General features: G+C 62.2%; 38 protein-coding genes and 1 tRNA gene (1 of these 39 cut by a window edge). 15 read left to right on the top strand and 24 right to left on the bottom strand.

Annotation, left to right across the window (positions count from 1 at the left end):
• Positions 1–417 precede the first annotated feature (417 nt).
• Positions 418–1,917 carry a nucleobase:cation symporter-2 family protein gene (locus tag BM193_RS21680; protein ID WP_217638501.1) on the top strand — a complete coding sequence of 500 codons (1,500 nt, stop codon included), beginning with the start codon at positions 418–420 and terminating at the stop codon, positions 1,915–1,917.
• Between the two features lie 52 nt (positions 1,918–1,969).
• Here BM193_RS21680 and BM193_RS21675 read toward each other — a convergent pair whose 3' ends face one another.
• From BM193_RS21675 to BM193_RS21610, 15 genes are all read right to left on the bottom strand, one after another.
• Positions 1,970–7,012 carry a diguanylate cyclase domain-containing protein gene (locus BM193_RS21675; RefSeq protein ID WP_092799921.1) on the bottom strand — a complete coding sequence of 1,681 codons (5,043 nt, stop codon included), beginning with the start codon at positions 7,010–7,012 and terminating at the stop codon, positions 1,970–1,972.
• A 657-nt stretch (positions 7,013–7,669) separates the two neighbouring features.
• On the bottom strand, positions 7,670–7,873 hold the full coding sequence (locus tag BM193_RS29175) for a hypothetical protein (RefSeq protein ID WP_254786360.1): 204 nt from the start codon (positions 7,871–7,873) through the stop codon (positions 7,670–7,672).
• Positions 7,874–8,214: 341 nt separating this feature from the next.
• Positions 8,215–9,516, bottom strand: a complete 1,302-nt coding sequence (locus tag BM193_RS28535; RefSeq protein ID WP_139176240.1) for a hypothetical protein — start codon at positions 9,514–9,516, stop codon at positions 8,215–8,217.
• Between the two features lie 100 nt (positions 9,517–9,616).
• Positions 9,617–10,084, bottom strand: a complete 468-nt coding sequence (locus tag BM193_RS21665; protein ID WP_092799923.1) for a phage virion morphogenesis protein — start codon at positions 10,082–10,084, stop codon at positions 9,617–9,619.
• The gene (locus tag BM193_RS21660) at positions 10,081–10,332 is read right to left on the bottom strand and encodes a phage tail protein (RefSeq protein WP_254786359.1); all 252 of its coding nucleotides are present in this window, start codon (positions 10,330–10,332) and stop codon (positions 10,081–10,083) included. Before BM193_RS21660 ends, BM193_RS21665 begins: the two co-directional genes overlap by 4 nt.
• A 510-nt stretch (positions 10,333–10,842) precedes the next feature.
• On the bottom strand, positions 10,843–11,265 hold the full coding sequence (locus tag BM193_RS21655; RefSeq protein WP_092799927.1) for a type II toxin-antitoxin system HicB family antitoxin: 423 nt from the start codon (positions 11,263–11,265) through the stop codon (positions 10,843–10,845).
• 136 nt (positions 11,266–11,401) lie between these two features.
• Positions 11,402–11,584: a type II toxin-antitoxin system HicA family toxin gene (locus tag BM193_RS21650; RefSeq protein WP_092800469.1), complete on the bottom strand. Its 183-nt coding sequence runs from the start codon at positions 11,582–11,584 to the stop codon at positions 11,402–11,404.
• A 320-nt stretch (positions 11,585–11,904) separates the two neighbouring features.
• Positions 11,905–12,576 carry a site-specific integrase gene (locus BM193_RS21645; protein WP_092799929.1) on the bottom strand — a complete coding sequence of 224 codons (672 nt, stop codon included), beginning with the start codon at positions 12,574–12,576 and terminating at the stop codon, positions 11,905–11,907.
• A 168-nt stretch (positions 12,577–12,744) separates the two neighbouring features.
• Positions 12,745–12,831 (bottom strand) — tRNA-Leu (locus BM193_RS21640).
• A gap of 178 nt (positions 12,832–13,009) precedes the next feature.
• On the bottom strand, positions 13,010–15,301 hold the full coding sequence (locus BM193_RS21635) for a TonB-dependent receptor (RefSeq protein WP_092800472.1): 2,292 nt from the start codon (positions 15,299–15,301) through the stop codon (positions 13,010–13,012).
• 442 nt (positions 15,302–15,743) lie between these two features.
• Positions 15,744–17,462 carry a methyl-accepting chemotaxis protein gene (locus BM193_RS21630; RefSeq protein WP_092799931.1) on the bottom strand — a complete coding sequence of 573 codons (1,719 nt, stop codon included), beginning with the start codon at positions 17,460–17,462 and terminating at the stop codon, positions 15,744–15,746.
• Positions 17,463–17,792: 330 nt separating this feature from the next.
• Entirely contained in the window at positions 17,793–18,182 is a 390-nt protein-coding gene (locus BM193_RS21625) for a nuclear transport factor 2 family protein (protein WP_092799933.1), read from the bottom strand.
• Positions 18,182–18,394, bottom strand: coding sequence for a hypothetical protein (locus tag BM193_RS21620; protein WP_092709745.1), 213 nt, complete (start codon positions 18,392–18,394; stop codon positions 18,182–18,184). Before BM193_RS21620 ends, BM193_RS21625 begins: the two co-directional genes overlap by 1 nt.
• A gap of 51 nt (positions 18,395–18,445) precedes the next feature.
• Complete coding sequence (locus BM193_RS21615) at positions 18,446–18,949, bottom strand: DUF2939 domain-containing protein (protein ID WP_175533380.1); 504 nt, start codon at positions 18,947–18,949, stop codon at positions 18,446–18,448.
• Positions 18,950–19,074: 125 nt separating this feature from the next.
• Positions 19,075–19,527 (bottom strand): DUF2939 domain-containing protein, encoded by a 453-nt coding sequence (locus BM193_RS21610; protein WP_092799937.1) that lies wholly within the window; start codon positions 19,525–19,527, stop codon positions 19,075–19,077.
• A gap of 112 nt (positions 19,528–19,639) precedes the next feature.
• Between BM193_RS21610 and BM193_RS21605 the strand changes: the two genes are divergently transcribed.
• A complete protein-coding gene (locus BM193_RS21605) occupies positions 19,640–20,476 on the top strand; it encodes a hypothetical protein (RefSeq protein ID WP_092799939.1) in 837 nt (278 codons plus the stop codon).
• Positions 20,477–20,491: 15 nt separating this feature from the next.
• Complete coding sequence (locus BM193_RS21600; protein ID WP_092799941.1) at positions 20,492–22,711, top strand: acylase; 2,220 nt, start codon at positions 20,492–20,494, stop codon at positions 22,709–22,711.
• A 78-nt stretch (positions 22,712–22,789) separates the two neighbouring features.
• Here BM193_RS21600 and BM193_RS21595 read toward each other — a convergent pair whose 3' ends face one another.
• Both BM193_RS21595 and BM193_RS21590 read right to left on the bottom strand, forming a co-directional pair.
• Positions 22,790–23,971 carry a trans-sulfuration enzyme family protein gene (locus tag BM193_RS21595; protein ID WP_092799943.1) on the bottom strand — a complete coding sequence of 394 codons (1,182 nt, stop codon included), beginning with the start codon at positions 23,969–23,971 and terminating at the stop codon, positions 22,790–22,792.
• On the bottom strand, positions 23,968–25,347 hold the full coding sequence (locus tag BM193_RS21590) for a pyridoxal-phosphate dependent enzyme (RefSeq protein ID WP_092800475.1): 1,380 nt from the start codon (positions 25,345–25,347) through the stop codon (positions 23,968–23,970). The genes BM193_RS21595 and BM193_RS21590 overlap by 4 nt, the downstream gene beginning before the upstream one ends.
• A 307-nt stretch (positions 25,348–25,654) precedes the next feature.
• Here BM193_RS21590 and BM193_RS21585 point away from each other — a divergent pair, with 307 nt between their 5' ends.
• Positions 25,655–26,203: a thymidine kinase gene (locus tag BM193_RS21585; RefSeq protein ID WP_092799945.1), complete on the top strand. Its 549-nt coding sequence runs from the start codon at positions 25,655–25,657 to the stop codon at positions 26,201–26,203.
• A gap of 1 nt (position 26,204) precedes the next feature.
• On the opposite strand, the gene BM193_RS21580 is transcribed toward BM193_RS21585, so the two are convergent.
• Both BM193_RS21580 and BM193_RS21575 read right to left on the bottom strand, forming a co-directional pair.
• Positions 26,205–26,477 (bottom strand): putative signal transducing protein, encoded by a 273-nt coding sequence (locus tag BM193_RS21580; RefSeq protein ID WP_070256715.1) that lies wholly within the window; start codon positions 26,475–26,477, stop codon positions 26,205–26,207.
• 49 nt (positions 26,478–26,526) lie between these two features.
• The gene (locus BM193_RS21575; protein WP_254786357.1) at positions 26,527–28,497 is read right to left on the bottom strand and encodes a methyl-accepting chemotaxis protein; all 1,971 of its coding nucleotides are present in this window, start codon (positions 28,495–28,497) and stop codon (positions 26,527–26,529) included.
• Between the two features lie 526 nt (positions 28,498–29,023).
• Between BM193_RS21575 and BM193_RS21570 the strand changes: the two genes are divergently transcribed.
• A complete protein-coding gene (locus BM193_RS21570) occupies positions 29,024–31,291 on the top strand; it encodes a carboxy terminal-processing peptidase (RefSeq protein ID WP_092799947.1) in 2,268 nt (755 codons plus the stop codon).
• A 198-nt stretch (positions 31,292–31,489) separates the two neighbouring features.
• Here the strand turns inward: BM193_RS21570 and BM193_RS21565 are convergent, their stop codons facing one another.
• Positions 31,490–32,416, bottom strand: a complete 927-nt coding sequence (locus tag BM193_RS21565) for a LysR family transcriptional regulator (RefSeq protein ID WP_092799949.1) — start codon at positions 32,414–32,416, stop codon at positions 31,490–31,492.
• A gap of 119 nt (positions 32,417–32,535) precedes the next feature.
• On the opposite strand from BM193_RS21565, the gene BM193_RS21560 reads away from it, so the two are divergent.
• Positions 32,536–33,762 carry an MFS transporter gene (locus BM193_RS21560; protein WP_092799951.1) on the top strand — a complete coding sequence of 409 codons (1,227 nt, stop codon included), beginning with the start codon at positions 32,536–32,538 and terminating at the stop codon, positions 33,760–33,762.
• Positions 33,763–33,940: 178 nt separating this feature from the next.
• Here the strand turns inward: BM193_RS21560 and BM193_RS21555 are convergent, their stop codons facing one another.
• On the bottom strand, positions 33,941–34,594 hold the full coding sequence (locus BM193_RS21555; RefSeq protein WP_092799953.1) for a pentapeptide repeat-containing protein: 654 nt from the start codon (positions 34,592–34,594) through the stop codon (positions 33,941–33,943).
• 338 nt (positions 34,595–34,932) lie between these two features.
• On the opposite strand from BM193_RS21555, the gene alaC reads away from it, so the two are divergent.
• The 4 genes from alaC to BM193_RS21535 all read left to right on the top strand — a co-directional run bounded on the left by alaC (position 34,933) and on the right by BM193_RS21535 (position 41,422).
• Positions 34,933–36,150, top strand: a complete 1,218-nt coding sequence (gene alaC / locus BM193_RS21550) for an alanine transaminase (RefSeq protein ID WP_092799955.1) — start codon at positions 34,933–34,935, stop codon at positions 36,148–36,150.
• Positions 36,151–36,542: 392 nt separating this feature from the next.
• Positions 36,543–38,831, top strand: coding sequence for a 5-methyltetrahydropteroyltriglutamate--homocysteine S-methyltransferase (gene metE, locus BM193_RS21545; protein WP_092799957.1), 2,289 nt, complete (start codon positions 36,543–36,545; stop codon positions 38,829–38,831).
• A gap of 255 nt (positions 38,832–39,086) precedes the next feature.
• The gene (locus BM193_RS21540) at positions 39,087–39,593 is read left to right on the top strand and encodes a hypothetical protein (RefSeq protein WP_092799959.1); all 507 of its coding nucleotides are present in this window, start codon (positions 39,087–39,089) and stop codon (positions 39,591–39,593) included.
• 239 nt (positions 39,594–39,832) lie between these two features.
• Positions 39,833–41,422 carry an aspartate:alanine exchanger family transporter gene (locus BM193_RS21535; RefSeq protein WP_092799961.1) on the top strand — a complete coding sequence of 530 codons (1,590 nt, stop codon included), beginning with the start codon at positions 39,833–39,835 and terminating at the stop codon, positions 41,420–41,422.
• 195 nt (positions 41,423–41,617) lie between these two features.
• Here the strand turns inward: BM193_RS21535 and BM193_RS28530 are convergent, their stop codons facing one another.
• Entirely contained in the window at positions 41,618–41,974 is a 357-nt protein-coding gene (locus BM193_RS28530) for a hypothetical protein (protein WP_139176242.1), read from the bottom strand.
• Between BM193_RS28530 and BM193_RS21530 the strand changes: the two genes are divergently transcribed.
• The 5 genes from BM193_RS21530 to BM193_RS21510 all read left to right on the top strand — a co-directional run bounded on the left by BM193_RS21530 (position 41,955) and on the right by BM193_RS21510 (position 45,859).
• Positions 41,955–42,335, top strand: a complete 381-nt coding sequence (locus tag BM193_RS21530; RefSeq protein ID WP_092799963.1) for a hypothetical protein — start codon at positions 41,955–41,957, stop codon at positions 42,333–42,335. The two genes, BM193_RS28530 and BM193_RS21530, sit on opposite strands and share 20 nt — an antisense overlap.
• 237 nt (positions 42,336–42,572) lie before the next feature.
• On the top strand, positions 42,573–43,763 hold the full coding sequence (locus tag BM193_RS21525) for an acyl-CoA dehydrogenase family protein (RefSeq protein WP_092799965.1): 1,191 nt from the start codon (positions 42,573–42,575) through the stop codon (positions 43,761–43,763).
• Between the two features lie 17 nt (positions 43,764–43,780).
• Positions 43,781–44,926: an acyl-CoA dehydrogenase family protein gene (locus BM193_RS21520; RefSeq protein ID WP_092799967.1), complete on the top strand. Its 1,146-nt coding sequence runs from the start codon at positions 43,781–43,783 to the stop codon at positions 44,924–44,926.
• Positions 44,923–45,411, top strand: coding sequence for a MaoC family dehydratase (locus BM193_RS21515; RefSeq protein ID WP_092799969.1), 489 nt, complete (start codon positions 44,923–44,925; stop codon positions 45,409–45,411). The genes BM193_RS21520 and BM193_RS21515 overlap by 4 nt, the downstream gene beginning before the upstream one ends.
• Complete coding sequence (locus tag BM193_RS21510; RefSeq protein ID WP_092799971.1) at positions 45,404–45,859, top strand: MaoC family dehydratase; 456 nt, start codon at positions 45,404–45,406, stop codon at positions 45,857–45,859. The genes BM193_RS21515 and BM193_RS21510 overlap by 8 nt, the downstream gene beginning before the upstream one ends.
• A 25-nt stretch (positions 45,860–45,884) precedes the next feature.
• Here the strand turns inward: BM193_RS21510 and BM193_RS21505 are convergent, their stop codons facing one another.
• Both BM193_RS21505 and BM193_RS21500 read right to left on the bottom strand, forming a co-directional pair.
• The gene (locus tag BM193_RS21505) at positions 45,885–46,808 is read right to left on the bottom strand and encodes a diguanylate cyclase domain-containing protein (RefSeq protein ID WP_092799973.1); all 924 of its coding nucleotides are present in this window, start codon (positions 46,806–46,808) and stop codon (positions 45,885–45,887) included.
• Positions 46,805–47,255: the final stretch of a PAS domain-containing protein gene (locus BM193_RS21500; protein ID WP_254786356.1), read on the bottom strand. It continues 4,046 nt past the right edge of the window; the window shows 451 of its 4,497 coding nt (coding positions 4,047–4,497); its start codon lies beyond the right edge, outside the window — the gene reads right to left on this strand; the stop codon is at positions 46,805–46,807. Before BM193_RS21500 ends, BM193_RS21505 begins: the two co-directional genes overlap by 4 nt.

Raw genomic sequence — 47,255 nt, 5'->3', positions numbered from 1 at the left:
CAACCCTCAACCCTCAACCCTCAACCCTCAACCACCCCCAATCTTCCAATCCCCAATCTTCCAACCTCCAACCTCCAACCTCTAACCTCCAACCTCCATTCTTCCATCTTCGATCCTCCATCCCCAGCCATCCACACCGCGCCCTGCCGCCTTCTGGTGCATGCGCGCGGCGGCATGCGAGAAAACAGTGCATGCATGGCCCTGTTGTCAGCTTGAAAGCGGCTTTCGGCACAATTTATGTATACAATCTAGCTGGCACGATGCGTGCATGGCTAGTCTTGGGCATTTCCCCATTCCAAGGAGCTTCGCATGCATCCGTCGTCGCCGTCGTTGTGTTCCTGTCGTCCCGTTTCTGTCTTGCTTTTCCCATGCCACCGTCCCCATCCGGGGTGCGGAAACCCTGGAAATGGAGCGTAAATGGCCTCTCCCCGTCTGAAATCCATCCACCGCGGCACAGCCGACGACTCGGCTTCAACGCCATCGCCTGTCGATGAAATGCTGCCCGCCGGAAAACTGTTCACCTTGGGCTTGCAGCACGTACTCGTGATGTATGCGGGTGCCATCGCCGTGCCGCTGATCGTGGGCCGCGCCCTCAAGCTGCCGCCCGAGCAGGTGGCGGCGCTGATCAGCGCCGACCTGTTCTGCTGCGGGCTGGTGACACTGATCCAGTCCCTGGGACTAGGCAAGTATTTCGGCATCCGCCTGCCCGTGATGATGGGCGTGACGTTTGCCGCCGTCAGTCCCATGCTGGCCATGGCCAACAATCCTGCCCTGGGCATCACGGGCATCTTTGGTGCCGTGATCGGCGCCGGTGTCGTCTCCATGCTGATCGCGCCCTTCATCAGCCGGCTGCTGGCGCTGTTTCCACCCGTGGTCACGGGCAGCATCATCGCCGTCATCGGCGTGTCGCTGATGCGCGTCGGCGTGAACTGGGCCATGGGCGGGCCGCCGGCCATGGCCCGGATCGCCGACCCGGCGTTCATCAAGATGGCCGCGGCTGCCACGGCGGCCGGCTTGCCCGCGCCGGTCGGGCCCGTGCCGATGATCGCCAACCCCGGCTATGGCGCGCTGGACAACATGGGCATCGCCTTCTTCGTGCTGGCCGTGATCTTGCTGGTGGCGAAATATGGCCGGGGATTCCTGTCGAATATCGCCGTGCTGATCGGCATCATCGCCGGCACGTCCCTGGCGTTTGCGCTGGGCAAGGCCGATTTCGCCAAGGTGGCCAGCGCCAAGATGTTTGCTGTCGTCACGCCATTCCAGTTCGGCATGCCGACCTTCGACCTGGTCGCCATTGTGACCATGAGCCTGGTGATGATCGTCGTCATGATCGAGTCGCTGGGCATGTTCCTGGCGCTGGGCGAGATGACGGACAAGCGCATCACCCAGGCCGACATCAGCCGCGGCCTGCGCGTCGATGGCCTGGGCACCTTGATCGGCGGCATCTTCAACACCTTTCCCTACACCTCATTCTCGCAAAACGTGGGCCTGGTGGGCGTGACGGGCGTGCGCAGCCGCTGGGTCTGCGTCGCGGCCGGCATCATCCTGCTGGTCATGGGCGTGATCCCGAAGATTGCGCAGACGGCCGAGGCCGTGCCGGCCTTCGTGCTGGGTGGGGCAGGGCTGGTCATGTTCGGCATGGTGGCCGCCACCGGCATCCGCATCCTGGCCAGCGTCGACTACAAGAGCAATCGCAATAACCTGTTTATCGTGGCGCTGTCGATCGGCTTTGGCATGTTGCCGCTGGTGGCGGAACAGTACGCGCAGCACATGCCGAAGGAGCTGTCGCCGCTGCTGCACAGCGGCATCCTGCTGGCCGCCATCGTTGCCGTGCTGCTCAATTTGTTTTTCAATGGGCTGGCATCGAACGGCGAGGCGCGGCAGCAGGCGCGCGAGAATAGCCACGGCAGCGATTAGTCGCTGGAAATCGTGCGCAGGCGCCGTGATCACTGGGGCCTGCCACTGCCAGTCAGGCGCGCCCCAGCTCTTTGAGCACCACGCCATTGCGCCCCGCATCCTTGGCCAGATACAGCGCCGCATCGGCCACGCGCAACAGGGCGTCCGGATCGGCGGCGCCCGGTGCCTGCTGGACCGCGATGCCAACGCTGATCGTCACTTGCTGCGCGTGCGCACTCGCGTGGGCGATGTGCAGCTCTTCGATGGCGCGCCGCAGCGCTTCGCCGATCTGCCGTGCCTCGTCTGCGCCGGTGTTCGGCAGCACGATGGAAAACTCTTCGCCGCCATAACGTGCCGTCAGGTCGCCGGCGCGCCGCATGCCAGACGCCAGCGCATGGGCGACACGGATCAGGCATGCGTCGCCGGCCTGGTGGCCATAGCGGTCGTTGAACAGCTTGAAGTAGTCGACATCGAGCATGATGACGGCAAGCGGCTGGCCGACGCGCGTGGCGCGCGCACATTCGGTGCGCAGCACGTCGTCGAAATGGCGCCGGTTCGCCAGGCCGGTCAGGCTGTCGGTGATGGACAGGGTGGCCAGCTTGCGGTTGGCGTCTTCCAGCTGTTCCGTGCGCTCGGCAACGCGCCGTTCGAGGCTGTCATGCAGCCTGGCGCTGGAAATTGAAATCATCGCCTGCGCGCCGAGCATGCGCAGGAAGGCCACGCGCTCCTGCGTGAACGAGGCTTCGGCCAGCCGATTCTCGAAGTACAGGATGCCGTCGATCCGGCCGCCGTGGCGGATCGGCAGGCACATGACGGCACGCGGCCGCTGCAACTGCACGTACGGGTCGTCGGCAAAGCGCGAGAGGTCCGTGATGCTGTCTTCGATCACTTCGGTGCCGGTGCGGATGGCATAACGCAGTAGCGACAGCGGGAACTGCGGGTCGCTGGCAGCATGCAGGTCGAGCGGGCGCGATTGCAGCACGGTGACGGCATCGCCGTCGGTGCTGGCCTCCAGCTGGTAGGCGCCATCGGACAGCAGCAGCAGGTGTGCGATCTGCGCGCCAGCGTTTTCGCACACGATGGCAATCAATCGTGTCAGCACCTTGCGCAGGCCGACTTCGTTCGACAGGATCTGCGCCGCCTTCAGCAGCGACACCAGGTCGAGCGCAGCGCTGCCGTGCGCCTGGGAGCCGGCGTGCGGCTGGGTGGCGCGCCCTTCGACCCTGGCCAGCAGCGCGGCGTGGCGCGCCCGCAGTTGCGCCACCTTGCCTTCGGCGCCCCACTGGCCGTAATGCGCGATGGCGTCCTGGAGGAAGACGCTGGCCACGCGCGGCTGTCCCTGGTCGTGCCAGCATTCGCCGCACAGCTCATTGCCCAGCGCTTGCATGTTGACATAGCCTGCCAGGCCGGCGGCATCGTTGGCCTGCTGGTAGCAGCGCATGGCCAGCTGCAGATTTTCCCGGTAACGTGCCATCTCGGCCTGCACCAGCAGATGTTTGGCGCCGCTGTTGTCCGATCCCTGCCTGGCCCATACGGCAAGACTCGCCTGCAGCGTGTCGATCACCTCCAGCACATCGTCGGCATCAGGGCGCGCTGGCACGCGCCGCAGCGCGCGCAGCCAAATCAGCGCGGCATAGAAGCTGGACTCGACGACCTTGGCCTGGCCGCGCATGATGGCGGTGACGGTGCCCAGCTGGCTGGCCAGCGTTTCGGCGTCGGCGGTGTCGAACAGGTAGGCATTGCGGATCTTGCCTTGCAAGAAGTAGGCGCGATACAGCTGCGAATCGCCATATTGGTCGAGGAAGCGCGCCTCGCTGAATACCGCATCATCGTAGCTGTCGTGGTGGGGGACTTGGCCCATCAGACATTTGATCGGCTGGATTGCGGCCGCGACACAACAATCGGCCATCGCCTGCTGGCCATTGGCGCGCATCAGCGTCAGGTCGTGCCCGATGTCGTGCAGCAGGCGTGGCAGGTAGTCGCCGAGGATGATCCGCTCGGTGGCGCGCACGGCGGCCACCACGCCGACCTGCACGAAGTCGGCGATCTCCAGCGCCCAGCCAAATGCCTCTTCGTACAGGGCATCGGAGCTGCGCAGCGGGCGTGTCCAGTGGTTGCTCAGCGCGCCGAACATCAGGGCGGTGAGGGTACGCGTCTGCAGATTGGCGCGGCGCCTGGCCAGCGCCATCGCCATCGCGCCAAATTCGTAGCCGCGCGCGACCTCGTCGTGGTACAGCGCAAGCATCATGGCGTAGCCGATGTACGCGACTGCGCTGAAATCGCTGGTCCCCCGCTGCATGGACAGGCGCGTCATCGACACCACCATCAGCGCGCTCAAATCCTGCTGGCCGGCGTAGTAGCTGGCCATCCACAGTCCCTGCATCATCTGCATCGCGGCCACCGCGCCCGGATCGCGCATGTCCTCGGCCGCCAGCAAGGAATCGGGCGCACGTGCGATGTCGTGCCGCGCGATGTCCGCCAAAATCTCTTCGAAGCGCGCCTTCATGTGCGGCACATCGTGCGGAATGTCGATGCCCAGCTGCGCCAGGCCGTCGCGCTGCACGGCGATGGCGTCGAGCAGGCGGCCCTGTAACTGGTACTGGTGCGCCTGGATGGCGATGCAGCGGACCTGCAGCAACGGACTCAGGGCGCGTGCGCGCACCAAGGGATAGACCGCTTCGGCGGCATCGAACTGGCCGCACAGGTAGGCCGCTTCGGCGGCGCCCAGCTGCAGGTCGAGCCACAGGTCGGCGTGCAACCGCCAGGCTTCAGCAGGCAGCAGATCGAGGCCCGTTCGCATGTGCTCCAGGGTGGCCTGGAACGCGGCGCAGCGCCGTGCCTTTTCGCCGGCGCGCAAATTCAGCGCCGCCAGCTGCACCCGCTCGGCCGCATCGTCGATCAGCGCGCGGCCGGCATTGAGCTGTTCCACGAGTTCAAACAGCTTTTCATCCTGCCGCTCCTGTGGCGTACGGCGCAGCAGCAAGCGGCCGATGCACAGGTGGTTGGTCGCGCGCACGCCCGCATCGGCGACGCCATAGGCTGCCTGTTGCACCCGGTCGTGCAGGAAGCGGTAACTGATGCCACTATCGCCGGCATGCGTATCGCCATCGATGTATTTATAGCGCGTGTCGAGCGGCTGGATCAGGCCCGCAGTGAGTGCCGGCCACAGGTCTTGCTGCGTGTGCCAGGGCGTGCGCGCCACGGCCAGCGCCAGCGTATCGAGCGTGAAGCGGTTGCCGCATGAGGCGGCCAGTTGCAGCAGATGCCGCGTCGCCGCCGGCAGGTGCCCGATTTTCTCCAGCAGTACGTCGATCACGTTGTCCGTATACGTCGCTTGCTCTATCGCTGGCAGATCCCATTCCCAGCTATCGTCGGCAGCCCGGTAGCGCAGATGGCCGTGATCATTGAGCGAATCGAGGAACTGGTGGAGGAAAAATGGATTGCCGGCCGTTTTGCGGTAGCACGCGCGCGTCAGCGTCGCGCAGTCCGGAACGGCCACGCGCACGGTGGCCGACACCATCTGCGCCACCTGCGGCTCGCTCAATGCACCCAGTGTGAGCGTCGACAGTCGCACGCCGCGCGCCAGTAGCTTGTCGCGCAGCGCGCTGAGTGGATGCGCGGCGCCGACTTCGTTGTCGCGGTACGCGCCGATGAACAGCATGTGGCAATGGTCGCAGGAGACCATCAGCAGCTCGATCATGCGCAGCGTGGCCACATCGGCCCATTGCAGGTCGTCGAGGAACAGGACCAGCGGATGCCCGTCAGCGGCGAATACTTCGACGAAGCGCGAGAACACCCGGTCCAGGCGTAACTGGGCCTGTTCCGGCGCCGAGGCGGGAATCGCTTCGGTGGGGCCGACGATCAGTGACAACTGGGGTATCAGTTCGACAATCACGCCCAGGCCGCTGCCCAGGGCCGCATGCAGTTTGCCGGCCCACTGCCGCAGCGTTTTCTCGGGTTGGCCGAGCAGTTGGCGCACCAGTTCCTGGAAGGCCTGGATCAGCGGCGCATACGGGACGTCGCGCTGGAGCTGGTCAAATTTGCCCGCCAAGAAACAGCCGCGCCGGGCGATGATCGGTTTTTGCACTTCGTTGACGACCGCCGACTTGCCGATGCCGGAATGGCCGGCCACCAGCAGCATCTCGCACCTGCCTGCCGCGCTGCGTTCAAACGCCGCCAGCAGCGCGGCGATGGCGTCCTCGCGTCCGTGCAGCGTTTGTGGCAAAAGGAAGCGGCCATTGTGCCCGGACAGTTTGCGCGCCGGCGCCGGCTTCGCCATGCGGCATGCGGCGAGGTCGCCGTGCAGCCCCGGCAAGCTCTGATAGCGTTGATCGGCATTTTTCTCCAGCAGCCGCTGGATGATCGCCAGCAGCTGGCCAGGCAGCGCCGCCAGCGCCGGGTGCGACCAGTCCGGACTGCGGGCGATGTGGCAATGCACGAGTTCCATCTCGTCGTTCGTCTCGAATGGCGCCTGGCCAGTCAGCAATTCGTAAAAGGTGGCGCCGAGCGCATACAAATCGGCGCGGTAATCGATGCGCCGGTTCATGCGTCCCGTCTGCTCCGGCGCCATGTAGCGCAGCGTGCCTTCCAGTTGGCGCGGATTGGCGATGCCATGGCTTTCGGCGGGCAGTTCGCTGGCGATGCCGAAATCGATCAGCTGCAGCAGGCGCCGCTCGCCGTTCCACACCAGATTCGATGGATTGATATCCTTGTGGATCACGCCTTGCCGATGGACTTCCTCCAGCGCCGCGCACAGTTGCAGCGCGATGTCGAAAAAATCCTCCAGCGCCATGGCGGGCTCGGACGGCGACCGGCGCGCCGCCAGCCGCGTGCGCAGCACCTGGTCCAGCGCAAGACAGCCCGTATCTTCGAGGATCATCGTCCAGCACCCGGCATGCAGCTGCAGCGCCAGCGGATGCGCCACGCCAGGATGGCGGCAGCGGCGCGCGATCGCATATTCGCGCTTGAACTGCGCCAGTTGCTGGAACGAGGGGAACTGCTGGTTGGGTATCTTGACGACCAGCGCGGCGCCATCGGCAGCCGTGGCGCGGTAAACCCGTGAGCGGGTACCGCTGTGCAGCTGTTTGATGATCTGGTGGTCGAAAAGGGCGCTCATGGGCTGGGCGTGCGATACACAGACGGTTGCGGGAGCCTTGAGGCGCAGAGGTCATGATAGTACTTGATTGCAAGTATTATATCAGTAGGGAGTGGTGGCGAAGCAAGCGATGCGATGTGCTTGCGGGCGGCGGGCGGGCAAGTTTGTTCATTGCGGTGGTCCAGGATGGTGCCAACGTTCAGCGCCTCCGCCCGTCGCTGAGGCGGCTGTGCGGACGTGATCGCGGAGCCACGAGCGATGCGCCGCATGCGCCTGGCATCGGGGAGGTTAGCTGCGGCCGATCGCCGCAGGTGAGCCAGACCCCTTCCGCTGTTGATGCTTTGACGCGGGTGATTCCGTGGATATGTGGACGCCATCAAAGCGGCACCGGCAACCGCTGGGCCGCGGCTTTCCTGCTCCTGGCACTCTACAGGCGCTGTTCGCCGCAGCGTGCCCGCACCCTATTGCCTTCTTGTCTGTCTCCCTTGCCGGAACTGGCGCGCACGATCGCGCCGCTGGCTCACTTCCGAATGGAATAGCCACATGCTGAATTTTACGCGCCGCCTCGTGGCGCTTCATCGCCCTTGCTGGCGCCGGGTTCAAGCACGCTGAAGCGACTATCTGATTGATCGATGGCCAGGCGCTGTCAACGCTGAAACCCGCTTTCCTTGTCTGTCGTCACCTTGAGTTCACCATGCGCCAACACTTCACTCCCGCCTTGTTGATGGGCACGGCGTTGGCGCGCGCGGCGGCCAGCAGAATTGGCACCTCCGGCCCGACGCAGATAAACACGATCGCCTCGATCTGGTAATCGATGACTTCGGCGACTTGGACCACCAGGTGCGGGTGCTGCCGGCGCGTAGCGTGGCCCAGTTCAGCCATTCCGTGGTGAGTGTTGGCTCGAGCCGCACGCGCGCCTTGGCACCTTTGACCTCGGCAATGGTACCCAGACGGATCAGGTTTTGCAGCAAGCGGAGGAGGTCGGAGAGGTCGGCGTTCATGCAATGCATGTTGCCGAAGTCCGCGTGCGGATGCACGCGGGGGCGGGTTGATAAGACGGTTAGTGACTATTTTGCACCTCGGTGCGCAGGGTTAAAACATTTTAATTTATGAATGTATTTTTCGTTAATTCAATATAATTACTTCGCTCTATAATTTTTTGAAGTGGGAATATTTTATAGGATTGGATTGCGGCGTATGGTGGAATAATAAAGCATCTGGAATTACTGCCTAATTATCCATGTTGAATTATTTTCTTCCAATAAAATATTAAACTCTTCTGTATCAAATAGAGATGTCTGCTGTATACGTTTAAGTACCACCGTATAGGCATTGGCTCCGATTAAGTCTGCGCCGTGGGTCGTTGGTAATCGTATTAGTCGTATAAAATCATTCTTTGTGAACTCATTGAAAATCGGAAGTAATAAACGATTTAACGCATCATTCGCTGAATCATAGCTGCGAACTTTTGATATTAATTGCAATGTTCTTTCTTTTGCCGTACCTTTTAAGCCAAAAGAATTAATTGCGGCGGATAGATCGTCTATATTGAATGTTTCGACTTTTTCAACTACTAATGGAGCTAGTTCGGGTGTCATCAATAATGTTGGTAGACCCGGGAGAACGACCGCATTAGGAGAGTTTTGAATGAATTGCTTAAGCTTGTCGCGACCTGGTTGAAGGAGCATCCCCCAATACGAATGAATTCCGGTAACAAGAGCTGCCGCACTAGCCAGTTCCGAATCGGTAGCGTCTTTGAGGACTCGATTTAGTTGTTTCCCCACTCTTGCCTCGGCTTGAGGACGATGGATCTCGATAACGGCGTTTAGGGCATAACGGGCTTGAGGCTTCCAATATAAAGGGCTTTTATCGTCAAAATATTGAAATATTGCCATATCTACGAACCCAGTAACTAGAGCATCACTCGCCCGTTCCAGGGCAGATGCTCGCAATTGTGTTACCGCTTGAGCATGATCCTGAGGGAAATAATTAGAACTAATTAAAGCTAATAATCGCGCTAGCTGGGCTTTTCCTTGTACAGGAGGTTGTGCTAAAACATGAGAAACGGCATTTGTTAGGTGTAGGCGCGCTTGTTCTGCGGATGGTCGGTAGGGCTCCCCAATTTGCTGGAATGATGGATGTGCACAACGATGACGGTCTTCTCGAAGTCGCTGAAGATCAACCATTTGTTGTTGGTCAAAAAATTGAAGATCATTCTTGCAAATATGGATTAGTTCACGCTCAAATTCTAGAGCTGCCTGTATTCCTTGTGTATTCCCATCATTGATCTGCTGGATGTATTTTTCATATCGAGTCCATATCGGAATGGCCTTTGCTTCTCCAGCAAGCGAAAGCTCGCGAATTTTATCTACCAAGTCAAAAATTACTGCAATCCATACACTTACTATGGTCGCTCTGTATGCTCCTGCTCGGTAACACAAAATAGCTTCGGAAATATAAGTTCTGGACTGTTCCGATCTACAACGTAATGCCAGAACTTCAATGTCAAGAAGAGATTCGTTCATAGTAGTTATTTTCATATGTGCGTTGATTAAGTGAGCGTGATGCAGAGACACTCTAACCTATTTGATAACTAATGTCAGTCTTTAGTCGGTATTATGTATTTTAACTATTGGCTAGATGTTGCAGTAATGACTGTCGGATAAGCTCATGGTTAGCGGTGCTGATGCCCAAAAGTGGGCGCTCCGGGTATTTATATGTTTGTCCACCTTTAGGCAAGTGTTCCTCTTCACCAAAGTGATGAACTCGGGCCATACGAGCCACACGACCAAAAAAACCGACCTCGATCTGGGTTCCTGTTGCCATCAACTTTAAAAACCTTGCGGTGCGAATCTTGGCGAACATCGCCGCCTTTTGCCGCTTGATGCGTCCATTCTTGCCCTTGAGTTCCTTGCGCCGCTTGCGCGCCGGGTAGGCCGCGCCATCCGGCCCCTGCTGCGCCTTGATGCGCTGCGCCTGGCTGCGGCGAAGGTCGATGGCCACCTTGTGATTGATGGCGCGGCGCTGGGCCGGCTGCAGCTTGGCCAGCAGCGCGCCGGCCCAGGCTTCCAGCGCGCGCAGGTCGTCGCTCATGCCTTGGCCTCGGGCGTGCGCCGTTCGGCCAGCAGCGTCTCGCCGTCGTACAGCTTCCAGAAATCGTCAGTGTAGGCCGGCGTGTGCTGTATCTCGGCTAGGTGCCTGATATCGAGCCGACCCGCCTCGCCGGTCTTGACGGCCACTCGCTCGGTCAGGTCCAGCTTGATGGAAATGTCCACCGTTTCATGGTTATTAAAATCCGCCTCGAAGGCGATGCCGTGCTTGCGGGTTTTCTCGTTGGCCATCAGTCGAGCTGATGCACTTTCAGCCATCGGCCCCGTGTAGCCGGCAGGGCAGGGCCGCGACAGCCCAGCCGCGCCGGATCGCCCTAGCCACCGCACAAGCCGCCCATGAGGCGGCTTTTTCACGTCCCGACGAATGATATTGTATAGAAGGCAAGAAAAAGGCCCGTTTCGGCCCGGCGCGCGCAGTTGTGCCCCCTCCACATCTGCCCGCTATATAGAGGTCTTTTGACTCAAATTTGCGCCATGGCCGAAGGCGCATGAGGACTGGCGCGGCGGGGCAAAAAGGGGGCATGCGATTTGACGCATTTTGACGCACTTTGAGCGGTTTTTGATGCGGGCGGCAGGTTCTGCTTCCTCGGCTGCACGTAAATATATTCGAAGTTTCGCTATGGACAGTTCTCGGCTGGCCTGACTTTCGCCGATTGGAGCGTGCCTAGACTCCCCCAAGTCTTTGCTGGGCACACAAAAAAAATAGGCCCGCTATAGCGGGCCTTGAAGTGCGTCCTGGAATCAAGCAGCCTCAAGAGACTTTGACTCTGCATCGATAAGCTGCAGCGCAGCGCGTGACAGCAGGCCACTACGGGTCTCATGGCGGGAGGCTGCGTATCGATCAATTTTGCTAAGAACAAAGCGTGGCAGGCTGATGTTGATACGTTCGGGCTTGCTATCAAGCTTTTCAAGGTCGAGTTCGACCAATGCCCAAATTCCGCCAGAATACTCAGGATTCTCCTGCAAGGCTTCGATCTTGCTTTTAGTGATCTCAACTGGCTCACCCAACTCTAGAAGAGTCTCGATGTGGCTGGTGATTGCCTCCCTTACGTTTCTAAGCGCTTCCTCTACCGTATCGCCCCATGAGTGGACGCCTTTAATGTCCGGTACATTCACCCCGTACACGCTACCTTCATCTTTAAAAATTACAACTGGGATATCCATTCTCTCCTCCCTATTTGTTGACCGGCTCCGCGCTTCCCATCCGGTCAAAACGAGTGACTACCAACAATTTATGAGTGCACATTCGGAGTGCTTTAGTTGAGAGTCCCCTGCATCTTGCCGGATGCTGGGGGCTTACTTACTTCAATCCTGCGTCCTTCAATATGCTGTTCCACGTTCCGATTGGCAGGTCTTTTTTCGGGTGAGGTACCGTTACCAGACCTGGCTTTTCAGGGTGTTTGAAGTGATGGTGGCTCCCTTTGACTCGTACTTCTTTCCATCCATCCTCTTCCAGCATTCGGATCAATTTACTTGAGTTCATCTGCAACCCCGAATGTTGATGTGTGTAATTATACACAAAAAATAAAAATGTGTAGAAGTGTGTAGTATTCTGATGGGGCATGCTAATAGTGCGACCTACGTACTGATCGAAGTCACGCAGCATGATGATTTCCCCAACTTTCTGTATGTATAACTCACGTAGGTACTTTTGTAGGTACAGTGATTTGATTTGTCTCGTAAGGCCTTACTGGCAATGGTTATTCGTATTGCACCGCTTTCGCCAAGCAAAAAAAACCGCCGTCGGGAGGTTTTTTGTTGCTTGATCACTGCAGTGCCTATCCGAGCTTGGCCGCCAAATCCTCAGCGCTCTTGTTGTAGTACACCTGTAGCATACGCAAATCCCTGTGCCCGCATCGCCGTCTCGATGGCGAAGAGGTAGGCGACCGCCACGGCCTGGCTCTTGGTCGTCACCGGCTCGTCGGCAAAGCCAAGTGCGTTGCACAGGTGCTCGACTTCATCATCGGTTGGAATGCGTTCGCGTGCGGCGGCAGGCTTGGGGCGGCGCACGTCGCTGGTCGGACTGTCCGCAAGCCACTTCCATTCCTTGCGCGCGGTCGTTAAGACGTGGGAAAGCAAGTTCAGCTCGCGATTCACGGTGGCGCCACTGACCTTGCTTTCCCCGGTCATGCGCTGATCGCGCCAGGCGCCGAGCAGTTCAGGCGTCACGCGGGCCAGTTTGCTATCTTTAATTGCCTGGCCTCCAATGAGCACTTCGCCGATGGCATTGAGGCGCAGCCGCTCCCATCGCTCGCCACGTTTGTGGATCGAGACTTCTTCCAGATACCTGTCGAATGCATCGCCGCAGCTTTTCCCGATGACGATGCCGCTGTCGGCGCCGCGCCGGATTTCGGTTTCTCGTGCCGACGCCCAGGCCGCAGCCTCGGCCTTGGTGCTGAATGTTTTAGATTCCCGTGTGCCGTGGATGGCGATCTCTGCCCGCCAACCGCCAACCCGTTTCCTGAATGAAGCCATGCATCCCTCTCGTTGAGGCGTAATCATGGCGTAAATTTGGCGTAATCGCTACTGGTTTTTGTCGGGTTTAATATGGATTAATAGAAATCTCGGGACGTAAAAAAAGCCACTAACCCGTTGATTATATTGGGTTTAATGGCTTTTTTGATGTTTCTGAATTCTGCGCGCTGGTGCCCGGAGCCGGAATCGAACCGGCACGCCCTTACAGGCGGGAGATTTTAAGTCTCCAGTGTCTACCAGTTTCACCATCCGGGCAGCGCGGCGAGATTCTAGCACAGGTGATGCTCATTACGCCATCTTGTGCCTGCTTTGGCCATGGCGATGCTGGCTTGATCCCTGTGGCGTGGACGCTTGCCCGGCTTGCAACAAAGCTGCCCGCTTGATGCCGGATCGCTCTGGCATGTGCAGCCAGGTGCGTTACGAGCGAAAGCCATCAGAACGTCGCCTTGAACTGCACCCCGTATGTGCGCGGTTCGTTGACGATGCCTGTCAGGTTGTTGAACTCGATCGCGCCCAGGGACTGGATCTGGTTGGTGATGTTGCGGCCGTAGGCGGCGATTTCGTAGCGGTCCCATTTGTAGCCGGCGCGCAGGCCGCCTTCCAGCAATTCCTTGGCCTTGTATTCCTTCGCTTCGTAGAGGAAGAAGTTGTAGCTGGTGCGGTAGGCCCAGTCGGTGTAGGCGAAGAATTCGCCGTTGGCGACGGGGATGCTGTATTTCAGGGTGACGTTGGCTTGCCATTGTGGCGCGCGCGGCAGCGGGTTGCCGTTGATGTAGGCCGTGCCGGCGAACGGGCCCACGGGGTCGGTGACGGTGCAGCCGCTGGAGGGCGTGTTCTGCGCATTGCCGCACGTCTGCACGAACAGGCTTTTGTCCTGGATTTCCGTGTGGTTGTAACTGCCGCCCAGGGTCATGCTGAGCGAGTCGCTGAGGTTGGCCTGGAAATCGAGCTCCACGCCCTGGCCCGTGGCCTTGTCGGCGTTGAGCAGCTGGTTCATGTTGATGACGCCGCTGCCGGCCGTCAGTTGCTTGTCTTTCACGCGGTACTGGAACACGGCCAGGCTGAGGCGGGCGCGCTTGTCGAACAGGTCCTGCTTGATGCCCGCTTCGATGGACAGCACTTTTTCGGCGCCGGCAAACGAAGGACGGTCGGCCAGGCCGTTCAGGCGGCCCTGCATCGACGGCGCGCGGTAGCCGGTGGCGATGCGCGCATAGGCGTTGGTGTGCGGCGTCAGCACGTAAGTGCCGCTCAAGTCCCAGCTGACGTTGTGCGAGGTGTCGTTCAGATTGAACGGGCCGGCCGTGGTCGCTTCCACGCGCCTGGCCGAGAAATCCTTCTTGTCCGTCGTGTAGCGCAGGCCGGCGCGCAGCTTCAGGGCGTCCGATACGGTGTAGTTCAGCGAGCCGAAGGCCGCGTACGACTTCGCGCTCTGATTTTGCGTGGCGTAGGACGGATTTTGCGGATTGCCCGGCGCCAGGCTGTCAAAGCTGATGCTGTCGATGCGGATGTCTTCCTTGAAGTAGAACAGGCCGGCGATCCATTGCAGCGGGCCCCTGGCGCTGGACTCGGCGCGGAATTCCTGCGAAATCTGCTTGTGCTCGGGAATGACGTCGGCCGTTTCCACCACGAACGGAATATAGCCGGGACCCATCGGCGGCGCGTACACGGCGCCATACCCGCCGTCGACATCGGCGCGGCTGTAGAAATCGAGTTTTTCATAACCGGTGATCGCGTGCAGGGTCACGCCATCGAGGTCCCACTTCAGGCGCATGCTGCCGCCCTTGGTCTTCAGGTGCTGGCGGTTGACGCCGTCCGTGGGGTAGGAGCCATAGTCGAAATTGTCGACCAGGTCATTCGTGCCCTGTTTCAGGATGTTGGCGCGAAAGAGGGTGGCTGTGCCGTCGAGGTTGCGCGCGTGCATGTTGAACAGGGCCGTGAAGTCGCGCGTGGGCTTGACCAGCACCTGCAGGCGCGCGGCGCTGTCTTCATAGCCTTCGAAGTCGCGCGTGCCGGTGGGACGCGGATTGTGCACGCGGTCGTCGCGGCGCTGCGTCTGGCCCGAGAAGCGCAGGGCCACGGTGTCGCTGACGGGCACGTTGAAGGCGCCCTCCAGATTCTTCACGCCATCCTTGCCGAAGCCGCCGCTCAGGTAGCCTTCCGTCCTGAAGACGGGCTTGGCCGAATCGAACTTGATCACGCCAGCCGGCGAGTTGCGGCCGAACAGGGTGCCCTGCGGGCCGCGCAGCACTTCCACCTGGTCCACGTCGAAGACAGGAAAGCCCTTGAGCATGGGGTTTTCCTGCACCACGTCATCCATCACCAGGCCGACGGGCTGCGAGGCGTTCAAGTCGAAGTCGGTATTGCCCAGGCCGCGAATGTAAAAGCGTGGAAAGGTGCGGCCATAGTCCGATTCGACGGAGACGCTGGGCGAGCGGCTGTTGAGGAAGCGGATGTCGGCGCCGCCGGCCGTCAGGGTGTCGAGCTTGTCGCCCTTCAGGGTGGCGATCGACATGGGCACGTCCTTGATGTTTTCCGCGCGCCGCTGCGCCGTGACGATCACCGTTTCCAGCTGGCCAGGCCCGGCTTGCGGGACGGGGGCGGCAGGCGCATCGGCGGCCGCCGCGGGGGCGCCCTCCTGTGCCTGCGCCATGGCCTGCAAGGGAAAGGCGGCGGTGATGGCCAGGGCGATCAGGGTATGGCGTACGGTGCTGGCATGCGGTGTCATCATGAAACGGCTCCCATCGGTCAGGTTGTTCGAAAGGTCCAGGCAGGGGCTAATCCGCTAGACGAAAAATCATGCTAGCACGGAAATTTTTAGTATTCTTGCCATTTCCCGGGCCTGGCGATTCATATCCGTTTCGACTCAATACACGACGAAAATCGTATTTGTCGTCAATATCGGGCGGGCGCATAGTGGGGTGCCGGCGGGCTTGCGCGGGCGCAAAAGTGGCGGGGCAGGACGGTGGGTTTTCCTGGGGCGGCGCAAAAAAGCGTGCGCCATTTTGGTGTAGTCCCGGCATCCGGGTGCCAGCGCTGCGGCAGTTGGCGCGGATTTTTTAGGCGGGGGGCGTGTTGTTACGACGCGACAGGGGAGGCCGACTGCGGCTCTCCTCCTGTGCGGGTAGGCGGGGGTATGCGGGGCATGCGTGGCGCATGCCTTGGTCTGCTTAAAACTCTTCCCAATCGCCGGCCGTTACGGCTTCCGCATGCATCGCGCGGTGTTTCACCGTCGCGGCCTGGCGCTTGGCGGGGCTGCCGGCCGGTGCCGGTACCAGGCGCAGCGGCTTGGCGCTGGCCCGCGCTGGTGCCGGTGCGGCCGCATGGCTGTCGTGCGTCTTGAAGATGCTGACGGTCTGCACCAAGTGGTTGGCCTGGTCGCGCAGCGATTCCGCGGCGGCCGCCGCTTCTTCCACCAGCGACGCGTTTTGTTGCGTGACGCCATCCATCTGCGTCACCGCCTGGTTGATCTGCTCGATGCCGGCCGACTGTTCCTCGCTGGCCATGGTGATGTCAGCGATGATGTTGCTGACGCGGGCAACGCTGGCCACGACCTCGGACATCGTCGTTCCCGCCTGTGCCGCCAGCCTGGAGCCCGCGTCGACGCGGCTCACGGAGTCGTCGATCAGCGTCTTGATTTCCTTGGCCGCGCTGGCGCTGCGCTGGGCCAGGCCGCGCACCTCGGTCGCCACCACGGCGAAGCCGCGGCCCTGTTCACCCGCGCGTGCCGCTTCCACGGCCGCATTCAGAGCCAGGATGTTGGTCTGGAAGGCGATGCCGTCGATGACGCTGATGATGTCGACGATCTTGCGCGACGATTCGCTGATCAGCTCCATGGTGCCCATCACTTGCCCCACCACGGCGCCGCCCTTGCTGGCGACGTCCGATGCCGTCGTGGCCAGCACATTGGCTTCGCGGGCATTTTCCGCATTCTTGCGCACGGTGCTGGTGAGTTCTTCCATCGAGGAAGCCGTCTCCTCCAGGGAGCTGGCTTGCTGTTCCGTGCGCAGGGACAGGTCGTTATTGCCCGTGGAAATTTCCTCGGCGGCAAGGGAGACCGTGTCGGAATCCTGGCGCACAGAGGACACGACCGTGGTCAGCGACGCCTGCATGCGCTGCAGCGCCGACAGCACGCTGGCCGTATCGTGCTGTGCAACGCTGATTTTGCCGGTCAGGTCGCCGCCGGCCAGCAGGCTGACGGCGTCGCACAGCTGCTTCGGTTCGGCGCCCAGCGCCTTGAGCAAGCTGCGTGTGATGAGCCAGCCGGCCAGGCCTGCCAGCGCGATGGACAGCAAGCTGGCGCCGATGAGGATATTCCTGCTGAGAATGTAACGCTCGTTGTCTTCCTGCAGGATGATGGTGGAGCGCTGGTCCGTCAGCGCGAAATAGTCATCGCTGGCGGCGACGAGGGCGGCCAGCAGCGGGCGGCACTCCTCGTTCATCTTGGTGATGGCCTGTTCGGTTTTCTTTTGCAGCGCCAGGTCCACGATGGCCAGCGCCACGGGGGCATAGCGCTTTTCGATGCCGTCGATCTTGTTGATGGCGGCGCGTGCCTCGTCCGATACGCCCGGCTCCTGCGCCAGCTGCAGCAGATGCTGCATGTTCTTGAGGACATCGGCGTGCGCCTGCAGGACGTGCTTGCGCTCGATCTCCAGGTCTTCCGGCTTGGTGACGAGCACCAGGTTCCTGGCCGCCACGGCACGCATGTCGATGGCGTCGCGTACGCGGTGCGCCGTATTGGCGCGGGCCATGATGCCGTTGACATACTGCTCGAAACTGGTGTTGAAGTTGGAAAAACTGCGCACGGACAGGATCGAAATGCCGATGAGGAAAAAGACCAGCAGGCCGAAAGCCAGAGTGAGCTGGGTGCGAACGGTGAATTTATCCATGATGCCTCTCCCAAGATACGTGGTGAAAATTAGAAAGGGGGCTTGCGTGGACGGGCTGGCGGGCTGTTGCCTGGCAGCGCGGGATGCCCTACGCAGTGCTTCTCTATCCAGAACACGGATTCGTGGTGTATGAGGATCGTGCAAATAAAACCGATTTCAATAATAAATTTCGTTATTTGTTTTATTTGTTAAAATCATTTTTGCACAAAAATTTGAGTAAATCAATCAAATTTTGCGTGCCAAAAAACAACTTTTCGACACAGGCGGCCAGTTCCCTTGCCGCGCGCGCGATACGGCGTGGCGTAGGTCGCTGCGGCGCCGCTTGCCGACTCAGCCGGGCATGGGCGTGCCCTGGTGGAAGGCAAGCTGCCAGCGGCCATCGCGCCATTTCCACAGCGAGCTGCGCAGGCTGGCGCTGGGGGGCAGGGCGCCGCTGGCGTGCCGCAGCGAGCGGTAGGTCACGAATGCCACATCGCTCGCCAGCAGCCGGGCCTGAAAATCGTAGATGCTGCGGGGACAGAATTGCTCTGCTGGCAAGTCGGCCAGGGTGGCCACGCGCGTCCAGACGTGGCCGGAGCTGCCGAATTCGATGAATTCGTCGGCCAGCAGGGCCGCCAGCCTGGCGCCGTCGGCGCGCACCGCCTGGCTTTGCAGGGCCGCCTCCAGGGCCTGCAGCTGCGCTGCCAGGTCCGTCGCGTCTGCTTGCGCCGGTGCCTTCATCAGATGGGAAACGCGCCCGCGCCCGACACGTTCAGGCTGGCCACCTTGTCGCTGGAAAAATACTTGATCTGCCCCAGGCCGATGGCATAGCAGCCGTCGGCCAGCGCGGTGATGGGGCCCGTCAATTTTTCACCGCTGACGAGGGTGACGACCCAGGGTGTGGTGGCCGGTTTGGCCGCATGGGCCAGTGCGTGGTGTACCAGGTCAGTCATGCTGCCTCCGAAGGAATGTGGGTGGACAGATGATAGCAGTGCGCGGCCGTTTCATGCGTCGGCCAGCAGATTCCTGGGCAGCGCCACCGACGTCAGTTTCCAGCCCCACACGCCGTCGCGCGTCAGCGTCAGTTCGCCGATGTGGCTCTTGCTGTGGGCGCGCTGGACGACGACGCTGTCCCAGGAGGTGTAGCGCAGGGTGTAGTCGGGCTTGGTATTGCGCTGGCGGCCGCTGATGTCGCTGACCTTGGCGATCGGGCGTTCATAACGGTCATTGAGCTTGATCAAGGCGACGATGCCTTCCGGCATGAGCATGGTGTCGAGCAGGGGAGCGATGACGTCCGGACTGATGTCGTCGGCCACTTCCGGCGCCGAAAACAGGGTCTGCAGCTGCTGTCCCAGGCTGCCGCGCAGCCGGGCCACGTCGATGTGCGCGGCCAGCGCATCCGTATCCTGTTCCATGGTGGCCGTGCGGATCTGGTTCATGGTGAGATACGGGCTGCCATAGAAGACGCCGGCCAGTGCGACCAGTGCCACTAGAGCGAGAAGCAACATTCTTTTCATCGTGCGATCTCTCGGATGTCTGGCGACCCGGTGCGCCTGAAGTGTTGGCATTCTACATAATATTTCCCAAAATCAATATAGCGGTTTAGCCAAGTTTCAGTAACTGTTGTTCTAGATCAATATTTCAACAGTTCGGGCGGCAAGCTGATGTCCTTCAACTGCCAGTCCCAGATGCCGTGGCGGCGCAGCAGGAACTGGCTGGCGGCGGGACCGGCGCCCTTGCGCCGCAGCACCACTTCATTCCACGAGCGGTACGCCATGCCGAAGTCGTGGCGCTGGCCGTCCGTTCCCTGCTTGCCGTGCAGGATCAGCACCGTGATGCCGGGCGGCGAGACGATGGTGTCGAGCATTTCTTTCAGGTCGTCCGCGTCCGCTCCTTCGCCGGCCGCCTGCAGTTGCCGCGCCACGCTGGCGCGCACGGCGGCCAGGTCCGCATGCTGCGCCAGGTTTTCCAGGCGCACCGACTTGGCCGCGATGCTGATGCGGTACATGGCGATATAGGGACTGACCCAGGTGAAGCCGATGGCGGCGACGGCAAAAATCGCTGCGGTGGCATATTTTCTTTTCATGGTCTCGGTGTGGGAATGATCGGTGCCGCCGTGATTTTACCCGGCCGGCACGGACAGATGGTGTAGCATTCGTGCCGGCGCGGACCATCGCGCCGCAATATTGAGGACAACCATGAATATCACTATCAATCAGGTGCTGCAGGCGTACATCGACCCGCTCACCGCCAGCGAGTACGCGGCGCTCGAGCGCAGCCTGCTGGCCGAGGGCTGCCGCGACGCGCTGGTGCTGTGGAACGACGTGCTGATCGACGGGCATAACCGCTACGCCATCTGCCGCCAGCACGGCATCGACTTCAAGACCATCCAGAACACCAGCTTTACCTCGCTCGACGATGTCATGCTGTGGATGATCGACAATCACCTGGCGCGCCGCAGCGTGTCGGACTTCCAGCGCGGCGTGCTGGCCCTGCGCAAGAAAGAAATCGTCGCCGCGCGCAGCCCCGCGCCCGTCAGCGCCCAGGACGCGCCGGACGGTGAAAACGCCCCCAAGCCCCCCATGAGCACGCGCGAAGAAGTGGCCAAGGCGGCGCGCCTGAGCAGCAACCAGATCAGCCAGATCGAGAAGATCCAGAAGGCGGCGTCGCCGGAACTGGTGCAAGCCGTTCGCTCGGGCACGATTTCCATCAATGCGGCGGCCACCGTGGCATCGCTGCCGCCGGAAGAGCAGGTGGCGGCCGTCGCCGGCGGCAAGAAACTGCTGCGCCAGGCGGCCAAGGAAATCCGCGAACAGCGCGCCGCCACGCGCACGCCGCGCGAACCGAAGGTGCATGTATCGCAGGACACGCCGGAAACAGGCAACGAGCCGTGGGCCGAGAACGCGGCGCAGGCGCCGTCCGAAACGGAGCGCCTGCGTGGCGAGATCGCCAGCCTGAAACAGAAGGTGGCGCAGCTGCAGGCGGAAAATGTGGAACTCAACCAGCGTATCGCCACGCTGATCGACGCATCCTGACGATTGGAGTAGTGCATGCTGCACAGCCGTACCCTGTTCGCCGCCATCGCCTGCGGCATCGTTGCCAGTGCTCCCGCGCTGGCGGCGCCCGCCGTTGCCGCCGCCGACCTGGCCCGCTGGCAGGCGCAGGCCGCCCACGTCAGCATCGCGCGCGATACCTGGGGCGTGCCCCACGTGACGGGCAAGAGCGATGCGGATGCCGTCTTCGGCCTGATGTACGCGCAGGCGGAAGACGATTTCCCGCGCGTGGAACTCAATTACATCAACGCCATGGGGCGGCTGGCGGAAGTGGAGGGCGAGCGGGAACTGTACCGCGACCTGCGCATGAAGCTTTTTATCGATCCGCTTGAGCTGCAGGCGCAGTACCGCGCCAGCCCGCCGTGGCTGCGCAAGCTGATGGAGGCGTTTGCCGATGGCCTGAATTTTTACCTGGCCACGCACCCGCAGGTGAAACCCCGGCTGATCACGCGCTTCGAGCCGTGGATGGCCCTCAGTTTCAGCGAGGGCAGCATCGGCGGCGACATCGAATCGGTCAACCTGGCGCAGCTCGAAGCGTTCTATGGCCAGCAGGTAAAACCTGCCAAGGTGGCGCTGGCCAGCCTGGAGACGGGCTTGGCGTCCGGGCTGGATCCTGAACCGAGCGGTTCGAACGGCTTCGCCATCGCGCCCGCCATCACGAAAAACGGCCATGCGCTCTTGATGATCAACCCGCATACCTCGTTCTACTTCCGCCCCGAAGTGCACGTCACCAGCGGCGAAGGCCTGAACGCGTATGGCGCCGTCACCTGGGGCCAGTTCTTCGTCTACCAGGGTTTCAATGAGCGCGTGGGCTGGATGCATACCTCGGGCGGCGGCGACGTCATCGACGAATACCTGGAAAGCATCGTCGACAAGGATGGTGCCTGGTTCTACCGCTATGACGGCGCGCTGCGGCCCTTGAAAGCCGTGCCCGTCACCTTGCCCTATAAACTGGCCGATGGCGGCATGGGCTCGACAACCATCACCGCCTACTACAGCCATCATGGCCCCATCGTGCGCGCGCACGATGGAAAGTGGGTGGCCGTGCGCCTGATGCATGAACCGCTGAAGGCGCTCACGCAGTCGTACACGCGCACCAAGGCGCGCGATTACGCGGCCTTCTACAAGACCATGGAGCTGCGCACGAATTCGTCGAACAACACGGTGTACGCGGATGCGGATGGCAATATCGCGTATTTTCACGGCAATTTCATCCCCGTGCGCGACCCGCGCTTCAACTGGAAACAGCCTGTCGATGGCAGCGACCCGGCCACCGAGTGGCAGGGATTGCACACGGTGGCGCAAACCATCACCCTGTTCAATCCGAAAAATGGCTGGATCCAGAACACGAATAACTGGCCGTATTCGGCGGCAGGCAGCAACAGCCCGCGCCAGCAGGATTATCCCGCCTACATGTCCGTGTATGGCGAAAACGCGCGCGGCCTGCATGCGGTCAAGGTGTTCCAGAATAAAACAGGTTTTACGCTCGACAGCCTGATCGCCGCTTCCTACGACAGCGAACTGACGGCCTTTGAAACTTTGCTGCCGCCCTTGTTCGCCGCATACGATGCGCTGCCGGCCGGCGCTGCGCAAAGGCCGGCGCTGGCGGAAAAAATCGCGCTGCTGCGGGCCTGGGACTGGCGCTATGCGCTCGACTCCACGGCCACGTCATTGGCCGTGTTCTGGGGCCAGGAACTGGCCGAGCTGGCGGGCAGGCAGGCGAGGGAGCAGGGCGTGCCCGTGGTCGACTTCATGGCCACCGACCAGGTCACGGCGGCGCAGCGCCTGGCCGCGCTGGCGACGGCCGCCGACAAGCTGCAGCGCGATTTTGGCCACTGGCAAACGCCATGGGGCGAGATCAACCGCTTCCAGCGCCTGACGGGCGACGTGGTGCAGCCGTTCGATGATGCCAAGCCCAGCTTGCCCGTGCCTTACGCTTCCGGGAACTGGGGCGCGCTGGCGGCGTATGGCCAGAGCAGCAAGAGCACGACCCGCAGGATTTACGGTGAGCGCGGCAACAGCTTTGTCGCGGCCGTGGAATTCGGCCCCCGCATCAAGGCGAAAAGCATCCTCGCGGGCGGCCAGAGCGGCGACCCGAAGTCGCCGCACTTCAACGACCAGGCGGCCATGTATGCGCGCGGCGAGTTCAAGGAGGTGCTGTTCTATCCCGAGGACGTGGCCCGGCACCTGGAACGCAGGTACCGGCCGGGGGAATAAGGAAACCTACAGCAAAAGCCGGGGTCGTGCCCTCAGGGTACGACCCCGTTAGTTCTGGTCTTGGGTTGATTTGAAATATCAGATCGCGTCGAGTGCCGTGCGCAAGTCATGCCGCAGGTCTTCCAGGTCTTCGATGCCCACCGACAGGCGGATCAAGCCGTCGCCGATGCCCAGTTTTGCCCGCTGTTCGGCGGGAATGCTGGCATGCGTCATCAGGGCCGGGTGCTCGATCAGGCTTTCCACGCCGCCCAGGCTTTCGGCCAGGGCAAATACTTCGCAGCGTTCCAGAAAACGGCGCGCGCCGGCCAGGTCGGTATCGAGGTCGATCGAGATGATGCCGCCAAAACCATCCATCTGGCGCCGCGCCAGCGCGTGCTGCGGGTGCGACGCCAGGCCAGGATAAAACACGGTTTTCACTTCCTTTTGCTGTTCCAGCCACTGCGCCAGTGCCAGGGCACTTTCACAATGGCGCTGCATGCGGATGGCCAGCGTTTTCACGCCGCGCAAGGCCAGAAAGCTGTCGAACGGCCCGGCGATCGCCCCCACCGAATTTTGCAGGAAGCCCAGCTGCTCGCGCCATTCCGCCTGGCGTTCTTCCGCGCCGACGATGGCGATGCCGCCGATGATGTCCGAGTGGCCGTTCAGATACTTGGTGGTCGAGTGCACGACGATGTCGAAACCGTGTTCCAGGGGGCGCTGTACCAGCGGACTGGCAAACGTGTTGTCTGCCACGGCGATGATGCCCCGTTCGCGGCAGATGTCGGCGATCGCGCGCAAGTCGGCCAGTTTCAGCATGGGATTCGTCGGCGTTTCCACCCACACCATCTTCGTTTCCGGGCGCAGCGCGGCCAGCAGGTTCTCGGGATTGGTCAGGTCCACATACGTGAATGCGTGGCCGGCCGAACGGCGGCGCACGCGCTCGAACAAACGGTAAGTGCCGCCGTACATGTCGTCGCCGGCGACGATATGGCTGCCCGCATCCAGCAGTTCCAGCACGGACGAGATGGCGGCCAGGCCCGAGGCGAACGCGAAGGCCGCGCTGCCGCCTTCCAGGTCGGCCACGCAGCGCTCGAGCGCCCAGCGCGTGGGATTGTGCGAGCGGCCGTAATCGAGCCCCTTGTGCACGCCGGGGCTGTCCTGCACGAAGGTGGAGGTCGCGTAAATGGGCGGCATGATGGCGCCCGTCGACGGGTCGGGCGACTGGCCGGCGTGGATGACGCGCGTGGCCAGGTGGCTTTTGCGGGTGGTGTCTTGGCTCAAGATAAAGTCCTGCGTAAATGGTTGAGAAGGTCGAAGCGGGTGATCAGGCCGTAGAACGCGCTGTCGTCGGCGACGACGGCCGTCAAGCCCCGGTCCAGGGTGGCGCGCAGGGCGGGCAGGCCGCTCGATGGCGCCAGGGTTTCGATCTGCGTCGTCATGGTGGCGCCCACCAGGCCGGCGAAATGCGCGGCGTCGCCGGAGACGTGCAGCAGCAGGTCCGATTCGTCGATGATACCCACCAGCTGGCCGCCCTCGATGACGGGCAGCTGCGCCAGGTCGCTGGCGCGCATGCGGTTGAAGGCCGTGAGCAGGGTGTCGCCCGGCGCCACGCTGACGACGTCGCCCTCGTCGTAGCGGCGCCCGATCAGGTCGCGCAAGTCGCCCGACAGGGCGCGCTGTAACAAACCCTGGTCGCGCATCCAGCCGTCGTTGTAGACCTTCGACAGGTAGCGCGTGCCCGTGTCGCAGACGAAGGTGACGACGCGTTTGGGCGTGGTCTGCTCGCGGCAGTACTTGAGGGCGGCGGCCAGCAGGGTGCCCGTGGACGAGCCGCCCAGGATGCCTTCGGCGCGCAGCAGGGCGCGCGCGGAATCAAAACTTTCCTGGTCGCTGATGCTGTAGGCCTTTGTGACGCTGTCCATGTCGGCGATCGAGGGAATGAAATCCTCGCCGATGCCTTCCACGGCCCATGAACCGCTCGTGTCGGACACTTTGCCCGATTCGATGTATTCGGTGAGGATGGAGCCTTGCGGGTCGGCCAGCACGAATTCCAGCTTCGGCTGCGCCTTGCGGAAGTAGCGGGTCAGCCCCGTCAGGGTGCCGGACGAGCCCACGCCGACGACGATGGCGTCCACGTCATGTCCGCTTTGCTCCCAGATTTCCGGGCCCGTGGTGGTTTCGTGGGCCAGCGGATTGGCGGGATTGTTGAACTGGTCGGCGAAGAAGGCGCCCGGCAGTTCGCGCGCCAGGCGCGCCGCGTAATCCTGGTAGTACTCGGGATGGCCCTTGCCCACGTCCGAACGCGTGGTGCGCACGTCGGCGCCCAGGGCTTTCAGGTGCAGCACTTTTTCCGTCGACATCTTGTCGGGCACGACGAGAATTACGCGGTAGCCCTTGATGCGGCCCACCAGCGCCAGGCCGATGCCCGTGTTGCCGGCCGTCGCCTCGATGATGGTGCCGCCCGGCTGCAGACGGCCGTCGGCCTCGGCCGCCTCGATGATGGACAGGCCGATGCGGTCCTTGATGGAACCGCCCGGATTCTGCGATTCCAGTTTCAGGAACAGCTGGCACAGGCCCGTGTCGAGCCTGGTCACTTCGACCAGTGGGGTATTGCCGATCAGCTTGTATAGCGCTGGCGGCGAAGGTGGGGTGGGCATGCGGTCATTCATGGTGGCTCCTGTCAGCGAAACAGCCGCTCCGGATTGTGTCCCGAGCCGCTTTCCGTGCAAAAGGCCGGAGTGTAGGCTGGCGGACCTGGGCTGCGAACGAATGTTTTAATGCTTGCATATGCGGCTTTCGCATATGTCGGGCGGCTTGCATCGTCCCAGTATGCACCGTTTTTCCGCGCTTTGCCTCAGCACTGGCGCATGGATTAAGCTGCCGCAAGCATGCCATTGCGATTTATAATCACGCCTTCAAAAGATACTAAATAGTATTGAATTTACTCAAACAGGGCAGGCGGCAGTGGCAAAACTTTATTTCCGGTATTCCGCGATGAACGCGGGCAAGTCGACGGCCTTGCTGCAAGTCGCACACAACTATGAAGAGCAGGGCCAGCAGGTGCGCCTGTACACGGCCGCCATCGACAGCCGCTATGGCGTGGGCCGCGTCACGTCGCGCCTGGGGCCGCAGCGCCAGGTCGATATTTTCCATGCCGATACCAATTTCCTCGACGAGATTCCCCAGGTGGCCTGCCTGCTGGTGGACGAGGCGCAATTTCTCAGCACGGCCCAGGTGCAGCAGCTGCACCAGCTGGCGCAGGTGAAGGGCGTGCCCGTCATCTGCTACGGCTTGCGCACGGATTTCAAGGGCGAACCGTTCCCCGGCTCGGCCTATCTGCTGGCGCTGGCCGACGATATCGAGGAATTGAAGAATATCTGCACTTGCGGCAAGAAGGCCACGATGAACATCCGCGTGGACGAGCAGGGCCGCCGCATCAAGGAAGGCGAGCAGATCAGTATTGGCGGCAACGAGGCCTACCGCCAGGCGTGCGGGCGCTGTTTCTACTCCTGATTCACTCCGCCACCGGCGCTCCCACGTCGGCATCGTCCGCCAGCGCCAGGTCGCCCCGTTCGAAGGCGGCCAGGATGTCATTCGCGCGCGCCACGTCGTGCTCGCGCACCAGGACGCGGGCGCCGCCGATGGCGGCCGCCAGCAGCATGTCGGCCTGCATGTGCTGGTCGTCCGTCAGCAGCACGTCGATGCCGGCGGCGGCCAGGCAGCCTCGGATCACGTGGGCATCCGTGGGGATCATCAGTCGGGCGATCAAAACGTAGTCGTCATGCATGGGGTCTCCTGGCGCGGTGGATCTTCCCATCTTAGCACCAGGCTTGCATTTACAGCTTGAACACGCCGACCACGCGGGTCAGCTCCTGCGCCTGCTCCTGCAGGGCGTCGGCGGCCGCGGCCGCCTCTTCCACCAGCGCCGCATTCTGCTGGGTCACCTGGTCCATCTGGGCGATGGCCTGGTTGACTTGCTCGATGCCGCTGCGCTGCTCTTCGCTCGCCTGCGCGATCTCGGCCATGATGCCGCTCACTTGCCGCACGCTGGCCACCACCGTGTCCATGGTGGCGCTGGCCTGGCTCACTTGCGCGTGGCCCAGGTCCACCGTGCTGGCCGAGGCCTGGATCAGGTCCTTGATGTCTTTCGCCGCCGCTGTCGAGCGCTGCGCCAGGGTGCGCACCTCGGTGGCGACGACGGCGAAGCCGCGGCCCTGTTCACCGGCACGCGCCGCTTCCACGGCCGCGTTCAGGGCCAGGATATTCGTCTGGAAGGCGATGCCGTCGATGACGCCGATGATGTCGGCGATCTTGCCCGACGAGCTGCGGATGGCATCCATGGTGCTGGCCACCTGGGTCACGGCCGCGCCGCCTTGCGCGGCCAGGCCGGACGATTCCTGCGCCAGGCGGCTGGCCTGCTGCGCATGATCGACGTTCTGGCGCACGGTGGAGCTCAGTTCCTCCATCGAGGCGGCCGTTTCTTCCAGCGAACTGGCTTGCTCTTCCGTGCGGCTCGACAGATCCAGGTTGCCGCTGGCGATTTCGCCGGATGCCGTGGCGATCTGCCCCGCGCTGCCGCGCACCTGGCCCACCACTTGCGACAGCTTGTCGCTGATGAGGTTCATGGCGCGCAGCAGGCGGCCGATTTCATCCAGGCTGCCCGATTCCAGGTGCACCGTCAGGTCGCCGGCGGCGATTTGCGCGGCGGCTGCCTCGGCGGTGGCCAGCGGGCGCGAGACGAGCGCCCGCACCAGCCAGTACAGCAGCAGGGCGAAGACGAGCAGGGCGACGAAGCCGGAAATGGCCAGCTGGTTGCGCAGCTGGCGCGCTTCGGCCGTGATTTCGTCCGTGAAGGTGCCGCCCGCGATGATCCATTGCCAATCCTTGAACTGGCGATAGTACAGCTGCTTTTCGCGCGCGCGGGCAGCCGTTTCACCGGGCGCCGTCCACGTGTAGCGCATGGCGCCGTTCTTTTGCGCCAGCATGTCCTGGATGAACAGACGGCCGTCGCTGGCCTTGAAGTCGAGCGCGCTCTTGCCTTCGCTGTTCGGATGCAGCACCAGGTGGCCGTAATTGGCGCCGGGCGCCGTGTCGACGATATAGATGTAGCCCGTCTGGCCGATCTTGACCTGGCGAATCTTGTCTTTCAACATGGCCAGGTTCTTGCTGATGTCCAGGCCGATGAACAGCACGCCCACCACCTTGCCGCTTGCGTCGCGCACGGGGTCGTACTGCGTGATGTATTGCTTGCCAAACAAGGTGGCCATGCCGACGAAGCGCTGGCCCGCGCGCAGCGGCGCATAGCTGGGGTGGTTGTGGTCGAGCTGAGTGCCGATGGCCCGTTCGCCATCCTGTTTTTTCAGCGAGGTGCTGATGCGCACGAATTCATCGCCATTCGCGGCAAAGATGGTGGCGATCACGCCCGTCTGCGCCGTGTAGCGGTCGACCAGGGCCGTGTCCAGGTTCAAGATCTTGCCGCCGTTGGCCAGCGCCGGCGTGGCCTTGCCGGCCACGGCCACCATGGCGTGCGCGTCGACCGTGAACGGGCCGGGAAATTCGGCCGCGAACAGGCGCGCGAAGCTGGCCGCCTCGTTGACCATGGCCGTATGGAACACTTCGGTCGTCGTCATTACGCTGTTGAGTTCGCTGGTGACGGCCGCTTCGGCGCGCTGTTCCAGCACGCGCGTGGTGGCGATGCTGATCAGCGCCGTCAGGCTGGCGAGGATCAGGCTGACGAGGGCAAACGTGAAAATGGTGATCTTGCCGCCGACACTCCAGTGGCGGGGGGAGAACGAAATTGTAGGCATAGCGGTAAGTGAGTCTGGGAAAGGGTAATCAGCTCGGCCATTCCTGGTCATGACATGACACGCGGGGAGGAGATCTGGTGCGGAGTGCTGTTGAAACGGAGGCGCGACGGCGGTGGGAACGGCGCGCGGGCAAGCTGTATTTCAGGGCGCGATGATAGCATGTCGCTTGCCATTTGTTACTAAGTGTTTCCCGCAAGAATCATTTTTTCGCATAAAAACATCATCGAGATCAAGGATTGCCACTTTCACCCATTGACTTTTTGCATGCCTTGTGAGGCGAGCGCTAATCGTCGCTGGCCAATGATGTGATTTTTTTCACGAATGTTTCACTTTGTAATGAATAAGACGGCGCCTTTAATCCGCGTTTAAGCTTCCGGGAAGAAACTGATCTTCCATGGGAGACTGCCACGCCGTATCCTGTAGAATAATATGCAGACCAGTCGCGTATTCCCCTTACTGTCTTGCTGGCGGGCGCATCCGTAGTTGCGCCGCCTGGAATTGATTTAACTAATTTTCGGAGAAGCCGATGAAGAAGCAAATGATGCTGGTCACCCTGGTGCTTGCCCTGTCAGCCCAAGCTGGCGCAGCCCAGACGGACAAGAGCGCCGCTCCTCCGCCCCCCATGAAGCCGCTGGCCCAGCAAACGCAGGCCGCCTTGTGGGCGTCGCGCGTCCTGACGCGCGTCCATTACAAAGCCATGCCGCTTGACGATGCGATGTCGGAAAAGATTTTCGACCGCTACTTCAAGTCGCTCGATGCGGAAAAACTGTTCTTCGTGCAAGCCGACATCGACCGTTTCGCGCCGCTGCGCACCAAGCTCGACGACGCCATCATCAATGAAGACCTGACGGCGCCGTTCGCCATCTACAATCTGTACCAGCAGCGCTTCGACGAGCGTATGGCGTATGCGCGTGAATTGCTGAAAACCAAATTCGATTTCACGGCCGACGAGAGCTACCAGATCGACCGCGAAAAGGCCGCCTGGCCGAAGAACGACGAGGAAGTGCGCGACCTGTGGCGCAAGCGCGTCAAGAATGACTGGCTGCGCCTGAAGCTGGCGGGCAAGGAAGACAAGGCCATCCGCGAGACGCTGGACAAGCGCTATGAAAGCTACACGACCCGCTCGCGCAAGCTCAACAGCGAAGACGTGTTCCAGATTTTCATGAATGCGTATGCCATGTCGATCGAGCCGCACACCAATTACCTGGGTCCGCGTGCCTCGGAAAACTTTGACATCGCCATGCGCCTGTCGCTGGAAGGCATCGGCGCCGTCTTGCAGACGCGCGACGAATACACGGTGGTGCGCGAAGTCGTGCCGGGCAGCCCGGCCGGCTTGTCGGGCAAGCTGAAAGTGGGCGACCGCATCGTCGGCGTGGGCCAGGGCGAAAGCGGCCCCATCACGGAAGTGCTGGGCATGCGCATCGATGACGTCGTGCAGCTGATCCGTGGCGCCAAGGATTCCACCGTGCGCCTGGACATCCTGCCAGCCGACGCGGGTCCCGATGCCAAGCACGTCATCGTGCCGCTGGTGCGCAAGAAAATCAGCATGGAAGAGCAGGCGGCGAAGAAATCGATCATCGAAGTGCGCGACGGCGGCATCAAGCGCCGCATCGGCGTCATTTCGCTGCCGACCTTCTACCAGGACTTCGAAGCGCGCCGCCGTGGCGACAAGGATTTCAAGAGCGCCACGCGCGACGTCAGCCGTTTGCTGGCCGAATTGAAGAAGGATAAGGTGGACAACGTCCTCATCGACTTGCGCAACAACGGCGGCGGGTCGCTGAACGAAGCCGTCGAGCTGACGGGCCTGTTCATCGACAAGGGTCCGGTGGTGATGCAGCGTAATGCCGAAGGCAAGGTCGACGTGGAAAGCGACACCAACGCGGGCCTGGCCTGGGATGGTCCGATGGGCGTGCTGATCAACCGTGGTTCCGCTTCCGCCTCCGAGATTTTCGCTGCCGCCATCCAGGATTACGGCCGTGGCGTGATCATCGGCGAAGGCAGCTTCGGCAAGGGGACCGTGCAAACCTTGTTCAGTCTCGACCGTTTCGGCGGCAGCGAGAAGGCCCGCTTCGGCGAGCTGAAGATGACCATCGCGCAGTTCTTCCGCATTAATGGCGGCACCACGCAATTGCGCGGCGTCACGCCGGACATCAAGCTGCCGGCCATGTCGGACACGGATAACTTCGGCGAGTCGAGCTACGACAATGCCTTGCCGTGGGTGTCCATCAAGCCGGCGCCGTACATGCCGACGGGCGACCTGAAGGATATCGTGCCGCTGCTGGACAAGAAGCATGAAGCGCGCGTGGCCAAGGACAAGGATTTCCAGTACTTGCAGGATGACATCGCCCTGGTCGTCAAGCAGCGCAAGGAAAACCAGATTTCGCTGAACGAAGCCGTGCGCCGCAAGGAGCGCGATGCCCAGGAAGCGCGTGCCAAGGCGCGTGAAAAACGCCTGATCGCGCAGATTTCGAATCCGTCCGACGACCTGGTGGTGATTCCTGATCCGAAAGATGTGCTGAAAGGCGCGAAAGCGGCCAGCAAGACGGCCAAGCAGATCGCCGCCGTGAAAGGCGCCTTGCGCACCGACGATGGCTTGCAGGGTGACGAGCGCGCCCTGAGCGCCGAGCTCGATGCCGAGACGGCCGCGAAGAGCGCGAAGGACGTGCTGCTGAACGAATCGGCGCGCATCCTGGCCGACGAAGTGGCGCTGATCAAGGCCGATACCCGCTTGGCGGCTAAGGTCTTGCCATATGCCGCCGATGTCAAGGCGACGCCGGTGGCGGCAGCGAAGTAAGCTTGTTGCAGGGTAAAAAGCCGGTTCCTTGCGGAGCCGGTTTTTTTTCGCCCCGATCAGTTATCCGTATGGCGTATTTCTATCATTCCAACAATCAATTGGATTGATATGCCGCGATGCAGCATAATGCACTTGTCTCCTCTATTCTCCTCCAAGAAAATAGATTCAGCCCGCTCTCGCAGCGGGCTTTTTTTTGCCTCAGATTTGGCGCGGCGGCCATTGCACGTCGGGTTGCGCAGCCAGCAGGGCCGTGATCCAGCCGGCGAATGCCTGCAGCTTGGGCGTGGCCAGGCGGCCTTGCGGCGTCAGCAGCGACATGGGCATCGGCGTGGGCGGATACTCTGCCAGCACGGCCACCAGCGCGCCGCTGTCGAGGTGGGCGCGCACCTGGTACTGCGCCGCCTGCGCCAAACCCAGCCCCTGCAGCGCGCAAGCGACGCTGGCGTCCGCGTCGTTGACGGCGATGGGGCCGGCCATCTGCACGCGCACCACCTCATTGTCTTGTAGAAAATCCCAATCGAAGGCGCGCCCCGTGCGGCCCGAGTAATGCATGATGCCCTGGTGCGCGGCCAGGTCGGCCAGGGTGCGCGGCGTGCCATGTTGCGCCAGGTAAGCGGGCGAGGCGCACGTGACGAAGCGCATCAGGCCGACCTGCCTGCCGATGAAGGCGGAATCCTGCAAGGTGCCCACGCGCAAGGCGCAATCGATGCCTTCCTGCGTCAAGTCCACCAGGCGGTCCGTCAGGCTCAGCTGCAATTGCACGTCCGGCCAGGCGGCGTGGAATTGTGCGATATGCGGTATGACGAGGCGGCGGCCCACCGTATTGGGCAGGTTGACGCGCAGCAGACCGCGCGGCTTTGTCGCTTCCGGCCCCCGAAACGCCAGTTCCGCCGTGTCGACTGCCTTCAGGATGTCGATGCAGTGGCGAAAGTAATCGGCCCCTTCCGGCGTCAGCGACAGGCGGCGCGTGGTTCGCTGCAGCAATTGCGTGCCCAGGTAGGCTTCCAGCTTTTGCAGGGTGGCCGTCAGCGCCGCGCGGGGCAAATTCAAGGTTTCGGCCGCCTTGGAAAAGCTGTTGGCTTCGACGATGCGCACGAAGGTCTGCATGGCCTTGATCTTGTCCATGGGATAGCTTCCGTTTAATTGTTCATTTTATGTGAAAAGTATAAGCGAATTATGCGCTGATTATCTTTGCCCCGGTTTTGCCTAGAATGGCGACATCCCTATCGAACCGAGGAAACAACATGAACAAGGCCTCTTCCCGCGCAGCAGCATCCACTCCCCACGACATTGCGCCCGCCATGGTGCTGCTGCTGGCCATCGCCTCCGGCCTGATCGTCGCCAACCTGTATTACGCGCAGACCCTCGTCGGGCCCATCAGCGCCTCCACGGGCTTGTCGGCCAAGGCGGCCGGGCTGATCGTCACCCTGACGCAGGTGGGCTACACCCTGGGCCTGCTGTTTGTCGTGCCCCTGGCCGACTTGCTGGAAAACCGCCGCCTGATCGTCACGGCCTTGCTGGTGACGGCCACGGCCCTCGTGGTGGCGGCCCTCTCCACGGGCGCCATCGTCTTCCTGGCCGCCGCGCTGGCCATCGGCCTCGGTTCCGTGGCGGCGCAAGTGATCGTGCCGTTTGCCGCCCACCTGTCGCAGGAAGCGACGCGGGGCCAGACGGTGGGCAAGGTCGTCAGTGGCCTGCTGCTGGGCATCATGCTGGCCCGCCCCGTGGCGTCCTTGGTGGCCGCGCACGCCAGCTGGCACGTGGTGTTCGGCGGCGCCGCCGTGCTGATGGTGCTGCTGGCGCTGGTGCTGCGCCGCGCCTTGCCTGTGCGCCAGCCCGTGTCGAGCATGAAATATCCTGCGCTGATGGCGTCCTTGTGGCACTTGCTGCTGGGCACGCCCGTGCTGCGCCGCCGCGCCGCCTATCATGCGGGCTTGTTTGGCGCCTTCAGCCTGTTCTGGACCGTCACGCCGCTGGTGCTGTCCAGCCCCGCGTTCGGCCTGTCGCAAACGGGCATCGCCATCTTTGCCCTCGTGGGCATGGCGGGCGCCGTCGCCTCGCCCATCGCCGGCCGCCTGGCCGATGCGGGCCACACCTTGCCCGCCACGGCCGCCGCGCTGGCGCTGGGCATCGTTGCGTTTGCCTTGCCGATGCTGGCGCCGGAGTCGAAGCACGTGGCGCTGGGCTTGCTGGTGGCGGCGTCCATCGTGCTTGACATGGGCGTGGCGGCCAACCTGGTATTGGGCCAGCGCGCCATCTTCAGCCTGGGCGCGGAAGTGCGGGGCCGTTTGAATGGCCTGTATTTCGCCCTGTTCTTTGCCGGTGGCGCGGCCGGCTCGGCCATCGGCGCCTGGGTGTATGCCAGCTACGGCTGGCCAGCAACCTTGTTGACGGGCATGGCGTTTCCGGGACTGGCCGCGTTGGTGTGGCTGGGAGAATTTTTGCCGCAAGCCACGCGCCGCGCGGCTTGAAACCCTGATGGCAGCTCATTATCACTGATGGGTATTTCTATCATCATGAATATAAAGTGGCGTGATATGCCGCGATGCCGCAAGATGCACTTGTCTCCTCTATCTCCTCCAAGGAAATAGATTCAGCCCGCTTCCATAGCGGGCTTTTTTTTGCCGTTTTACATTAAATCAATACCAATTAGATTACTACGAGATCCAGCGCCCGCATGAAGTTGGCCGCCTGCGCATGCGTGATGACGGCGCCTTTCAGCAACGCAGCTTCGCTCAGCTTGAAACCGTCGATGTCGGCGCCGCGCAGGTCGGCGCCCTGGAACTTCGCCAGTTTGATGGTCGCGTTGCGCAGGCTGCCGCCTTCGAAGACGGCTTCGCGGAAGTCGCAGCCGGCCAGGTAGGCGTCGGAAAAATCCAGCTGCTTCAATATCGCCTTGCGGAACGAGAAGCCGCGCAGGTCGGCGCCCACCAGCAGGCTGTCTTCGAAGGTGAGGCCCAGGTGGGCCACTTCCTCGAACGAGGCGCCCGTCAGCTTGCAGCCACGGTAGGTGGCCGAAGCGAGCTTGGCGCGCCGCCATTTCGTGTTGTTCAGGTCGCAGCCTTCGAAATTCGCGTCGACGGCGTCGACGGATTCGAAATCGGCGCTGCCCGCCCGGCAGCGGCGCCAGGTGCTGCGCGCTAGTTTGCTGGCGAACAAGTTGGTATCGGCAAAGGTGCAGCGTTCAAAGGTGCAGCCCTGCAAGTCGAGGCGCGACAGGTCTTCGCCATCGAAGGCGCAATCGATGAAGTGGCGCGCCGATTGCGCCAGCTGGTCTTCCATGCCGGCGCGGTCCAGGGTCATGCCATTTACTGCTGTGTCGTGTGTTGCCATCCGTCTCATTCCTAAAGTAAAAAACAGGGGAGGGATGGCGCGGCGGGAAAAGGCACGAACCAGAACACCTCCCCGGCTGGTCATAGCCAAGGGTCAGCGCCGTGGGTCCGCGTGGGCGGGAGCATGCCGGACGGTGCCGGGCACTTACCGGGTTACCAACCGGTGCGCTCATTTTCGATCTGGGCGTATTGTAGCGTGTCCGAATCGGCCTTGCCAGTTTCCGCACGCCCGGGTTAGTATCGTCACAGGCGCACTCATTGCGCCAACGTCGCTCGGACGGATCCGGGCGCTTACGTACAGAGATAACCATGACCGACAGCCAAGCTCCGCGCAGCTTTTCGCGCATCAATCGTCTTCCCCCCTACGTTTTCAATATCACCGCCGAACTCAAGATGGCCGCGCGCCGCCGTGGCGAGGACATCATCGACATGTCGATGGGCAATCCCGATGGCGCCACGCCGGCCCACATCGTGGACAAGCTGATCGATACCGTAAAACGCCCCGACACGCATGGCTATTCCGCCTCCAAGGGTATTCCCCGCCTGCGCCGCGCCATTGCCCACTGGTACAAGAAGCGCTACGACGTCGACATCGACCCGGATAGCGAAGCCATCGTCACCATCGGCTCGAAAGAGGGCCTGGCGCACCTGATGCTGGCGACCCTGGACCGGGGCGACACGGTGCTGGTGCCGAACCCCAGCTACCCGATCCACATCTGGGGCGCCGTGATCGCGGGCGCCGACATCCGCTCCGTGCGCATGGGGCCGGGCGTCGATTTCTTTGCCGAACTGGAACGGGCCATCCGCGAAAGCTACCCGAAGCCGAAGATGATGGTGCTGGGTTTCCCGTCGAACCCCACGGCGCAGTGCGTGGAACTGGAATTTTTCGAGCGCGTCGTGGCGCTGGCGAAGCAGCACAATATTTTGGTGGTGCACGATCTGGCGTATGCCGACATCACTTTCGATGGCTGGAAGGCGCCGTCCATCATGCAGGTGCCCGGTGCGCGCGACGTGGCCGTGGAATTTTTCACCATGTCGAAAAGCTACAACATGGCGGGCTGGCGCATCGGCTTCATGGTGGGCAATGCGGAACTGGTGGCGGCCCTGGCGCGCATCAAGAGTTACCACGACTATGGCAGCTTCACGCCGGTGCAAGTGGCGGCCATTGCCGCGCTGGAAGGCGACCAGAGCTGCGTGACGGACATCTGCGCGCAGTACCAGCGCCGCCGCGACGTGCTCGTGAAAGGCTTGCATGAAGCGGGCTGGATGGTGGAAAAGCCGAAGGCGTCGATGTATATCTGGGCGCATATCCCGGAAGCCTACCGCCACCTGGGCTCGCTGGAATTTGCCAAGCTGCTGCTGGAAAAAGCCAGGGTCAGCGTGTCGCCCGGCATCGGCTTCGGCGAATACGGCGATGAATACGTGCGCTTCGCCCTGATCGAAAACGAGGCGCGGGTACGGCAAGCCTTGCGTGGCATCAAGAATATGTTGCGTGCCGGCGACGGGAAAGCGGAAGCGGCAGCATAAAAGTTGCCATATGGAATTGTCTATTGCCCGTAATATCACTGCTGCGTATTTCTGACATCACGAATATAAAGTGGTTTTATATGCTGCAACGCGGCATCATGCATCTGTCTCCTCTATCTTCCTCCAAGGAAATAGATTCAGCCCGCTCCCGCAGCGGGCTTTTTTTTGCCTGCGTTACTGGCCGGTGTATTCACACGGGAGATAAACATGTTTGCAGAGACCATCCTTGCTCTGCCGCACAGTACGCAGCTGCAAGTGGGTTCTTCATGCCTCACCAGCCATTCCGCACGATCATTCCATGAATATTAATAATGGATGTATGAAGTTTTACCATTATTTTTCATGGATGAAACCTCTTATGATGACTCCATACTTCACCAGGAGCCATTACCATGACCGTCACGACACACAATCTGGGCTACCCGCGCATCGGCGCCAAACGCGAACTGAAATTCGCCCTGGAAGACTACTGGAAGGGCCAAAGCAGCCTGGACGCGCTGGAAGGCCAGGGCGCCGAGTTGCGCCAGCGCCACTGGCAAGACCAGTACGGACTGGACTTCGCGCCCGTGGGCGACTTTTCCTTCTATGACCAGGTGCTGGACCTGAGTTTTACGCTGGGTAACCTGCCGCAGCGCGTGCGCGGCCTGGCAGGTGCCGCGCTCGACAATTATTTTCGCGTGGCCCGTGGCCGCTCGGCCAGCGACAGCGATTGCAGCTGCGTCCATGCCGGCGAAATGACGAAATGGTTCGACACCAATTACCACTACATCGTGCCGGAATTTTCGGCCGAGACGCAATTCAAGCTCGACAGCAGCCGCTTGCTGCGGCAATTGGCGCAAGCGCGCCAGCTCGGCGTGAAATCCAAGCCCGTGCTGATCGGCCCTGTCACCTATTTGTGGCTGGGCAAGGCCAAGGATGATTCCGACAAGCTGGCGCTGCTGCAAGGCTTGCTGCCTGTCTACGTGCAATTGCTGCAGGAACTGGCCGCGCAAGGCGTGGAATGGGTGCAGATCGATGAGCCGATACTCGTCACGGAACTCGACGGTGCCTGGCGGCAGGCGCTGGTGACGGCTTACGAGGCCTTGAGCAAGGTCAAGCACGTCAAATTGCTGCTGGCCACGTATTTCGGCAAGCTGCAAGACAATTTGCCGCTGGCGTGCAAGCTGCCCGTGCAAGGCTTGCACCTGGACGCGATCAATGCCCGCGACGAAGTAGAGCAGGTGATCGCGCAATTGCCAACGTCCAGCGTGCTGTCGCTGGGCGTGGTGAATGGCCGCAATATCTGGAAGACGGATTTGATGGAAGTACTGGCGTGGCTGGAACCCGTGCACGCCAGCCTGCAAGACCGGCTGTGGATCGCCCCGTCGTGCTCGCTGCTGCACGTGCCGGTGGACCTGGACAGCGAGCAACAGCTCGATGCCGATATCCGTTCCTGGCTGGCCTTCGCCCGCCAGAAGCTCGATGAGGTGCACACCATCGCCGGCGCCCTGAATAAGGGCCGCGCCGCCGTGCAGGCAGCGCTCGATGCCAATCATGCCGCCGTGCAAGCGCGCCGCCAGTCGAGCCGCGTGCACAATCCGGCAGTGAAAGCGGCCGTGGCCCTCATCGATGCCAGCCTGGGCCAGCGCGCCAGCGCTTATGCGGAGCGTGCCGTCAAGCAAGCTGCGCTGTTGCAACTGCCGCTGTATCCGACGACGACCATCGGGTCCTTCCCGCAGACGGCGGAAATCCGCCAGGCGCGCAGCCAGTTCCGCAACGGCCAGCTGGACGAAGCCAGCTATAAAAAGCTGATGCAGGCGGAAATCGCCCATTGCGTCAGGGAACAGGAAGCGCTGGGCCTGGACGTCTTCGTGCACGGCGAGGCGGAACGCAACGACATGGTGGAATACTTCGGCGAACAGCTGGACGGCTACGCCTTCAGCCAGTTCGGCTGGGTGCAATCGTACGGTTCGCGCTGCGTCAAGCCGCCCATTCTGTTTGGCGACATCAGCCGCCCGCGCGCCATGACGGTCGAGTGGAGCACCTACGCCCAGTCGCTGACGGACAAGCCGATGAAGGGCATGCTGACGGGCCCCGTCACCATCCTGAACTGGTCTTTCGTGCGCGACGACCAGCCCCGTTCCGTCTCGTGCCACCAGCTGGCGCTGGCCATGCGCGCCGAAGTGCGGGACCTGGAACGGGCCGGTATCCGCGTGATCCAGATCGACGAGGCGGCCTTGCGCGAAGGCTTGCCACTGCGCCAGTCGCAATGGGCAGACTACCTGCGCTGGGCCGTGGAATCGTTCCGCATCACGGCCAATGGCGTGGCGGACGAGACGCAGATCCACACGCATATGTGCTATTCGGCATTCAACGACATCATCGCGCAGATCGCCGGCATGGATGCGGACGTCATCACGATCGAAACCTCGCGTTCCGACATGGCATTGCTGGACGCCTTCGACGATTTTAATTACCCGAACGAAATCGGCCCCGGCGTCTACGATATTCACTCGCCCAACATTCCAAGCCAGGAACAGATGGTCAAGCTGATGCGCAAGGCGGCCGAGCGCATTCCTGCGCGGCGCCTGTGGGTCAATCCCGACTGCGGCCTGAAGACGCGCGGCTGGAAAGAAGTCATTCCCGCGCTGGCGAATATGGTGGCGGCAGCGAAAACCTTGCGTGGCGATAACGTTGTCTAAGGGGCAGGAAGAGGGCGGGGAGTCAGGTATGGCTGAGATATAGAACAATCATATTTCTGTCATCACAACATGCAATTGGATAATGATGCTGCGATGCGGCATCATTCACCTGTCTCCTCTATCTCCTCCAAGGAAATAGATTCAGCCCGCTCCTGCAGCGGGCTTTTTTTTTGCCGTGGCGCCTTATCGGGCGGGCTACCACCGCTGCATCGCTTAAGATCCCCTTGCTTGACCAACATATAAGGAGACAAGTTGATGATGCCTTTGTTGCGCGCCGTGGGCATGCTGGCGCTGATGGCGCTCGGTGCCTGTTCGGCGCAACAGCACCCGCTTGAGCGCCATTTGGCCCAGCTGCGTCCGGTCACGATCGCAGCGTTGCCAGACATGGGGTGGCCAGCGGGCACTGTGCTGTGCCCGCTGGGTCTTTATCAGAGCGAGCTGAGCGACTCCGCGCCGCAGGCGGATCGCGTGAATGCGTTCCTGAAGCAAAAGCAATTTCTGGGGGATGAAGGCCACTGGTCGCTCATCGTCGTCAAGCCGCAGCCAGCGGAAAACGCCGGTGCCGGTATCGAGCAACTGTTTTTCAAGCGTGCCGATTATGACGTGATCAATGAGCCGCAACGCATCGCGCGCGATGCGCGGACCTTGCCAGCGCGGTTTACGCCACAGGCTTGCGTTACCGTGGAGCAGGCCCGCGTGCTGGTGACGCGTGAACCAGGATCGCAGCGACGACGCGTCATTTTTGGCACGGCCCGGACGTGATATTGATAGAACATATTTCTATCATCACAACATAGAATTGGATGAATATGCTGCAATGCGCCATCATTGCACCTGTCTCCTCTACTTCCTCACAGGAAATAGATTCAGCCCGCTCCCGCAGCGGGCTTTTTTTTGCCTGGATTTTCGTGGGAGAGCCGCGCGCGCTTGCTGGTCATCCTCGCCATCGTGTTGCTTTTGTGCATGCTAAACTGTGTTGTCCCCAGAATAAGGTTGTCCCGATGCTAGAACTCTTCCGCCATACCCTGGAGTCGTCGCCGATCCTGGCCTTGTTCCTCGTCATTGGCGCCGGGTATGCGCTGGGGCGTGTCAGCGTGTTCGGTTTTTCGCTGGGCGTGGGCGGCGTGCTGTTTGCCGGGCTGGCGCTGGGTGCGTTTGCGCCTGCTTCCGTGCCGCCGCCGCTGGTCGGCTCCATCGGCTTGCTGTTATTTCTATATGGCATCGGCGTGCAATACGGCACGCAGTTTTTTGCCGGCTTGCGCGGCGCGGGCCAAAAGCATAATCTGATCGCTTTCGTGGCCGTCATGGGCGGCCTGGCCGTCTCCATCTGGGGCGGGCAGTGGATCGACATTTCCCTGCGCATGGCCAGCGGCGTGTTTGCCGGCGCCATGACCAGCACGGCCGCCCTGCAGGCGGCGCTGGAAGCGTCGCACGGCAATGGCGACGCGGCCGTCGGCTATGCCGTCGCGTACCCGTTTGGCGTCGTCGGCCCGATGCTGGGCCTGTACCTGGCCGGGCGCATCTTGAAACCCGTGCTGGCGCCGCCGCCCGCGCCCATCATCGTGTCGGAAATCACCATCGACGAAGCCCGCCTGGCGGGCGCCACCCTGTCCGAACTGGCCGACGGCCCATTGGCCGGCGTGCAAGTGATCGGCGTGCGCCAGGGACACCAGAACCGCTTGCCCGACCCCTCCATGGTGATCGGCGTGGGCGACGCCGTGATGGTGTCAGGCACGGTCGAGGGCGTGGAAGCGGCGCGCACGGCGCTGGGCCATCTGGATCCGGGGCGGCTGATGAAGGACCGCAGCGATTTCGATGGCAATGAAGTGTTTGTGTCGGATGCGGAAATCGTCGGCGTGCCGCTGGGGGAACTGAACCTGTCCAAGGATTTTCCCCTGCAGATCGCCTTCATCCGCCGCGGCGACGCCATGATCCTGCCGCACCCGTATTTGACCCTGGAATTCGGCGACCGGGTGATGGCGATCGCGCCGGCGAAACACGCGGCCGACGTGCGCAAGCTGTTCGGCAACTCCATCACGGCCACGGCCGAGTTCAGCTATGTCTCGCTGGGCATGGGCATGGTGCTGGGCGTGCTGCTGGGGCTGGTGCCGATTCCCTTGCCGTGGATCGGCTCGTTCAGCCTGGGCCTGGCCGGCGGTCCGCTGGTGATGGCGCTCATCCTGGGGCGCCTGGGCCGTATCGGCAAGGTCAGCTGGCGCTTGCCGCTGTCGGCCAACCTGGTGATGCGCAACTATGGCTTGACGATTTTTCTCGCCTCCGTCGGCATGGCGTCCGGCCTGCCTTTCGTGCAGCAAGTGGGCGCCGACGGCTTGCCCATGCTGGCGCTGGGCGCCGTGACGGTGCTGGTGGTGGTGGCCCTCGTCGTGATCCTCGGCAAAGTCTTCCTGCGCCTGCCATTTCCCGAATTGCTCGGTATCGCGGCCGGCGCCACGGGCAACCCGGCCGTGCTGGTGTTCGCCAACCGCCTGGCCAAGTCGGACCGCCCGAACCTGGGCTACGCGATGATCTTCCCCAGCATGACCATCGTCAAGATCGTTGCCGTGCAGGTGCTGCTGCATCTGTACGGCTGATGGCGGCCATCGGTTGACATTTGCGTCAACGTGACAATGTGAGAGTATTTCTTCCTGGTAATTCGTTAAGCTCTGGGGCCGCATTCCGCGGGAACCGCTCAAGCAGCTGGACGGGCGGCTGGCGTCACTGATAGAGGAAAGAAATTGATGAGGAATAATGTATGCCTGGCAGCCGCAGTTTTCGTCTCGTTTATTTCAGGATGCACTGAATCCTCGCCTGGGAAGACCCCGGAAGAAATTGAAAAAATTGCGTTTGATTGCGGCGCGACCAAGGCTCAAACTGAGGCATGGTTTGCAACGCATAAAACCGGTTGGGCGGAGCACGTCGCCGAGGGCGTCAAGTGCATTCAGGAGCACCCGTAGCAGCGCGATCAGCTTCCCGGCGCACTCATGCTGGCCATGATTTTTTCGGCTATCGATCGACAATAAAGCAGTAAATACCGACACACGTGGGCTGGGCTCCTTGGCGCTTCGACTAACGGCCAAAAGCAGGCTGCAATGAACACCTACTGAAGGAATAAATTTGCCACCGATGCGTTTCTTCATCTTCATTGTGGTTTCATTGCTCGTCTTCATCGGCATCCTGCGCTGGACCTTGCGCGCCAGGCCGGTGATGCCGAGCGCTGGCCTCACGTGCGGCATTGCTTTCATCGTCGTCGTTGTCGGCATGTGTTTTGCCAAGTTCGGTGCGACCGCCGGGTTTCCATGGCCGCTCTACTATGGCCTCCCGGCCGCCGCAACACTGGCGCTTCCGCCGCTGGCCTTCCGCATGCGGCGCATTGAATTCGCCTGGTATGTGCTGCTGGCCTTTGCCTCGTCGCCGGCAATCCACGCAGTCTTCTCGTTCTTCGTGGGGTGGCATGAGTACATGCCATTCTGGCCGATACCCTCACTGCGGGATATGCGCTCCTGACTGTGTCGCGACGCTATGGCGGCTGTGTCTGCCATGGCCATCGGGCATGCGCTCACGGCTCGCCGCCTGCGGCGGCTGGCCCATTCCAGTCAACGCCCTTTCCTCGCCAGCCTTGGTAAATCCCCTGGCGCCGCTCCCATTCTGTTGTACAATCCTTGAGAACGGTCGTGCTTTTTTGTGCGCTGAGCTTCCTTGCGTGCAGGCATCACGGCAACTCATAAGAACAAGGAGACAGACATGGACCTGCATTACACGGCCGGGGAGACGGCTTTCCGCGAGACGGTGCGCGCCTTCCTCGACACCCATCTGCCGGCGGACTTGCAGCGCAAGGTGCGCCAGCATCTGCGCCTGAACCGCGACGATTACGTGCGCTGGCACAAGATTGTCGCCAAGCAGGGCTGGGCCGCGCCGGCCTGGCCCGTCGAATACGGCGGCACGGGCTGGACGGCCGTGCAGCGCCACATCTGGGAGGACGAATGCGCGCGCGCCGCCACGCCCCCCATCCTGCCGTTCGGCGTCAACATGGTGGCGCCCGTCATCATGGCCTTCGCCAGCGCCGAACAAAAAGCATACTATCTGCCGCGCATCTTGAATTGCGACGACTGGTGGTGCCAGGGCTATTCCGAGCCCGGCGCCGGCTCCGACCTGGCCTCGCTGAAAACCACGGCCGAGCGCGACGGCGACCATTACATCGTCAACGGCCAGAAAACCTGGACCACCCTGGGCCAGCATGCGGACATGATCTTTTGCCTGGTGCGCACGGACAGCACGGTGCGCAAGCAGGAAGGCATCAGCTTCTTGCTGATCGACATGAAAACGCCGGGCATCACCGTCCGCCCCATCATCATGCTCGATGAAGAGCATGAAGTGAACGAAGTCTTCTTTGACAACGTGCGCGTGCCCGTCAGCAATCTGGTCGGCCAGGAAAACAAGGGCTGGACTTATGCCAAGTATCTGCTGGGCCACGAGCGCACGGGCATCGCCGCCGTGGGCCGCTCCAAGCGCGAATTGACGTTCCTCAAGCAGCTGGCCATGCAGCAGACCAAGCGCGGCGCGCCGCTGCTGCACGATCCCGCGTTCGCCGCCAAGGTCGCCCACCTGGAAATCGAATTGATGGCGCTGGAAATGACGGTTCTGCGCGTCATCAGCGAAGAGGGCAAGGGGCCGGGACCGCAGGCGTCCATGCTGAAGGTGCGGGGCTCGGAACTGCAGCAGCAACTGACGGAACTGATGGTGGAAGCCATCGGCCCGCAAGCCTTGCCCTTCGACCCCGCTTATCTCGATGGCGGCGCGGCGCATAGCGCCGGCGGCGACGACCTGGCCGCGCCCCTGGCAGCGTATTACTTCAATTACCGCAAGACATCGATCTATGGCGGCTCGAATGAAATCCAGAAAAACATCATCACGCAGATGATCCTGGGCCTGTAAGGCGAGAAGGAGACGACATGGACTTTCAATTTAATCAGGAACAGCAACAATTTGCCGACGCGCTCCGGCGCTGGGTCGACAAGGATTACCCGTTTGAAACGCGCAAGCAGATCGTCCATTCGGCCACGGGCGTCTCAAGCGCCGCCTGGGCTACATTGGCCGAGCTGGGCATGACGGCCTTGCCGCTGCCGGCCGGCGCGGGCGGCTTCGACGGCACGGCCGTCGACATGCTGCTGGTGATGCAGGAACTGGGCCGTGGCCTGGTGGTCGAACCGTATTTTGCCACCGTGCTGGGCGCGCGCTTTTTGACCCTGGCGGGCGGCCACGATGCGGTGCTGGAACAAGTTGCCGGCGGCAGCCTGAAACTGGCTTGCGCGCTGGGCGAACGCCAGTCGCGCCACGATTTACATGACATCGCCACCACGGCGGCAAGCCGAGGCGACGGCTTCGTGCTGGACGGCGAGAAAACCGTCGTGATCCATGGCGCGCAGGCCGATTCCCTGATCGTGTCGGCGCGCAGCGGCGGCCGTCAGGATGCTACGGAGGGCATCTCGCTGTTCCTCGTGCCTGTGGATGCGCCGGGCGTTTCCGTGCGCGACTACCGCACCATCGATGGCCAGCGCGCCGCCACCGTCACCCTCGTGCAAGTGGTGCTGGGGCATGACGCGCTGGTCGGACAAAAGGGGCAGGGCTGGCCCGTGCTGGACGCGGCGCTCGACTATGGCGCCGCCTTGCTGTGCGCGGAAGCCGTGGGCGCCATGGACGCCCTCTTTGCCGCCACGCTGGAATACTTGAAAACGCGCCAGCAGTTCGGCGCGCCCATCGGCAAGTTCCAGGCCTTGCAGCACCGCATGGCGGACATGTTCATTCACGTCGAGCAAGCCCGCTCAATGGCCATGCTGGCCGCCGCCAAGGTCGACAGCGAGGACGCGGCGGAGCGCCGCCGCACGGTGTCCGCCGCCAAGGCGCGGGTGGGACTGGCCGCCACCTTTGTCGGCCAGCAAGCCGTGCAATTGCACGGCGGCATGGGCGTGACCGATGAATTGCCCGCCGCCCACCATTTCAAGCGCCTGTCCATGATCGCCCTGACCCTGGGCGACGTGGAGCACCACATCGAGCGCTTTATCGCCCAGCCGGGCTTCTTGCCGACGGAGACCGCATGACCGCATTGACCGGAATCAGCCCCAAGCACTGGTATTTCGAAGACTTTACGCAAGGCCTGGAAATCGACTTGGGCCAGCGCCACGTGAGCGAACAGGAAATCATCGCCTTCGCCACGGATTTCGACCCGCAACCATTCCACGTCGACCACGCGGCGGCGGAAAAGACCATCTTCCAGGGCGTCATCGCCAGCGGCTGGCATACGTGCGGCATGATGATGCGCCTGGTGGTGGACAATCTGCTCAGGCATTCGTCCAGCATGGGCTCGCCCGGCCTGGACAGCATCCGCTGGCTCAAGCCCGTGCGCGCGGGCGACACCCTGCAGCTGACGTATCAGGTGAAGGAAGTGCGCCCGTCCAACAGCAAGCCGGACCGCGGCATCGTCATTTCCGTCTGGAGCGTGCGCAACCAGCATGGCGAGCTGGTGACGACGGTAGAGGGCATGGGCATGTTCGGCCGCCGCCCGGCGGGAGAGCAGCATGCGTGACATCGCCGGCATCGCCGGTTTCCAGGCCCTGGCGGGGCAGCACGTGGCCGTCTCCGACTGGCTGACCATCACCCAGCAGCGCATCGACACGTTCGCCGATGCCACCGACGACCATCAGTGGATCCACGTGGACGCCGAGCGCTGCACGGGCGAGTCGCCGTATGGCTGCACGGTGGCGCACGGTTTCCTGACCTTGTCGCTGTTGCCCGCCATGCTGGCGGGAGCGTTGAATATGGCCGGCATCCGCATGGCCATCAATTACGGCTTGAACAAGGTGCGCTTTCCCGCGCCCGTGCCCGTGGGCAGCCGCCTGCGCGCGCGCCTCGACATACTTTCCGTGGAAGACTTGCCGGCGGGGGCGCAGGTAAACTGGGCCGTGACCATGGAGAGGGAAGGCGACCCGAAACCCGTGTGCGTGGCGGAGTTTCTGATGCGCTGCTATCCGTAATCCTTCCACGTCAATACGCCGCGTATCACTCCCCCTCGGACGCGCAATACCTGTCCCGTCCCGTATGCTTGGCGCGGTACAGCAGGGCGTCGGCGGCGCGGATCAGGGCGCTGGCGTCCATGCCTTCCGTGGGCATGACGCTGGCCATGCCCAGGCTGACGGTGACGTGCGGGCCGACGCTGGACCTGGCGTGCGGGATGTGCAGGGCGCGCACTTCGTCGAGGATGCGCTGGGCCACCACTTCGGCGCCGTCGCGCGTTTCCTGCGGCAGCAGGATGATGAATTCCTCGCCGCCATAGCGCGCCAGCAGGTCGGGCGGGCGCACGGCGCAGCGGCGCATGGCGGCGCTCACCTGCTGCAGGCACAGGTCGCCCGCCTGGTGGCCATACGTGTCGTTGTAATCCTTGAAGTGGTCGATGTCGGCCATGATGACGGCCATGGCCACGCCATCGCGGGCGCAGCGGCGCCATTCGCTTTCCATGGTGTCGTTGAAGCTGCGCCGGTTGGCCACACCCGTGAGCGAATCGGTCAGCGACAGTTCGCGCATGGCGTCGGCCTGGCGCTTGATGGTCAGCTGGCTGCGCACGCGGGCGCGCACCACGGCCGCGTTGAACGGTTTCGTGATGAAGTCGACGGCGCCCGCTTCCAGCGCCCGCGTCTCGTCCTCGGGCTGGTTCAGGGCCGTGACGAAGATCACGGGAATGGCGCTCAGGATGGCCGATTCGCGCAGCGCATTGCAGACGGCATAGCCATCCATGCCCGGCATGACGGCATCCAGCAGGATCAGGTCCGGCATCTGCTTGTGGGCGATTTCCAGCGCTTTTTCGCCGCTCAGCGCGAACAGCACCTCGTGCTCCTCGCGCAGCAGCTGGTGCAGGATCTGGATGTTTTCCATGGCGTCATCGACGATGAGGATGCGCCCGTTCATGGCAAGGTTGGTCCAGCTCACTTGTTTTCCTCTCGTTTCAGCTGATCGAGCACGAGCTTTTCCGCCTCGGAAAAATTCAGTGTTTCAATCGCATTTGCCATCGCCAGAGCGGCTTCTCGGTCTGACTGTTGCATGGCGGGGTGCAGGGCGTGGAATTGGGCCAGCGCCTTCAGGTTGTTGTTGCGGATCGTGACCAGCAGTTCGGCCAGGCCGGCCTGCAGGTCGATTTTTTGCGTGCCGGGCGCTTGCGCTGGCGCATCGCTGCGCCGCAGGGGCGAGGGCAGGGTGCGCGCGCCTTCGATGACGAGCGCCATCGCCCGTTCCAGCTGCGCCAGCAAGGTGGCCGTGGCATGTGCGCGCCCCCCTTTCACGGCTTTTTCCGTCTCGCTGGCCAGGCTGGCGATGCTGGCCGCGCCGAGGTTGGCCGCCACGCCGCAGACGCGGTGCAGCAGCTGCGCCGCCTGTTGC

The organism is Janthinobacterium sp. 344 (assembly GCF_900112025.1).
In the GTDB taxonomy this organism is placed as follows: domain Bacteria; phylum Pseudomonadota; class Gammaproteobacteria; order Burkholderiales; family Burkholderiaceae_D; genus Janthinobacterium.
This window is presented reverse-complemented; position numbering and strand designations above follow the sequence as displayed.

What these genes read in the sequence shown, in the direction of transcription:
- BM193_RS21555 (WP_092799953.1), bottom strand. Translation starts at nt 34,594, where the DNA reads ATGACCCTGGACCGCGCCGGCATGGAAGACCAGCTGGCGCAATCGGCG.
- BM193_RS21525 (WP_092799965.1), top strand. Translation starts at nt 42,573, where the DNA reads ATGGACCTGCATTACACGGCCGGGGAGACGGCTTTCCGCGAGACGGTG.
- BM193_RS21590 (WP_092800475.1), bottom strand. Translation starts at nt 25,347, where the DNA reads ATGCCCACCCCACCTTCGCCGCCAGCGCTATACAAGCTGATCGGCAAT.
- BM193_RS21650 (WP_092800469.1), bottom strand. Translation starts at nt 11,584, where the DNA reads ATGAACTCAAGTAAATTGATCCGAATGCTGGAAGAGGATGGATGGAAA.
- BM193_RS21570 (WP_092799947.1), top strand. Translation starts at nt 29,024, where the DNA reads ATGAAGAAGCAAATGATGCTGGTCACCCTGGTGCTTGCCCTGTCAGCC.
- BM193_RS28535 (WP_139176240.1), bottom strand. Translation starts at nt 9,516, where the DNA reads ATGAACGAATCTCTTCTTGACATTGAAGTTCTGGCATTACGTTGTAGA.
- BM193_RS21560 (WP_092799951.1), top strand. Translation starts at nt 32,536, where the DNA reads ATGAACAAGGCCTCTTCCCGCGCAGCAGCATCCACTCCCCACGACATT.
- BM193_RS21580 (WP_070256715.1), bottom strand. Translation starts at nt 26,477, where the DNA reads ATGCATGACGACTACGTTTTGATCGCCCGACTGATGATCCCCACGGAT.
- BM193_RS21535 (WP_092799961.1), top strand. Translation starts at nt 39,833, where the DNA reads ATGCTAGAACTCTTCCGCCATACCCTGGAGTCGTCGCCGATCCTGGCC.
- BM193_RS21645 (WP_092799929.1), bottom strand. Translation starts at nt 12,576, where the DNA reads ATGGCTTCATTCAGGAAACGGGTTGGCGGTTGGCGGGCAGAGATCGCC.
- BM193_RS21575 (WP_254786357.1), bottom strand. Translation starts at nt 28,497, where the DNA reads ATGCCTACAATTTCGTTCTCCCCCCGCCACTGGAGTGTCGGCGGCAAG.
- BM193_RS21660 (WP_254786359.1), bottom strand. Translation starts at nt 10,332, where the DNA reads ATGGCCAACGAGAAAACCCGCAAGCACGGCATCGCCTTCGAGGCGGAT.
- BM193_RS21615 (WP_175533380.1), bottom strand. Translation starts at nt 18,949, where the DNA reads ATGTTGCTTCTCGCTCTAGTGGCACTGGTCGCACTGGCCGGCGTCTTC.
- BM193_RS21680 (WP_217638501.1), top strand. Translation starts at nt 418, where the DNA reads ATGGCCTCTCCCCGTCTGAAATCCATCCACCGCGGCACAGCCGACGAC.
- BM193_RS21665 (WP_092799923.1), bottom strand. Translation starts at nt 10,084, where the DNA reads ATGAGCGACGACCTGCGCGCGCTGGAAGCCTGGGCCGGCGCGCTGCTG.
- BM193_RS21655 (WP_092799927.1), bottom strand. Translation starts at nt 11,265, where the DNA reads ATGGATATCCCAGTTGTAATTTTTAAAGATGAAGGTAGCGTGTACGGG.
- BM193_RS21625 (WP_092799933.1), bottom strand. Translation starts at nt 18,182, where the DNA reads ATGAAGGCACCGGCGCAAGCAGACGCGACGGACCTGGCAGCGCAGCTG.
- BM193_RS21600 (WP_092799941.1), top strand. Translation starts at nt 20,492, where the DNA reads ATGCTGCACAGCCGTACCCTGTTCGCCGCCATCGCCTGCGGCATCGTT.
- BM193_RS21610 (WP_092799937.1), bottom strand. Translation starts at nt 19,527, where the DNA reads ATGAAAAGAAAATATGCCACCGCAGCGATTTTTGCCGTCGCCGCCATC.
- BM193_RS21530 (WP_092799963.1), top strand. Translation starts at nt 41,955, where the DNA reads ATGCGTTTCTTCATCTTCATTGTGGTTTCATTGCTCGTCTTCATCGGC.
- BM193_RS21605 (WP_092799939.1), top strand. Translation starts at nt 19,640, where the DNA reads ATGAATATCACTATCAATCAGGTGCTGCAGGCGTACATCGACCCGCTC.
- BM193_RS21635 (WP_092800472.1), bottom strand. Translation starts at nt 15,301, where the DNA reads ATGACACCGCATGCCAGCACCGTACGCCATACCCTGATCGCCCTGGCC.
- BM193_RS21510 (WP_092799971.1), top strand. Translation starts at nt 45,404, where the DNA reads ATGCGTGACATCGCCGGCATCGCCGGTTTCCAGGCCCTGGCGGGGCAG.
- BM193_RS21565 (WP_092799949.1), bottom strand. Translation starts at nt 32,416, where the DNA reads ATGGACAAGATCAAGGCCATGCAGACCTTCGTGCGCATCGTCGAAGCC.
- BM193_RS21630 (WP_092799931.1), bottom strand. Translation starts at nt 17,462, where the DNA reads ATGGATAAATTCACCGTTCGCACCCAGCTCACTCTGGCTTTCGGCCTG.
- BM193_RS21520 (WP_092799967.1), top strand. Translation starts at nt 43,781, where the DNA reads ATGGACTTTCAATTTAATCAGGAACAGCAACAATTTGCCGACGCGCTC.
- BM193_RS21540 (WP_092799959.1), top strand. Translation starts at nt 39,087, where the DNA reads ATGATGCCTTTGTTGCGCGCCGTGGGCATGCTGGCGCTGATGGCGCTC.
- alaC (WP_092799955.1), top strand. Translation starts at nt 34,933, where the DNA reads ATGACCGACAGCCAAGCTCCGCGCAGCTTTTCGCGCATCAATCGTCTT.
- BM193_RS21675 (WP_092799921.1), bottom strand. Translation starts at nt 7,012, where the DNA reads ATGAGCGCCCTTTTCGACCACCAGATCATCAAACAGCTGCACAGCGGT.
- BM193_RS29175 (WP_254786360.1), bottom strand. Translation starts at nt 7,873, where the DNA reads ATGGCTGAACTGGGCCACGCTACGCGCCGGCAGCACCCGCACCTGGTG.
- metE (WP_092799957.1), top strand. Translation starts at nt 36,543, where the DNA reads ATGACCGTCACGACACACAATCTGGGCTACCCGCGCATCGGCGCCAAA.
- BM193_RS21620 (WP_092709745.1), bottom strand. Translation starts at nt 18,394, where the DNA reads ATGACTGACCTGGTACACCACGCACTGGCCCATGCGGCCAAACCGGCC.
- BM193_RS28530 (WP_139176242.1), bottom strand. Translation starts at nt 41,974, where the DNA reads ATGAAGATGAAGAAACGCATCGGTGGCAAATTTATTCCTTCAGTAGGT.
- BM193_RS21515 (WP_092799969.1), top strand. Translation starts at nt 44,923, where the DNA reads ATGACCGCATTGACCGGAATCAGCCCCAAGCACTGGTATTTCGAAGAC.